General features: G+C 71.7%; 58 protein-coding genes, 2 pseudogenes and 1 riboswitch (1 of these 61 only partly in view). Of the genes and pseudogenes, 15 read left to right on the top strand and 45 right to left on the bottom strand.

Annotation, left to right across the window (positions count from 1 at the left end; genetic code table 11):
* The 3 genes in view from DMB66_RS12090 to DMB66_RS12080 are tightly spaced (at most 31 nt apart) and all read left to right on the top strand, a layout consistent with a single transcriptional unit that may run on beyond the window.
* A protein-coding gene (locus DMB66_RS12090; RefSeq protein ID WP_125804147.1) for a sugar ABC transporter permease crosses the window boundary here: on the top strand, positions 1–1,035 show its 3' portion. It extends 222 nt beyond the left edge of the window; the window shows 1,035 of its 1,257 coding nt (coding positions 223–1,257); the start codon falls outside the window, past its left edge; it ends in the stop codon at positions 1,033–1,035.
* 31 nt (positions 1,036–1,066) lie between these two features.
* Positions 1,067–2,242 carry an ROK family protein gene (locus tag DMB66_RS12085; protein WP_125804146.1) on the top strand — a complete coding sequence of 392 codons (1,176 nt, stop codon included), beginning with the start codon at positions 1,067–1,069 and terminating at the stop codon, positions 2,240–2,242.
* Between the two features lie 21 nt (positions 2,243–2,263).
* Positions 2,264–2,530, top strand: coding sequence for a DUF1707 domain-containing protein (locus tag DMB66_RS12080; protein WP_125804145.1), 267 nt, complete (start codon positions 2,264–2,266; stop codon positions 2,528–2,530).
* Here the strand turns inward: DMB66_RS12080 and DMB66_RS12075 are convergent.
* The 12 genes from DMB66_RS12075 to DMB66_RS12020 all read right to left on the bottom strand — a co-directional run bounded on the left by DMB66_RS12075 (position 2,490) and on the right by DMB66_RS12020 (position 13,996).
* Entirely contained in the window at positions 2,490–4,274 is a 1,785-nt protein-coding gene (locus DMB66_RS12075; RefSeq protein WP_125804144.1) for an ABC transporter ATP-binding protein, read from the bottom strand. The two genes, DMB66_RS12080 and DMB66_RS12075, sit on opposite strands and share 41 nt — an antisense overlap.
* A complete protein-coding gene (locus DMB66_RS12070; protein ID WP_125804143.1) occupies positions 4,271–5,968 on the bottom strand; it encodes an ABC transporter ATP-binding protein in 1,698 nt (565 codons plus the stop codon). Before DMB66_RS12070 ends, DMB66_RS12075 begins: the two co-directional genes overlap by 4 nt.
* 27 nt (positions 5,969–5,995) lie before the next feature.
* Entirely contained in the window at positions 5,996–6,250 is a 255-nt protein-coding gene (locus tag DMB66_RS12065; protein WP_125804142.1) for a hypothetical protein, read from the bottom strand.
* 8 nt (positions 6,251–6,258) lie between these two features.
* Positions 6,259–7,311: a tRNA (adenosine(37)-N6)-threonylcarbamoyltransferase complex transferase subunit TsaD gene (tsaD, locus tag DMB66_RS12060; RefSeq protein WP_125804141.1), complete on the bottom strand. Its 1,053-nt coding sequence runs from the start codon at positions 7,309–7,311 to the stop codon at positions 6,259–6,261.
* Positions 7,304–7,732 (bottom strand): ribosomal protein S18-alanine N-acetyltransferase, encoded by a 429-nt coding sequence (gene rimI, locus DMB66_RS12055; protein ID WP_125804140.1) that lies wholly within the window; start codon positions 7,730–7,732, stop codon positions 7,304–7,306. The genes tsaD and rimI overlap by 8 nt, the downstream gene beginning before the upstream one ends.
* A complete protein-coding gene (gene tsaB / locus DMB66_RS12050) occupies positions 7,732–8,388 on the bottom strand; it encodes a tRNA (adenosine(37)-N6)-threonylcarbamoyltransferase complex dimerization subunit type 1 TsaB (protein ID WP_125804139.1) in 657 nt (218 codons plus the stop codon). Before tsaB ends, rimI begins: the two co-directional genes overlap by 1 nt.
* Positions 8,389–8,701: 313 nt before the next feature.
* Positions 8,702–9,379, bottom strand: coding sequence for a uracil-DNA glycosylase (gene ung, locus DMB66_RS12045; protein ID WP_125804138.1), 678 nt, complete (start codon positions 9,377–9,379; stop codon positions 8,702–8,704).
* A complete protein-coding gene (gene tsaE / locus DMB66_RS12040; RefSeq protein WP_233624495.1) occupies positions 9,376–9,858 on the bottom strand; it encodes a tRNA (adenosine(37)-N6)-threonylcarbamoyltransferase complex ATPase subunit type 1 TsaE in 483 nt (160 codons plus the stop codon). The genes ung and tsaE overlap by 4 nt, the downstream gene beginning before the upstream one ends.
* On the bottom strand, positions 9,855–10,889 hold the full coding sequence (locus tag DMB66_RS12035) for an alpha/beta fold hydrolase (protein WP_370318363.1): 1,035 nt from the start codon (positions 10,887–10,889) through the stop codon (positions 9,855–9,857). Before DMB66_RS12035 ends, tsaE begins: the two co-directional genes overlap by 4 nt.
* Positions 10,890–10,945: 56 nt before the next feature.
* Complete coding sequence (gene alr / locus DMB66_RS12030; RefSeq protein WP_125804136.1) at positions 10,946–12,082, bottom strand: alanine racemase; 1,137 nt, start codon at positions 12,080–12,082, stop codon at positions 10,946–10,948.
* A gap of 36 nt (positions 12,083–12,118) precedes the next feature.
* Positions 12,119–13,567, bottom strand: a complete 1,449-nt coding sequence (locus tag DMB66_RS12025; RefSeq protein ID WP_125804135.1) for an NAD(P)H-hydrate dehydratase — start codon at positions 13,565–13,567, stop codon at positions 12,119–12,121.
* 60 nt (positions 13,568–13,627) lie between these two features.
* Complete coding sequence (locus tag DMB66_RS12020; RefSeq protein WP_125804134.1) at positions 13,628–13,996, bottom strand: holo-ACP synthase; 369 nt, start codon at positions 13,994–13,996, stop codon at positions 13,628–13,630.
* A 162-nt stretch (positions 13,997–14,158) separates the two neighbouring features.
* Between DMB66_RS12020 and DMB66_RS12015 the strand changes: the two genes are divergently transcribed.
* Positions 14,159–14,464 carry a hypothetical protein gene (locus DMB66_RS12015; protein ID WP_125804133.1) on the top strand — a complete coding sequence of 102 codons (306 nt, stop codon included), beginning with the start codon at positions 14,159–14,161 and terminating at the stop codon, positions 14,462–14,464.
* Positions 14,461–15,942 carry an alpha/beta hydrolase gene (locus DMB66_RS12010; protein ID WP_125804132.1) on the top strand — a complete coding sequence of 494 codons (1,482 nt, stop codon included), beginning with the start codon at positions 14,461–14,463 and terminating at the stop codon, positions 15,940–15,942. The genes DMB66_RS12015 and DMB66_RS12010 overlap by 4 nt, the downstream gene beginning before the upstream one ends.
* Here the strand turns inward: DMB66_RS12010 and glmS are convergent.
* Entirely contained in the window at positions 15,929–17,821 is a 1,893-nt protein-coding gene (gene glmS, locus DMB66_RS12005) for a glutamine--fructose-6-phosphate transaminase (isomerizing) (RefSeq protein ID WP_125804131.1), read from the bottom strand. The two genes, DMB66_RS12010 and glmS, sit on opposite strands and share 14 nt — an antisense overlap.
* 253 nt (positions 17,822–18,074) lie before the next feature.
* On the opposite strand from glmS, the gene DMB66_RS12000 reads away from it, so the two are divergent.
* Both DMB66_RS12000 and DMB66_RS11995 read left to right on the top strand, forming a co-directional pair.
* Complete coding sequence (locus DMB66_RS12000; protein ID WP_125804130.1) at positions 18,075–18,995, top strand: MmpS family transport accessory protein; 921 nt, start codon at positions 18,075–18,077, stop codon at positions 18,993–18,995.
* A gap of 58 nt (positions 18,996–19,053) precedes the next feature.
* The gene (locus DMB66_RS11995; protein ID WP_125804129.1) at positions 19,054–20,244 is read left to right on the top strand and encodes a pyridoxal phosphate-dependent aminotransferase; all 1,191 of its coding nucleotides are present in this window, start codon (positions 19,054–19,056) and stop codon (positions 20,242–20,244) included.
* A gap of 343 nt (positions 20,245–20,587) precedes the next feature.
* On the opposite strand, the gene glmM is transcribed toward DMB66_RS11995, so the two are convergent.
* The 3 genes from glmM to rplM all read right to left on the bottom strand — a co-directional run bounded on the left by glmM (position 20,588) and on the right by rplM (position 23,114).
* Positions 20,588–21,931, bottom strand: coding sequence for a phosphoglucosamine mutase (gene glmM / locus DMB66_RS11990; protein ID WP_125804128.1), 1,344 nt, complete (start codon positions 21,929–21,931; stop codon positions 20,588–20,590).
* Between the two features lie 149 nt (positions 21,932–22,080).
* On the bottom strand, positions 22,081–22,641 hold the full coding sequence (gene rpsI, locus DMB66_RS11985) for a 30S ribosomal protein S9 (protein ID WP_370318362.1): 561 nt from the start codon (positions 22,639–22,641) through the stop codon (positions 22,081–22,083).
* A 29-nt stretch (positions 22,642–22,670) separates the two neighbouring features.
* The gene (rplM, locus tag DMB66_RS11980; protein WP_125804126.1) at positions 22,671–23,114 is read right to left on the bottom strand and encodes a 50S ribosomal protein L13; all 444 of its coding nucleotides are present in this window, start codon (positions 23,112–23,114) and stop codon (positions 22,671–22,673) included.
* A gap of 685 nt (positions 23,115–23,799) precedes the next feature.
* Between rplM and DMB66_RS11975 the strand changes: the two genes are divergently transcribed.
* Positions 23,800–24,912, top strand: coding sequence for a uroporphyrinogen-III synthase (locus tag DMB66_RS11975; protein ID WP_233624494.1), 1,113 nt, complete (start codon positions 23,800–23,802; stop codon positions 24,910–24,912).
* Positions 24,913–25,086: 174 nt separating this feature from the next.
* On the opposite strand, the gene DMB66_RS11970 is transcribed toward DMB66_RS11975, so the two are convergent.
* From DMB66_RS11970 to DMB66_RS11955, 4 genes and pseudogenes are all read right to left on the bottom strand, one after another.
* Positions 25,087–25,707 (bottom strand): ATP/GTP-binding protein, encoded by a 621-nt coding sequence (locus DMB66_RS11970; protein ID WP_125804124.1) that lies wholly within the window; start codon positions 25,705–25,707, stop codon positions 25,087–25,089.
* Positions 25,688–26,050, bottom strand: coding sequence for a DUF742 domain-containing protein (locus DMB66_RS11965; RefSeq protein WP_125804123.1), 363 nt, complete (start codon positions 26,048–26,050; stop codon positions 25,688–25,690). The genes DMB66_RS11970 and DMB66_RS11965 overlap by 20 nt, the downstream gene beginning before the upstream one ends.
* A 57-nt stretch (positions 26,051–26,107) precedes the next feature.
* On the bottom strand, positions 26,108–26,521 hold the full coding sequence (locus tag DMB66_RS11960) for a roadblock/LC7 domain-containing protein (protein WP_125804122.1): 414 nt from the start codon (positions 26,519–26,521) through the stop codon (positions 26,108–26,110).
* Positions 26,518–29,704 (bottom strand): annotated as a pseudogene (locus DMB66_RS11955) (nitrate- and nitrite sensing domain-containing protein). Before DMB66_RS11955 ends, DMB66_RS11960 begins: the two are co-directional and overlap by 4 nt.
* Positions 29,705–30,308: 604 nt before the next feature.
* On the opposite strand from DMB66_RS11955, the gene DMB66_RS11950 reads away from it, so the two are divergent.
* Positions 30,309–31,457: an ABC transporter substrate-binding protein gene (locus tag DMB66_RS11950; RefSeq protein WP_125804121.1), complete on the top strand. Its 1,149-nt coding sequence runs from the start codon at positions 30,309–30,311 to the stop codon at positions 31,455–31,457.
* 121 nt (positions 31,458–31,578) lie between these two features.
* Here DMB66_RS11950 and DMB66_RS11945 read toward each other — a convergent pair whose 3' ends face one another.
* Both DMB66_RS11945 and DMB66_RS11940 read right to left on the bottom strand, forming a co-directional pair.
* A complete protein-coding gene (locus tag DMB66_RS11945; RefSeq protein ID WP_125804120.1) occupies positions 31,579–32,403 on the bottom strand; it encodes an ABC transporter permease in 825 nt (274 codons plus the stop codon).
* 70 nt (positions 32,404–32,473) lie between these two features.
* Positions 32,474–33,508: an ABC transporter substrate-binding protein gene (locus tag DMB66_RS11940; RefSeq protein ID WP_233624492.1), complete on the bottom strand. Its 1,035-nt coding sequence runs from the start codon at positions 33,506–33,508 to the stop codon at positions 32,474–32,476.
* 231 nt (positions 33,509–33,739) lie between these two features.
* On the opposite strand from DMB66_RS11940, the gene DMB66_RS11935 reads away from it, so the two are divergent.
* From DMB66_RS11935 to DMB66_RS11915, 5 genes are all read left to right on the top strand, one after another.
* Positions 33,740–34,489, top strand: coding sequence for an ABC transporter ATP-binding protein (locus tag DMB66_RS11935; protein ID WP_125804118.1), 750 nt, complete (start codon positions 33,740–33,742; stop codon positions 34,487–34,489).
* Between the two features lie 9 nt (positions 34,490–34,498).
* Positions 34,499–35,428 (top strand): LLM class F420-dependent oxidoreductase, encoded by a 930-nt coding sequence (locus tag DMB66_RS11930; protein ID WP_125804117.1) that lies wholly within the window; start codon positions 34,499–34,501, stop codon positions 35,426–35,428.
* On the top strand, positions 35,425–35,739 hold the full coding sequence (locus DMB66_RS11925) for a cupin (RefSeq protein WP_125804116.1): 315 nt from the start codon (positions 35,425–35,427) through the stop codon (positions 35,737–35,739). Before DMB66_RS11930 ends, DMB66_RS11925 begins: the two co-directional genes overlap by 4 nt.
* A gap of 74 nt (positions 35,740–35,813) precedes the next feature.
* Complete coding sequence (locus DMB66_RS11920; protein ID WP_125804115.1) at positions 35,814–37,700, top strand: hypothetical protein; 1,887 nt, start codon at positions 35,814–35,816, stop codon at positions 37,698–37,700.
* A 225-nt stretch (positions 37,701–37,925) separates the two neighbouring features.
* Entirely contained in the window at positions 37,926–38,366 is a 441-nt protein-coding gene (locus tag DMB66_RS11915) for a ribonuclease domain-containing protein (RefSeq protein ID WP_125804114.1), read from the top strand.
* 14 nt (positions 38,367–38,380) lie between these two features.
* Here the strand turns inward: DMB66_RS11915 and thiC are convergent, their stop codons facing one another.
* The 10 genes and pseudogenes from thiC to DMB66_RS11865 all read right to left on the bottom strand — a co-directional run bounded on the left by thiC (position 38,381) and on the right by DMB66_RS11865 (position 47,413).
* Positions 38,381–39,958: a phosphomethylpyrimidine synthase ThiC gene (thiC, locus tag DMB66_RS11910; protein ID WP_125804113.1), complete on the bottom strand. Its 1,578-nt coding sequence runs from the start codon at positions 39,956–39,958 to the stop codon at positions 38,381–38,383.
* Between the two features lie 71 nt (positions 39,959–40,029).
* Positions 40,030–40,797: a bifunctional hydroxymethylpyrimidine kinase/phosphomethylpyrimidine kinase gene (gene thiD, locus DMB66_RS11905; protein ID WP_125804112.1), complete on the bottom strand. Its 768-nt coding sequence runs from the start codon at positions 40,795–40,797 to the stop codon at positions 40,030–40,032.
* A 173-nt stretch (positions 40,798–40,970) separates the two neighbouring features.
* Positions 40,971–41,549: pseudogene (locus tag DMB66_RS11900) on the bottom strand (thiamine phosphate synthase); the annotation flags it as partial.
* Positions 41,543–42,283 (bottom strand): thiazole synthase, encoded by a 741-nt coding sequence (locus tag DMB66_RS11895; RefSeq protein ID WP_125804110.1) that lies wholly within the window; start codon positions 42,281–42,283, stop codon positions 41,543–41,545. The pseudogene DMB66_RS11900 and the gene DMB66_RS11895, both read right to left, overlap by 7 nt.
* A 1-nt stretch (position 42,284) precedes the next feature.
* Entirely contained in the window at positions 42,285–42,482 is a 198-nt protein-coding gene (gene thiS, locus DMB66_RS11890; RefSeq protein WP_125804109.1) for a sulfur carrier protein ThiS, read from the bottom strand.
* Positions 42,479–43,612, bottom strand: coding sequence for a glycine oxidase ThiO (gene thiO / locus DMB66_RS11885; protein WP_125804108.1), 1,134 nt, complete (start codon positions 43,610–43,612; stop codon positions 42,479–42,481). Before thiO ends, thiS begins: the two co-directional genes overlap by 4 nt.
* A complete protein-coding gene (thiE, locus tag DMB66_RS11880) occupies positions 43,609–44,232 on the bottom strand; it encodes a thiamine phosphate synthase (RefSeq protein WP_370318361.1) in 624 nt (207 codons plus the stop codon). Before thiE ends, thiO begins: the two co-directional genes overlap by 4 nt.
* A 14-nt stretch (positions 44,233–44,246) precedes the next feature.
* Positions 44,247–44,358, bottom strand: a riboswitch (TPP riboswitch).
* Between the two features lie 134 nt (positions 44,359–44,492).
* Entirely contained in the window at positions 44,493–46,148 is a 1,656-nt protein-coding gene (locus tag DMB66_RS11875) for an ABC-F family ATP-binding cassette domain-containing protein (RefSeq protein WP_125804106.1), read from the bottom strand.
* Between the two features lie 31 nt (positions 46,149–46,179).
* Positions 46,180–46,794: a class I SAM-dependent methyltransferase gene (locus tag DMB66_RS11870; RefSeq protein ID WP_125804105.1), complete on the bottom strand. Its 615-nt coding sequence runs from the start codon at positions 46,792–46,794 to the stop codon at positions 46,180–46,182.
* A 256-nt stretch (positions 46,795–47,050) separates the two neighbouring features.
* On the bottom strand, positions 47,051–47,413 hold the full coding sequence (locus tag DMB66_RS11865; protein ID WP_125804104.1) for a hypothetical protein: 363 nt from the start codon (positions 47,411–47,413) through the stop codon (positions 47,051–47,053).
* A 30-nt stretch (positions 47,414–47,443) separates the two neighbouring features.
* On the opposite strand from DMB66_RS11865, the gene DMB66_RS11860 reads away from it, so the two are divergent.
* Positions 47,444–48,154: a hypothetical protein gene (locus DMB66_RS11860; protein ID WP_125804103.1), complete on the top strand. Its 711-nt coding sequence runs from the start codon at positions 47,444–47,446 to the stop codon at positions 48,152–48,154.
* A gap of 135 nt (positions 48,155–48,289) precedes the next feature.
* Here DMB66_RS11860 and truA read toward each other — a convergent pair whose 3' ends face one another.
* From truA to secY, 13 genes are all read right to left on the bottom strand, one after another.
* Positions 48,290–49,105, bottom strand: a complete 816-nt coding sequence (gene truA, locus DMB66_RS11855; protein WP_125804102.1) for a tRNA pseudouridine(38-40) synthase TruA — start codon at positions 49,103–49,105, stop codon at positions 48,290–48,292.
* A gap of 102 nt (positions 49,106–49,207) precedes the next feature.
* A complete protein-coding gene (rplQ, locus tag DMB66_RS11850) occupies positions 49,208–49,753 on the bottom strand; it encodes a 50S ribosomal protein L17 (RefSeq protein ID WP_125804101.1) in 546 nt (181 codons plus the stop codon).
* A 65-nt stretch (positions 49,754–49,818) separates the two neighbouring features.
* Positions 49,819–50,841 (bottom strand): DNA-directed RNA polymerase subunit alpha, encoded by a 1,023-nt coding sequence (locus DMB66_RS11845; protein ID WP_023358222.1) that lies wholly within the window; start codon positions 50,839–50,841, stop codon positions 49,819–49,821.
* Between the two features lie 85 nt (positions 50,842–50,926).
* The gene (rpsD, locus tag DMB66_RS11840; protein ID WP_125804100.1) at positions 50,927–51,553 is read right to left on the bottom strand and encodes a 30S ribosomal protein S4; all 627 of its coding nucleotides are present in this window, start codon (positions 51,551–51,553) and stop codon (positions 50,927–50,929) included.
* A 15-nt stretch (positions 51,554–51,568) separates the two neighbouring features.
* Positions 51,569–51,976 carry a 30S ribosomal protein S11 gene (gene rpsK / locus DMB66_RS11835; protein WP_015619020.1) on the bottom strand — a complete coding sequence of 136 codons (408 nt, stop codon included), beginning with the start codon at positions 51,974–51,976 and terminating at the stop codon, positions 51,569–51,571.
* A 17-nt stretch (positions 51,977–51,993) separates the two neighbouring features.
* A complete protein-coding gene (rpsM, locus tag DMB66_RS11830) occupies positions 51,994–52,374 on the bottom strand; it encodes a 30S ribosomal protein S13 (protein ID WP_023358218.1) in 381 nt (126 codons plus the stop codon).
* Between the two features lie 185 nt (positions 52,375–52,559).
* Positions 52,560–52,676: a 50S ribosomal protein L36 gene (rpmJ, locus tag DMB66_RS11825; RefSeq protein ID WP_015619018.1), complete on the bottom strand. Its 117-nt coding sequence runs from the start codon at positions 52,674–52,676 to the stop codon at positions 52,560–52,562.
* Positions 52,677–52,728: 52 nt separating this feature from the next.
* A complete protein-coding gene (infA, locus tag DMB66_RS11820) occupies positions 52,729–52,950 on the bottom strand; it encodes a translation initiation factor IF-1 (protein WP_007073013.1) in 222 nt (73 codons plus the stop codon).
* A 205-nt stretch (positions 52,951–53,155) separates the two neighbouring features.
* Positions 53,156–53,722 (bottom strand): DUF1707 domain-containing protein, encoded by a 567-nt coding sequence (locus DMB66_RS11815; RefSeq protein WP_125804150.1) that lies wholly within the window; start codon positions 53,720–53,722, stop codon positions 53,156–53,158.
* A gap of 51 nt (positions 53,723–53,773) precedes the next feature.
* Positions 53,774–54,220 (bottom strand): DUF1707 domain-containing protein, encoded by a 447-nt coding sequence (locus DMB66_RS11810; RefSeq protein ID WP_233624490.1) that lies wholly within the window; start codon positions 54,218–54,220, stop codon positions 53,774–53,776.
* Positions 54,221–54,251: 31 nt separating this feature from the next.
* A complete protein-coding gene (gene map / locus DMB66_RS11805; protein WP_125804099.1) occupies positions 54,252–55,106 on the bottom strand; it encodes a type I methionyl aminopeptidase in 855 nt (284 codons plus the stop codon).
* Positions 55,107–55,110: 4 nt separating this feature from the next.
* Positions 55,111–55,764: an adenylate kinase gene (locus tag DMB66_RS11800; protein ID WP_125804098.1), complete on the bottom strand. Its 654-nt coding sequence runs from the start codon at positions 55,762–55,764 to the stop codon at positions 55,111–55,113.
* A gap of 65 nt (positions 55,765–55,829) precedes the next feature.
* A partial coding sequence (gene secY / locus DMB66_RS11795; RefSeq protein ID WP_125804097.1) for a preprotein translocase subunit SecY occupies positions 55,830–56,763 on the bottom strand: 934 nt, incomplete at its 5' end.

The raw sequence follows: 56,763 nt of genomic DNA, 5'->3' as shown, positions 1-56,763 counted from the left end.
ATCTTCATCGCGATGGGGCTGATCTTCGTCCTGCTGCTGGGTGAGATCGACCTCTCCGCCGGCTTCGCCAGCGGCGTCTGCGGCGCGGTCATGGCCATCCTGCTGACCGAGCACGGCTGGGAGTGGTTCACCGCGATCCCAGTCGCGCTGGCCACCGGCCTGGTCATCGGCTTCGGCCTGGGCTTTCTGGTGTCGAAACTGGGCATTCCGTCCTTCGTGGTGACCCTGGCCGGCTTCCTGGCGTTCCAGGGCATCCTGCTGGTGCTGCTCAGCGGCGGCACGAACGTCTCGATCCGCGACACGTTCGTCCTGGCGGTGGCCAACAACAACATGTCGGCCGCGCTCAGTTGGGGCCTCGCGGTCGTGGCGGTGACGGCGTACGCGGGCCTGCAGTTCACCCGGGTCCGCGGGCGGGCCGCCCGCGGCCTGGTCACCGAGCCGATCGGTATCGTGCTGGGACGTATCGTCGCGCTCGCCGTGCTGTTGTTCGCGGCGGTCGCCGTACTGACCCAGGAGCGCAGCATCAATCCGTTGATCATCTCGGTGAAAGGTGTGCCGATCGTCGCCCCGATCATCGCGGTGGCGCTGGTCGTGTGGACCTTCGTGCTGGGGCGCACCACGTTCGGCCGGCACATCTACGCCGTCGGCGGCAACACCGAGGCGGCCCGCCGCGCGGGCATCCCGGTGGACCGGATCCGGATCTCGGTCTTCGTCATCGGTTCGTTCATGGCCGCCATCGGCGGCATCGTGGCGGCCAGCCGGGCCAACTCCGTCGACCCGAACTCCGGCGGCAGCAACGTCCTGCTGTACGCGGTGGGCGCGGCCGTGATCGGCGGCACCAGCCTCTTCGGCGGCAAGGGCCGGGTCCTGGACGCGGTGATCGGCGGCGCGGTGATCGCCGTGATCGACAACGGCATGGGCCTGATGGGCTTCAGCGCCGGCCAGAAGTTCATCTTCACCGGCCTGATCCTGCTGGCCGCGGCCAGCGTCGACGCGCTGTCGCGGCGCAGAGCAGCAGCCACCGGCAACCGATGAGCAAGCCGAACGGCAAGGAGGCCGCACGCTGATGCGAGCCGGGCCCAGCCAGGAAGAGGTACGCCGGCACAACCTGGGCACCCTGCTCCGATACGTACATGTTCATGGCGCTACGTCCCGGGCGGAACTGACCACCAAGCTGGGCCTGAACCGCAGCACCATCGGCGCGCTGACCACCGATCTGGCCGCCGCCGGGCTGGTCACCGAGCGGCCACCCGACCACACCAGCCGGGCCGGACGACCTTCCCTGGTCGTCCGGCCCGAGTCGGCCCAGGTCTACGCGTACGCGCTGAGCATCGAGGTGGACCGGCTGCGGGCCGCCCGGGTCGGGCTCGGCGGCCGGATCCTGGACCGGCGCGAGACCGACCGCCCGCGCGGCATGCAGGTCATCGACGCGATCCAGCCGCTGGCCGGCTTCATCCACGAGATGCGCACGGCCGTCCCCGAGGGCGCCCGCTACGTCGGCGGCGGCCTGGCGGTGGCCGGCATGGTCCGCCGCGACGACGGCATGGTCCGGCTGGCACCCACCATCGGCTGGGTCGAGGAGCCGGTCGGCGAGGCGCTGAGCGCGGAGATCGGCTACGTCGGCCCGCTCATCGTCGGCAACATCGCCGACGTGTCCGCCCAGGTGGAGCACAGCCGCGGCGCGGCGGCGGGCTGCGACAACGTCATCTACCTGTACGGCGACGTGGGCGTCGGCGGCGGCATCATCGCGGGCGGCCGCCGGGTCACCGGCCACGGCGGCTACGGCGGCGAGGTCGGCCACATGGTGGTCAACCCGAAGGGCCGCCCGTGCGGTTGCGGCTCGCGCGGCTGCTGGGAGACGGAGATCGGCGAGTTCGCGCTGCTCGAACTCGCCGGCCGGGCCCACCTCAGCGGCGGCGAGGCGGTGCTGGAGCTGGTGGACGCGGCGATGCGCGGCGACTGGGCGGCCCAGCAGGCGGTCCGCCGGGTCGGCGACTGGATCGGCCTCGGCGTCGGCAACCTGATCAACATCTTCAACCCCGAGGTGGTGATCTTCGGCGGCACGCTGCGCGACATCTACCTGGTGGCGGCGGCCCAGATCCGCAGCCGCCTGAACGAGGTGGCCCTGCCGGCCTGCCGCGAGCACGTCCGGCTGCGCACCCCCGAACTCGGCACGGACGCGGCGCTGATCGGCGCGGCCGAGCTCGCCTTCGAACGGCTGCTGGCCGACCCACTGTTGTGACCCACGGGCTAGAGTGCCCCCGTGAGTATTCGCGCCTCCGACGAGGATCGGCAGCGGATCGTGGCCGCGCTCGAGCGGCACACCGGTGCCGGCCGGCTGACCCTGGACGAGTTCGCCCAGCGAGTCGGGGTGGTCAGCGACGCCCGGACCATGGACGAGCTGGCGGCGGTCGTCAGCGACCTGCCCGCCGAGACCCCCGAGGAGAAGCAGCGCCGCGAGCTGCTGGTCGTCTTCGCGGTCGCCCTGGTCACGCTGGTGTTGCTCGGGGTGGCGCTGGCGCTGCGGTGACCGGCGGCGCGCCATGCCACGAGGCCCACAGCGCCGCGTAGGAACCACCCGCCGCCACCAGTTCGTCGTGCGAGCCGAGCTCCGTGATCCGGCCGTCCTCCACCACCGCCACCCGGTCCGCGTCGTGCGCCGAGAAGAGCCGGTGGGCGATGGCCACCACCGTCCGGCCCTTCAGCACCGCCGCCAGCGACCGTTCCAGGTCCCGGGCGGCCCGCGGGTCCAGCAGCGACGTCGCCTCGTCCAGCACCAGCGTGTGCGGGTCCGCCAGGACCAGCCGGGCCAGCGCCACCTGCTGCTCCTGCGCCGCCGACAGCGTCGCGCCGCCGGCACCGACCTCCGTGTCCAGCCCGGCCGGCAGCGCGTCGGCCCACGGCAGGGCGTGTACGGCGGCCAGCGCGGCGCGCACCTCGTGCTCCTCCGACCCGGGCCGGACCATGGCGACGTTGTCGCGCAGCGTACCCATGAAGACGTGGTGTTCCTGGCTGACCAGCGCGACCTCGGTGCGCAGCCGGTGCGGCGGCAGGCCGGCGAGCGGCACCCCGCCGACCGTGATCGAGCCCTCGCCGGGCGCATAGACCCCGGCGAGCAGCCGGCCCAGGGTGGATTTGCCCGCACCGGACGGGCCGACGATCGCCAGCCGCTCCCCCGGCTCGATGGTCAGCGAGACGCCGTGCAGCACCGGCCGCCCCGCGACATAGGAGAACCGCACACCGTCGGCGACGATCCGGGCGCCGCGCGGTGTCTCGTCCGCCGCGGGCGCCGCGTCGGGGGTGTCCGCCACGCCCAGCAGCCGGGCCAGCGAGGCGGCGCCGACCTGGAACTCGTCCAGCCAGCCGAGGAACCGGTCGAGCGGGTCGATCAGCAGCTGGGCGTAGAGCACGGCCGCGGTGACCTGCCCCAGGCTGACCCAGCCCTGCAGGTAGAACCAGCCGCCGATGCCCAGCGTGCCGACGACCGGCAGCACGTAGCCGACCTCCACCGTGGGGAACCACACCGTGCGCAGGAACAGCGTGTATCGCTCCGCCCGGTAGGAGCGGCGCAGGTCGGCGTCCGTACGCCGGATCCGGTCCCGCTGGCGGCGCAGCGCGTCGACCGTCCGGGCTCCCTCGACGGTCTCCGCGAGACCGTCGGTGACCTGCGAATAGGCGGCGTTCTCGCGCAGATAGCCGGGGCCGGCCCGGCGCAGGTACCAGCGGGCGGAGAGCCCGAGCACCGGCACCGCGAGCAGCAACGGCAGGGCGAGCAGCGGGCTGACCAGGACCAGCGCGCCCACCGCCAGCGCGGCCGTGAGCAGCGCGATCATCGTCTCGGGCACCGCGAAGCGCACGCACCGCGACAGCGCGTCGACGTCCCGCGACGTCCGGGTGAGCAGGTCGCCGGTGCCGGCCCGCTCCACCATGGACAGCGGCACGGCCAGCACCCGGTCGACGAAGTCCTCCCGCAGCTCGGCCAGCACCCGCTCGCCGAGCCGGGCCGAGGCCAGGAAGGCGAACCGGACCAGCACCGCCTGCGCCGTGATGAACCCGGCGATGGTCAGCACGATCCGGTCGACGGTGCCCAGGCCGGCGCCGTGCTGCAGCGACTCGACCAGTTCGCCGAGCAGCCGCGGCCCGGCGAGGCCGGCGATCGCGGCGGCGGCGTGCAGCGACACGGCGAGGATCAGGGGGCGGGGATGCCGGCGGAACAGGGCGCGGGCGTACCGGCGGACCTGCTCGGTGTCCGCCACGGGCAGCGCGGTGCTCACTCCCGCAACACCGTCCTCGCGTAGCCCGGGCTGCGGGCCAGCAGCTCCCGGTGGGTGCCCGCGGCGACCGCCCGGCCCGCCTCGACGTAGAGGACGACGTCGGCGCGGGCCAGCACCAGCGGGCTGGTGGAGCAGATGACCGTGGTGCGGCCGCGCCTCGCCGGGCCGAGCCGGTCGGCGATCCGGGCCTCCGTGTGCGCGTCCACCGCGCTGGTCGGTTCGACCAGCACGAGCACCTCCGGGTCGACGATCAGGGCGCGGGCCAGCCGCAGCCGCTGCTGCTGGCCGCCGGAGAAGCTGCGGCCCCGCTCGGCGACCTCCGTGGCGAGCCCCGCGGGCAGCGCCGCGACGATCTCGTCCGCGCCGGCCGCCGCGAGCGCGGCCGGCAGCGTCGCCGCGCGGGCCGGATCCAGATCCGCCCACAGCGGACCGGAGAACAGGCGTGCGTCGTTGTCGGCCACCAGGATCCGGGCGCGCACCGTGGCCAAATCAAGATCATTCAACGGTACGCCGGCCAGCGTCGCCGCCGTACCCGGCGGACTGTCGACGTACCGGCCCAGCCGATCGGTGATGGCGACCGCGTCGGCGGGCACAGCCGCCGCGATCGCGGTGACCAGCCCCGGCCGCACCACCACCCCGGACACTCCGTCCACCAGCTCGCCGCCGACCGGCGCGGACGCCGGACGGTCCGGGTCCGGCAGGTCGGTACGGGCCCGCAGCATCCCCACCACCCGGCGGCCGGAGACGTGCCCGCGGGTCAGCTTGTCGAGCGTCTCGGTGAGCTGGCGCAGGGGCGCGACCAGGAACGCCGCGTACCCGTAGAAGGAGACCAACTGCCCGAGGGTGATCCGCCCGGACAGCGCGAAGCGGGCGCCCAGCCAGGTCACCAGGACCAGGAAGATGCCCGGCAGCAGCACCTGGGCGGCCTCCAGCAACGCCTCCACGGCGGCCACCCGCAGGCCGGCCGCACGCAGCACCTGGGACTGCTCCCGGTAGCGCCCGGACATGACCGGCTCGCCGCCCACGCCGCGCAGCACCCGCAGCCCGCCGACCAGGTCGGTGGCCCGGCCGGTCAGCCGCCCCTGCTGCTCGCGGTACGCCTGCTGGCGGCGGTGCAGCGGCCGGATCAGCAGCCCCACCACGGCCATCAGCAGCGGCACGCCGAACACCACGACCAGCCCCAACGGCACCGAGGTGAGCAGCAGGACGACTATCACGGTGACGATCGCGACCACTGAGCCGGTGCCCCGGGCAGTGATCTCCACGGCGCCGCCGATGTGTCCCAGGTCGGCCGTCCCGATGGCGACGACCTCACCCGTCTTCAGCCGGCGTGGCAGAGCCGAGCCGAGCCGGTTCGACTGCCGGACGGTCACCTGGACCGTGCGGTGGGCGGCGGCGAGCCAGTTGAAGACGGCCAGCCGGTGCCGGGCGATCCCCGCGCCCGCCTGGATCAGGCCGAGGCCGAGCAGCACCAGGCACCAGGTGAGCAGGGCCCCGCTGTCCCGGTGGGTCAGGCCGGCGTCGATGGCCCTGCCCACGACCGCCGGTACCAGCGCCTGGCAGGTCATCCAGACGATGGCGAAGACCACCGCGGCGGCGACGGATGGCCACGTGCGCCGGGCGAGCCAGCCCAGGTATCGGGTGGCGGACCGGTCGTCGGGAATGCCGGGATCGGCAGGCGGCAGCTCGCGCATTCTCTCCCGACGGTACCGCCAGCGCCCCTATCTATCGACAGGCGTGAAATCCCAGACGTGCGGCGCGCGGGCGGTCAGGCGCTCCGGCGGCGCGGGCAGGTCGGCGGGGGTGTGCCGCCACCGGGAGATGACCACGATGCGATGGTCGGTCGACGAGTAGACCTCGCTCGACACGTACGACGGCAGCACCTCCACCTGCGGCAATGCCACGTCGCAGACCCAGGTGAGCAGCTCGTCGAAGCCGCTGCCCAGGGCCCGTACCTCCCACATGCGTGCGATCATGCTGATTCCTACCCCGCCACAGTGACCGAGGTCAATGGCATCGCGGAATCGGCCGGCAGATCGAGCCGGCTGGGCGCGACCCCGGCGGCCACCAGGTGCGAGCCGAGCGCGGCGACCATCGCGCCGTTGTCGGTGCACAGCCCCGGGCGCGGCACCCGCACCCGGATGCCCAGCTTGGCGGCGCGCTCCTCGGCGAGCAGCCGCAACCGCGAGTTGGCGGCCACCCCGCCACCGATGATCAGCGTCTCGATGCCGTACTCCCGGCAGGCGTCCAGGGCCTTGCTGGTCAGCACGTCGCAGACGGCATCCTGGAAGCTGGCCGCGACGTCGGCGATCGGCACCGGCTCGCCGCTGCGCTCGCGGGCCTCCACCCACCGGGCGACGGCCGTCTTCAGCCCGGAGAAGGAGAAGTCGTAGCGGTGCTTGAGCCGGTCCTTGGGCGCGGTGAGGCCGCGCGGGAAGGCGATCGCGGCGGGGTCGCCGTCGCGGGCCGTCCGGTCGATCACCGGGCCACCGGGGAAGCCCATGCCGAGCAGCCGGGCGACCTTGTCGAACGCCTCCCCGGCCGCGTCGTCGATGGTCGCACCGAGCGGCGTCACCCCGGCGGTGAGATCGTTCACCAGCAGCAACGAGGAGTGACCGCCGGAGACGAGCATGGCGATGGCCGGCTCGGGCAGCGGGCCGTGCTCAAGGGTGTCGACGGCGACGTGGGCGGCGAGATGGTTGACGCCGTAGATGGGCTTGTCGGCGGCGAGCGCGTACCCCTTGGCGGCGGCGACCCCGACGAGCAGCGCCCCCGCGAGCCCCGGCCCGGCCGTCACCGCGATGGCGTCGATGTCGGCGAGGGTGACCCCGGCGTCGTCGAGCGCCCGCTGCATGGTCGGCACCATCGCCTCGAGATGCGCCCGGCTGGCGACCTCGGGCACCACCCCACCGAACCGGGCATGCTGGTCGACACTGGAGGCCAGGGCGTCGGCGAGCAGGGTGTGCCCCCGGACGATGCCGACGCCGGTCTCGTCGCAGGAGGTCTCGATCCCGAGGACCAGAGGCTCGTCAGGCACTTCGCATCATCACCAGGGCGTCGGTGTTACTGGGCTGATAGTAGCCGCGCCGCAGGCCGACGGGCTCGAAGTCGTAGGCGGCGTACAGCCGCTGGGCGGGCGCGTTGTCGACGGCGACCTCAAGCAGCACCTTGCGCCTACCGGCCTCGGCGAGCAGCGCCTCCAGCAGCTGCCGCCCGATGCCGCCGCGCTGGGCCCGCCGGTCGACGGCGATGTTCTGCACCCAGGACTCCTCCTGATCGACGATCGCCAGGCCCGCATAGCCGGCGACCTTCTCGTTCTCCACCGCGACCAGGTAGAAATGCCGCTGCGCGAGCTCGTTCCAGAACATCGCGGCCGACCACTTCTCGGCGCCGAACAGCTCCTCCTCGATCGGCAGGACCTCGGCGATGTGCCACCAGCGAAACCGGGTGATAAGCATCAGGGCAGCACAGTCTTGCGGGCGGCCGGCTCGACGGCATCGGGCCGGCGCAGATAGAGCGGGGTGAGCGGATCCCCCGGCGCCCGGCGGAGGATCTGCTCGGCGGCCAGGGCGATCAGCGCCTCGCCGGGGGGATAGAGCAGCCGGTCGTCGATCGGGATGCCGAAGACCTCGCTGTACTTGAGCGCACCCTCACCGACGGCCCGATCGGCCTCGACCAGCACCTCGGCGGGCTTAGCGACGTCCGGACCGGAGACCCGGACACCGCCGGAGTAGGTGGCGAAATAGACCTCACGCCGGCGGGCGTCGGTGGCGACGAGCACCCGGCCGGGCCCGGCGGCCCGGCCGAGAGCATCGAGCGAGCAGATCCCGTACGCGGGGATGCCCAGCGCCTGCCCCATGGCGGCGGCGGTCGCCAGCCCCACCCGCAGCCCGGTGAACGGCCCGGGGCCGAGCCCGGCGACGATCGCGGTCAACTCGCGCGGGCGCACCCCGGCATCGTCGAGAACGAGCTGGACCTGGGGCGCGAGCCGCTCACCGTGGGCGCGAGGATCGACGGTACGCCGCTCGGCGATCCCCTTCATGCCACTGTCGGTGACCTCCCCGAGAGCGGCGGTAACCGCGGGAGTGGAGGTATCCAGAGCGAGAACGAGCACCTGAGAACCCTAACCGCCGCAAAGCAGCCCAGCCGAGCCGGGCGGCCGGGCCACCCCATGCCCGCCAAGCCGGGCCGGGCACCAACTCACCCAGCCCGCACCCCAGCCGGGCACCAATTCACCCGGCCCGCACCTCAGCCGGGCACCAATTCACCCGGCCCGCACCTCAGCCGGGCAGCGGCTCGCGCCCGGCCCGCACCTCAGCCGGGCAGCGGCTCGCGCCCGGCCCGTGCCTCGGTCGGGCGATGGCTCGCGCCCGGCCCGTGCCTCGGTCGGGCGGTGGTTCGCGCCCGGTCCGCGGTGGGTCGGCGGGTCAGGCTCGTGGGTCCCAGTCGATCAGGGCGCGGCCGGCGTCGGCCAGGGCCTTGTTCGCCGCGCTGAACGGGCGGGAGCCGCGGAAGCCCTTCGGGTTGAGCGGGCTCGGGTGGCCCGCCTCCAGCACAACGTGCGCCGGGTTGGTGACCAGGGCCGCCTTCTTGCGGGCATAGCTGCCCCAGAGCAGGAACACCACGCGCTCGTCGCGGGCGTTCAGCGCCCGGATTGTCGCGTCGGTGAATGCTTCCCAGCCCTTGTTCGCGTGCGAGGCGGCCGCTGCCGCGCGCACGGTCAGGACCGCGTTGAGCAGCAGCACCCCCTGCCGCGCCCAGCCGGTGAGGTCGCCGCTGGTCGCGGGCGCCACCGCGACGTCCTCCGCCAACTCCTTGAAGACGTTGCGCAGCGACGGCGGGATCCGCACCCCGTCGCGGACGCTGAAGCTCAACCCGTGCGCCTGCCCCGGCCCGTGATACGGGTCCTGGCCGAGGATCAGCACCCGGGCCTGCTCGGGCGGGCACAACCGGTATGCCGCGAACAGATCCTCGACGGGCGGATACACCGTCTGCGTCTCGTACTGCTCGGCGACGAAGGCACCGAGGGCCGTGGTGGCCGCCTCGTCGAGGAACGGCGTGAGCTCCCTACGCCAGGCGGGCGGGAGCAGCTCGGGCAGGTTCACATTTTCTCCAGTCGAGCGGCCCAGTCGCCGCCGTGGGGGATGAGGTCGATGATCCGGGTGTCGTCGTCGAGCCGGTCGAGCCGGACGGCCAGGTATTCGTCGTTGAGCTGTTCCACCAGGCCGGCGCCCCACTCGACCACGGTGACGGCGTCGTCGGCGGACGCGTCCAGGTCGAGGTCGTCGATCTCGGCGCGCGGGTCGGCCGCGTCGCCCAGCCGGTATGCGTCCGCGTGCACCAGCGGCACCGCGCCACCCCGGGCGGGGTCGGGCCGGTGCACGCGCGCGATGACGAACGTCGGCGAGGTGACGGCGCCGAGCACGCCGAGCCCCGCGCCGATGCCCTGCGCCAGCGCGGTCTTGCCGGCCCCCAGCGGACCGGTGAGCAGCAGCAGGTCTCCGGGGCGCAGCACGGCGGCGAGGCGCCGGCCGAAGGCTCGGGTGTCGTCCACTGTGGCCAGCCGGATGCCGGTCGGGATCAAGAGATCTTCTCCAGGAAGGGAATCAGCGCCGCGTTGACCTCGTCGGCCTTCTCCAGCATGACCACGTGTCCGCTGTTGTCGATCTTCACGAGCGCCGCCTCCGGCAGGTGCCGGAGGATCTCCTCGGAGTGGGTCACCGGGGTCAGATAGTCATTGGCGCCCACCAGCACCAGCACCGGCACCCCGCGCAGCGCGGACAGCGCCGGGAAGCGGTTGTGCGTGTACAGCGTGTGCAGGTATTTGGTGAGGGTCTCGACGGAGGTCTTCGAATTCATCTGCTCCACGAAGGTGACCAGCGACGGGCTGGGCCGGGCGTCGCCGAAGCCGTACCGGCGGGTGAGCAGCCAGGCCAGGTCGCCGGCCGCGATGCGGGCCTTGTCGATCGCGCCGCCGCCGATGCGGGCCGCGCCGCCCCAGATCCCGAAGAAGGGCGCGCTGGCCCGCGCGACCAGCGAGGGGAGGCCGAGCTTGCTCTTGTCGATCAGACCGGCCGAGGTGGACATCAGCACGACGCCGGTGACCCGCTCGCCGAACCACTCCGGATATTGCTCGGCGAACGCCATGATCGTCATGCCGCCCATCGAGTGCCCGACCAGGATGATGTGCCCGTCCGGCACGGTCTCGTCGAGCACAGCCGCCAGCGACTTGCCGAGCGCGGCGATGTCGTAGTCGCCGGACTGCAGCCGGCTGGACCGCCCGTGCCCGGGCTGGTCGTAGCAGACAAGCCGGTATTCGCCCAGCTCGGCCAGCGCCTGCCGCTGGAAGTAGAACGTGCCCATGTCCAGCGCGAAGCCGTGCACGAAGACGACGGTGGGCTTGGTGCCGGCGACCTTCGGCTCGACGATCTCGACGTGCAGATCGGTGCCGTCGGCGGCGGTGACGGTCACCTGGCGGTCGAAGGGCTGGTCGCCGAACTCCTCGTCGGCGTAGGGGTCACCGGGCGCATTCAGCGACTTGCGCACCAGGGCCCGCTCGACGGCGAAGGCCGTGGCCAGGCCGGCCGCGGCGACACCGATGGCGGCGCCGACTATGCCGACCTGCTTGGCCCGCCGGCGTGGGCCGGACCTCGCGGATGACTTCGCTGGACTCACGTGTCCTCCCCTGTGCCGGCTGTGCCGTCGTAGACCCTGGGCACGCGGGAGCCGCCGAAGCGGGTCACGATCTCGTAGTTGATCGTGCCGATCGCCTCGGCCCAGTCGGTGGCGGTGGGTGCGCCGTCGTCGCCCGGGCCGAAGAGCGTCGCCACGTCTCCCGCCGCGACCGGGTCGTCGCCGCAGTCGAGCACGATCTGGTCCATGCAGACGCGGCCGGCGATCGTGCGGGTGCGCCCGCCGAGCGCCACCGGGCCCACATTGGACGCGTGCCGGGGCACCCCGTCGCCGTAGCCGAGCGGCACCAGGGCCAGCGTCGTCTCCTTCGACGTGTGATAGGCGTGCCCGTAGGAGACGCCCTGGCCCGCCGGGACCCGTTTGGTGAGCGCGACCCGGGCGCGGGCGGTCATCGCCGGCCGCAGACCCGTCGGATGCTCGGCCGGGAGCGGCGACAGCCCGTAGATGGCCAGGCCGGGCCGGACCAGGTCGTAGTGTGCGTCGGGACGGGTCAGCGTGGCCGCCGAATTGGCGATGTGACGGTAGCGGGGCTCGATGCCGAACTGCTCCGCCGTGGCCAGCCCCTCGGCGAAGACGGCTAGTTGGTGGTCGACCGTCTCGTGGCCGGGGGCGTCGGCATAGACGAAGTGGCTCCAGACGCCGACGATCTCCGCCTCGCCGTCGGCCTGGGCCTTCGCCGCCGCTTCGAGCAGGGCGGGCCACTCGGCCGGGGTGGCGCCGCCGCGGGCCAGGCCGGTGTCGAGCTTGAGGTGCACCCGGACCGGTCGCTGCACCCGGCGGGCGGCCGCGACCAGCTCGCCGAACTGGGCCAGGCCGCCCGCGGTGAGGTCGACGTCGGCCGCGACGCCGTCGTGCAGCGGCAGGCCCGGGGCGAGCAGCCAGGCCAGCACCGGCGTGCTGAGCCCGGCCCGCCGCAGGGCCAGCGCCTCCTCCAGGGTGGCGACACCCAGCCAGGTCGCCCCGCCGGCCAGCGCCGCCCGGGCGACCGGCACCATGCCGTGCCCGTAGCCGTCAGCCTTGACCACCGCCATGACCTCGGCGGTGGTGCCGGCGCGCAGCGTCGCGACGTTGTCCCGGATAGCGTCCAGATCTACCCGGACCTCGGCTTGCCACATGCTCACAGCCTACTTATTCGGTATGACAGAAGCCGGTCACAGCAGATCGGCAAGGACCGGACGCAGCGCGGAGGCCACGTCCTCGGACGTCACCGGGCCGTCCTGCGCGGCCCGGCGCCCGGCCAGCCCGTGCACGTAGGCGGCCATGATCGCCGCTCGCTCGGCGGGCAGGCCGGCGGCGAGCAGCGAGCCGAGCAGGCCGGCGAGCACGTCGCCGCTGCCGGCCGTGGCCAGCGCCGCGGTGCCGGTCGGGTTGGCCCAGACCTCGCCCGCGGGGGTGGCCACGATCGTCCTGTCCCCCTTGAGCAGCACCACCGCGTTGATCCAGCTGGCGAGCCGGCAGGCCGCGGCGATCCGGTCCGCGCCCGGTCGCTCGCCGGCCAGCCGGGCGAACTCACCGTCGTGCGGCGTGATCACCAACGGGGCGTCCCGGCGCAGGTCGGCGGCGTGCTTGCCGTCCACAAGCAGGGTCAGCGCATCGGCGTCGAGCAGCACCGGCAGGGCGGTGGCGAGCACGCTGCGCAGCTCGGTGCGGGCCGCGTCGTCGGTGCCCAGGCCGGAACCGCAGACCCAGGCCTGGACCCGGCCGGCCTCGGCCACCCGCTTCGCGGCCACCACGGACGGATGCCGGCGCAGCACCTCACGGTCGGCACTGCCGGCATATCGCACCATCCCGGACGGCCCGGCGAGCGCACCCGAGACGGACAGCACAGCGGCGCCGGGGTAGGCCGCCGAACCCGTGGCGACGCCCACGACGCCGCGGCTGTATTTGTCGGAGGCCGCGCTCGGCCTCGGCCACCAGGCGGCGACGTCGGCGGCCTCCGGCACCCGGACCGCCGGGTCGGTGTGCAGCGTGGCGCCCAGGCCGATGTCGACCAGCTCGACGTGGCCGGCCAGGGTCGCGGCCGGGCCGACGACGTGCGCGGGCTTGAGGCAGCCGAAGGTGACGGTGACGTCGGCGTGCACGGCCTCGCCGGGCACGTCACCGGTGTCGACCGTGACCCCGCTGGGCACGTCAACGGCGACGACCGGTGGCCGCGCGCCGTCCCGGCCACGCAGCTCGGGCAGGCGCTTGACCAGCGCCGCCGCCTCCGGTCGCAGCCCGCCGCTGGCGCCGATGCCGACGATGCCGTCGACCACCAGGTCGGCCCGGGCCGGCAGCTCGGTGACGGTCACGCCGCCCGCGCGGCGCAGGGCGGCGAGGCCCGCGAGATGCACCCGGTCGGGCCGGAGCAGCACGGCTTTGACGCCGGCACCGCGGGTCGCGAGCGCGGCACCCGCATACAGCGTGTCACCGCCGTTGTCGCCACTGCCGACCAGCAACAGCACGGTGGCGCCGTAGACGCCGCCGGACTCGCCCAGCAGCAGGGCACACCGGCGGGCCAGCCCCGCCGCCGCGCGCTGCATGAGCGTGCCCGACGGGAGGATCGCCATCAGGGCCTTCTCCGCCGCACGGACATCCGCCACGCGCCACGCCTGCCGCATGCTCAAACCCCCTGGGAACTCGAAAATCGACCTTGCCTGGGCTTTGCGCCGCGGGTCAACTCAGGCCTCCGCGACGACCATCGCGGAGGCGATGCCACCGTCGTGCGACAGCGACAGATGCCAGCGGTTGACACCGCGTTCGGCCGCGACCGCCGCAACCGTGCCGGAGACGGTCAGCCAGGGCCGCCCGTCCGGATCGGTCACCACCTCGCAGTCGTGCCAGCGCAGCCCGACGGGAGCGCCGAGCGCCTTGGCGACGGCCTCCTTGGCCGCGAACCGCGCGGCCAGCGACTCCGGCGATCTCGGATTATTCGAGGAAGTCATCCGCTCCGAGTCGGTGAAGAGCCGGTCGGCGAGCAGCGGTGTGCGCTCCAACGCCTTGGCGAACCGCTCCACCAGCACGACGTCGATCCCCACAGACACGATCACAGGAGCAACCCTATCGGCCCGCGGTCCACGGCGGCCCGTCGTGCGCCAGGGCTGTGGACAACGGGGTATGCCCCGCCGCGGGTTGTCCACAGGGGCAGTTCCGTCAGCCTTCGCTCCCCTAACGTCGTCGGCCGAACGCCTTTTCCGACCTGGAGGTTGCCGATGACGTCCGAGCTCGAAGTTGACGCCGCAGCGGTCCGCGCCTGGGCCACGGCACTGTCCGCGACAGTCGCGCTGATCAGCGCTGATCCCCCACCGCCACCCGCCGGGCCGACCTGGTCGTCGACGGCTGCGGCGTCGGCGGTCGCGGACGCCGCGCGGCTGCGGCTCCGGGTGCTCGCGGAGGACATCACGGCGACCGCCCGGCAGGCGACGGCGGCAGCCGACGACTACGACGACGCGGACGACCGCGCCGCAGCACGCCTGCGGAAGGTCCCCCAGCTCACCCACGGCAGGGCCGCGGCGTGACGGTCATCAGCTACGCGCAGCTGCGCACCACCGATCCCGGGCCCTGGCGCGACACCGCCACCGCCTGGCGGGCCTGGGCCGCGACCGCCGGCCGGTGGGCGGCCGAGCTGCGCGCCCACGCGGCCCGGCTGAGCACTTTCTGGACCGGATCCGCCGCCGACGCCGCCGCGGGCCGCCTGGCCGCGCTGATCCGCCGGCTGAATCTCTTCCGGCTCGGCTGCTGGGCCGCCGACCAGGCGCTGAGCGAGTTCGCGGCGAGCCTGGCCAGAGCCAGGTCGATGCTGGCAGGCACCCCCGCGGGCGTCTCCATCGCCGGCAACGGCACGGTCAGCGGGCAACCGGCGGTTGCCGTCCGCGACACCGCGGCGACCGTCCAGGCGGCGGTGACCATCGCCGCGCGGGCGGACGGGGCCGCGGCGAGCAGGCTCGGCGAGCTGATCGCGGGCGGGACCGCCACCCCGCCGGCGATCGATCCGCCGTCCTGCGCGGCCACACCCGCGGAGGTGCGGCGATGGTGGGCGGCGCTGAGCCCGGCGCAGCAGCGCTGGCTGCTCGCCACCGACCCCGGCCGGTTGGGTTCGCTGGACGGCCTTCCCGCCGCCACCCGCGATGCGGCGAATCGGCTGACCCTGGACGAGCTACCGGCACGGCTACCCGGCCTCGACGCCCTTCGGGACCGGCTCGCCGAGGGGGACGCGGCGAGGGCATACCTCTTGCGGATCGATCCGGCCGGGGAGGGACAGGCGGTGGTCGCGCTGGGCGACCCGGACCGGGCCGCGAACGTGCTGACCCAGGTGCCCGGGATGACCGCCGACCTCGCGTCGTACGGCGAGGAACTGACGCGGGCCGAGCGGATCGCGGCGCGGGCGGCCGAACTGGCCCCGGAGACCGCCACCAGCACGGTCATGTGGTTGGGCTACGACGCCCCGGACTTCGTGCATGAGGCCGCGAGCAGGTCCCAGGCCACCGCGGGCGCGGACGGGCTACGCCGGTTCCAGGAAGGGCTGCGTGCCACCCATCTCGGCCCGCCGGCGCATCAGACCGTGCTGGGCCACAGCTACGGGTCGCTGGTGGTGGGCTCGGCGGCGGCTCAGCCGGGTCTCGCCACCGACGAGGTGGTCTTCGTCGGATCGCCCGGCGTCGGCGTCGATTCGGCCGCCGAGCTACAGGTGCCGCCCGGCCAGGTGTGGTCCTCGACGTCGCGGTCCGACGTCATCCAGTGGGCGGCGGTCGCGCCGCGGAGCCTGGCCGCGGATCTCGCCCTCAGCCAGGCGGTGCCGGGCGGTGCGCTGCTGGCCTTCGCCCGGCCGGAGAACGACCTGTATTTCGGCACCAACCCGAGCGACCCGGCGTTCGGCGCCCGCGTGTTCGCGAGCGAGCCGGACGCCGGGCACCTCGGCTACTTCAAGCCCGGCAGCGCGGCGCTCGACGCGCTCACGGCCATCGCTGTGGGGCGTGGCGATGTCATTCCACGGTGACGGACTTGGCCAGGTTGCGCGGCTGGTCGACGTCGTGGCCCCGGGCCGCGGCGATCTCGCAGGCGAGGATCTGCAGCGGCACGGTGGTCATCAGCGGCGCGAGCAGGGTCGGCGTGCGGGGCACCACGATCAGGTGGTCGGCGAACGCACGGACCGTGTCGTCGCCCTCCTCGGCGATCACGATGGTGCGGGCTCCCCGGGCGCGCACCTCCTGGATGTTCGAGACGACCTTGTCCCGCAGGACGCCGCGCCCGGCCGGGGAGGGCACCACGCAGACCACCGGCGTGCCCTCTTCGATCAGCGAGATCGGCCCGTGCTTCAGCTCGCCGGCGGCGAAGCCCTCGGCGTGCATGTAGGCGAGCTCCTTGAGCTTGAGCGCACCCTCCAGCGCGACCGGGAAGCCGACGTGCCGGCCGATGAACAGCACGGTCGACGCGGTCCGCAGGTCGCGTCCCAGCGCGCGGACGTCTTCCATGCCGGTGAGCAGCTCGCGCAGGTCGTCCGGGGTGCGCTGCAGCCGGGCCACCACGTCGGCGACCTCGTCGGCATACATGACGCCACGGATCTGGGCCAGGTGCAGGCCGATCAGATAGCAGGCGACCAGCTGGGTCAGGAACGCCTTGGTGGAGGCCACGGCGATCTCGGGCCCGCCGTGGGTGTAGAGCACGGCGTCGGACTCGCGCGGGATCGTCGAGCCGTTGGTGTTGCAGATGGCCAGCACCCGGGCCTTCTGCTCCTTGGCGTGGCGCAGCGCCATCAGCGTGTCCATCGTCTCGCCGGACTGGCTGATCGCGATCACCAGCGTCGAGCGGTCCAGCACCGGGTCGCGATAGCGGAACTCGCTGGCCAGCTCGACCTCGCAGGGGATGCGGGTCCAGTGCTCGATCGCATACTTCGCGACCATGCCGGCGTGGTAGGAGGTGCCGCAGGCGATGATGAAGACCTTGTCGACGTCGCGCAGATCCTGGTCGGTGAGGCGAACCTCGTCGAGGACGATCTCGCCACGCTCGGAGAGCCGGCCCAGCAGGGTGTCCGCGATCGCCTGGGGCTGCTCGGCGATCTCCTTGAGCATGAAGTAGTCGTAGCCGCCCTTCTCCGCGGCGGAGGCGTCCCAGTCGATGTGGAATTCCTTGCCGGTCGCGGCGGCGCCGGCGAAGTCGGTGATCTCGATGCCGGCGGCCGTGATCAGCACGACCTGGTCCTGGCCCAGCTCGACGGCCTCACGGGTGTGCTCGATGAAGGCGGAGACGTCGCTGGCGAGGAAGTTCTCGCCGTCGCCGCGGCCGACCACCAGCGGCGAGTTGCGCCGGGCGGCGACGACCGCGTCGGGCACGTCGACGTCGATCGCGAGCAGGGTGAAAGCGCCCTCGAGCCGGCGCACGGTGCGGCGCATGCCCTCGGCCAGCAGGTGCGGGCCGTCCAGCGCGGTGTCCTGTCCGGCTTCCCGCAGCGCGCGCATCTCGGCGGCGAGCAGATGGGCGGCGCACTCGGTGTCGGTGTCGCTGACAAACTCGACGCCGGTCGCCTCGAGCTCGGCGCGCAGGCGGGCGAAGTTCTCGATGATGCCGTTGTGGATCACCGCGACCCGGCCGTCGGCCGAGAGGTGCGGGTGGGCGTTGCGGTCGGTGGGACCACCGTGGGTGGCCCAGCGGGTGTGCCCGATCGCGGTGACGCCCACCGAGATGCCGTCACCGGCGCGCTCGGCCAACGCCTTTTCGAGATTCGCCAGCTTGCCGGCCTTCTTCTCGGTCAGGATGACGGAGTCGTCGATGACCGCGATGCCGGCGGAGTCATAACCGCGATACTCCAGCCGGCGGAGCCCGTCGAGGACGATTTGCAGAGCCGGCCGACTGCCGACGTAACCCACGATCCCACACATGGGGGGCAGCGTAGCGGACTTCCGCTCACGGGCGCTGCGCGAGAGGCATACTTTCGCGCATCATCCGTGATCGAAAGAGCCGTTCAGCCGGTCGTGTCCGACTTCGTGGCCAGGTCAGGCACACCGCTGACACGACCGGGTGATCCAAATCTGGCGTGGGGGGCGTACCGTCGGGCGAACACCTGCTCTGGAGAGACGATTGAGCTACCCACCGCCTTCGGACCCGACGCGTCCGTACCCCGCGGAAGAGCCCGTGTCGGGTCAACCGTGGTCCACACCGTCGGGCGACTCCCTCGCGGCCGAGCCCTACCAGCCGCCGCGTCCGCCGACGCCGTCTTTCCAGCCCGGCTATGCCCCGCTGCCCACGCCGAACGCACAGACCAGCGGGCCGCCGGAGGGTTACCCGCCCACCTCGCAGTTCGCCGCGCAGCCGGGCTACCCACCGCCGGACCAGCAGACCGGCTACCTGCCGCCGAACCAGCAGGGCCAGTTCCAGGCGCCGGACCAGCACGGCCAGTTCCCGCCGCCGGCCTACCAGCCGCCCGGCTACGGCCCGCCCGGCGGCTACGGCCCGCCTCCCGGCTACGGACAGCAGCCCAGTTACAAACAGCAGCCCGGCTACAGTGCGCCCCCGCCGCCGCCGAAGCGCAGCAACGCCCCGCTGATCGCCGTGCTGCTGGCTGTGGTGCTGCTGCTGTGCGCGGGCGGGGTGACCTCGGCTGTGCTGCTGGTAAACAACGCCAAGAACAAGGCCGAGGAGAAGCTCGAATCCCTGCCGGACCTGCCGACCGAGGTGCCGGGCCTCCCCGACGACCTGCCGACCGGCCTGCCCACGGACTTCCCGACCGATCTGCCCACCGACCTGCCGAACCTGCCGGACATCAACCCCGATCAGGAGCTCAAGGTCGAATACGAGGTCACCGGCGACGGCCCGGCCGAGATCATCTACGTGGAGAAGCTCGACGGCAAAGCGCAGCGCGTCCGCAACGCCTCGCTGCCGTGGCGCAAGACCTTCACGATGAAGGGCTCGGCGCTGGTCTCGGTCACCGCCATCCGCGGCTCCACCTCGGAGGGAACGCTGAGCTGCAGCGCCAAGATCGACGGCAAGCAGGTGGCCCAGAAGACGAGCGAAGGCACCTTCATCACCGCCTCCTGCACCAAGATCGCCTTCTAGCGAGCCCGCTGCCACGAGCGGGCAGCGGCACCCGCCCGAGCGGCCGTAGGCTGGCGTCGTGACGACGTCGACCCCGGCCGATCCGCTCGTCGGGCGCATGCGCCCGTTCGGCACCACCATCTTCACCGAGATGTCCGCGCTGGCCGCGCGCACCGGCTCGGTCAACCTCGGGCAGGGCTTCCCGGACACGGACGGGCCGCCGGAGATGCTCGCCGCGGCCGCCGAGGCGCTGAGCTCAGGGGCCAACCAATATCCGCCGCTGACCGGCATCCCGGCGCTGCGGGCCGCGATCGTCGCGCACGAGCAGCGGTTCTGGGGCCTGGAGCGAGACCCTGATTCCGAGGTGGTGGTCACTGCCGGGGCCACCGAGGCGATCGCCGCGAGCATCCTCGGCTTGTGCGAGCCCGGGGACGAGGTCGTGTGCTTCGAGCCGTACTACGACTCGTACGCGGCCTCGATCGCGCTGGCCGGCGCGGTTCGGCGGCCGGTCACCCTGCGGCCCGGCCCCGACGGGCGATACGGCTTCGACGAGGGTGAGCTGCGCGCCGCGTTCGGGCCCCGCACCCGGCTGATCCTGCTGAACACGCCGCACAACCCCACCGGCAAGGTCTTCACCGCCGACGAGCTCGGGCTGATCGCACGGCTCTGCCAGGAGCACGACGTGCACGCCGTGACCGACGAGGTCTACGAGCACCTGGTCTTCACCGACGCCTCCGCGCCACACCTGCCGCTCGCCACCCTGCCGGGCATGCGGGAGCGCACCCTGCGGATCTCGTCGGCGGGGAAGAGCTTCTCGTGCACGGGCTGGAAGGTGGGCTGGGCGACCGGCCCGGCGCCGCTGGTGTCCGCGACGACCCGGGTCAAGCAGTTCCTGACGTTCGTAAACGCGGGACCGCTGCAGCCGGCGGTGGCCGTGGCGCTGCGGCTGCCGGATGCGTACTTCACCGGCTTCCGCGACGCGCTGCAGTCCCGGCGGGACAGGCTCGTCGCGGGCCTGACCGACGCGGGCTTCGGCGTGCTGCCATCCGAGGGCACCTACTTCGTGACGGCCGACATCACGCCGCTGGGCGGCACGGACGGCGTCGACTTCTGCCGGACGCTACCCGAACGCTGCGGCGTGGTGGCGGTACCGACCCAGGTCTTCTACGACCACCAAGACCAGGGAAAACACCTGATCCGCTTCGCCTTCTGCAAACGCGAGAACGTGATCAACGAAGCCGCAACCCGCCTCCGCACCCTAGCCAAGTAACCCCCAAACCAACGCAACCCAGCCCACCACGTGAGCCCCAAACCCCAGACCAACGCAAGCAGCCCACCACGTGAGCCACCTAACGCCCGAACCAACGCAAGCTGGCCCACCACGTGAGCCACCTAACGCCCGAACCAACGCAAGCTGGCCCACCACGTGAGCCACCTAATCCCCGAACCAACGCAAGCTGGCCCACGACGTGATCTGACCGCGACCAAAGTCGCAGTGCGCCCGTCGTTGTCGAGGGCGCCAAAAATGACTAGGCGCTCTTTGCCGTGGTCATTTTTGGTGTCCTCGACAACGACCTCCCGGGGCGCACTGCCCGCCGAGCGGAGCGAGGCAATTAAGCAGAGCGGACCTCTTCCGCCACCCGCTCGGCGACGGCCCGGGCCTGTTCCTCGGTGGCAGCCTCGACCATCACCCGCACCAAGTGCTCGGTGCCCGACGGGCGCAGCAGCACCCGCCCGGTCTCCCCCAGCTCGTTCTCCGCCAGCGCCACCGCGGCCTGCACAGTCGGCGCCGACGCTCCCGCCTGCCGGTCCTTGACCGGGACGTTGATCAGCACCTGCGGCAGCTTGTGCAGCACTGACGCCAGGTCGGCCAGGGATTTGCCGCTCTTCGCGATCGTCGCCATCAGGTGCAGGCCGGTCAGCACGCCGTCGCCGGTCGTCGCGTACGCCGGCATCACGATGTGGCCGCTCTGTTCGCCGCCCAGCGCGTAGCCGCCCGCGGCCAGTTCCTCCAGCACGTACCGGTCGCCGACCTTGGTCTCCAGCAGGCGGATGCCCGCCTGCTTCATCGCCAGGCGCAGGCCCAGGTTGCTCATCACCGTCGCGACCAGGGTGTCCTCGGTCAGGCTGCCCGCCTCGCGCATCGCCAGCGCCAGGATCGCCATGATCTCGTCACCGTCGACCACGTCGCCGGCCGCGGTCACCGCGAGGCAGCGGTCGGCGTCGCCGTCGTGGGCCAGGCCCAGGTCGGCGCCGTGCTCCAGGACGGCTTCGCGGACCGCCTCGAGGTGGGTCGAGCCGCAGTTGTCGTTGATGTTGAGGCCGTCGGGATTGGCGTGGATCGCGATGACCTCCGCGCCCGCCTCCTCGTACGCGGTCGGGCCGACCTCGCTGGCCGCGCCGTTGGCGCAGTCGACCACGACCTTGACGCCGGCCAGCGGGTGTGGGGTCGACTCGAGCAGGTGCTTGATGTAGTGCTCGGCGCCGTCCAGCAGGTCGTGCACCCGGCCCACGCCGGCACCGGTCGGGCGGCCGACCAGGCCGTGCCCGTCCGCGATAGCCGCCTCGATCTTCGCCTCGAGCTCGTCCGGCAGCTTCTGGCCGCCCGGGGCGAAGAGCTTGATGCCGTTGTCCGGCATCGGGTTGTGCGACGCCGACAGCATCACCCCGAGGTCCGCACCGGCCTGGCCGACCAGATATGCCACGGCGGGGGTGGGCAGCACGCCGACCCGCACGACGTTGGCGCCGGCGCTGGTCAGCCCGGCCACGACGGCCGCCTCCAGCATCTCGCCGCTGGCCCGCCCGTCGCGCCCCACGATCGCCAGCGGCTGGTGGCTGGCGTCGCTCTCGATGAGCACCCGGGCGGCCGCTACCGCGACCGACAGAGCCAGTTCCGGGGTGAGCAGGTCACCGTTCGCCAGCCCGCGTACGCCGTCAGTGCCGAAGAGTCGCCCCATGGCGGTCGTTCCTTTCGCCGGCGCCGCCCTGCTCGAGTGCGGTGGACCGGAGCTGTTGTGGGGGAGGGAAAACGCGAACGGCCGGGCACGCCCAGTGAAGGGCGCACCCGGCCGTCCGGTCAGACGTGGTGCAAGACGGAGCGCTGCGATCAGCGCTTCGAGTACTGCGGAGCCTTGCGGGCCTTCTTGAGGCCGTACTTCTTGCTTTCCTTGACCCGCGAGTCACGGGTGAGGAAGCCGGCCTTCTTCAGGGCCGGGCGGTCGTCCGGGTCGTTCGTGATGAGCGCCCGGGCGATGCCGAGGCGCAGCGCGCCGGCCTGGCCGGTGATGCCGCCGCCGCGCAGGTTGGCGATGACGTCGAAGATCTCGGGCTTCTCCGCGGTGCTCAGCGGCTCACGGATGAGCTGCTGGTGCACCTTGCTCGGGAAGTAGGCCTCGAGGTCGCGGCCATTGCAGGTGATCTTGCCGGTGCCGGGGATGAGGCGCACCCGGACGATGGCCTCCTTGCGGCGGCCGACGGTCTGGATCGGACGGTCACCCGGGCGCGGGGCACGCACCGCGGCCGGAGCGGCCTCGACGACCACGACAGTCTCGGCGGGAACCTCGGCAGCGGGCTCCTCGGCGGCCGGAACCTCAGCAGTGGGCTCCTCGGCGGCGGGGGCCTCGGCGGCGGGCTCCTCGACGGTCTCGACGACCTCGGGCTCGACGATGTCGGTCATGCTGTTTCCTTCGCCCGCGCTCACTGCGCGATCTGCTTGATTTCGAACGGCACCGGCTGCTGCGCGGCGTGCGGGTGCTCGGCGCCCGGGTAGACCTTCAACTTCTTGATGATCTGGCGGGCCAGCTTGTTGTGCGGGAGCATGCCCTTGACGGCCAACTCGACCGCGTGATCGGGGCGCTTGGTCAGCAGCTCCTCGTAGTTGACCTGCTTCAGACCGCCCGGGTAGCCGGAGTGCCGGTAGGCAACCTTGGTCTGCCGCTTGTTGCCGGTCAGCGCGACCTTGCCCGCGTTGATGATCACCACGAAGTCGCCGGTGTCAACATGCGGAGCGAACGTGGGCTTGTGCTTGCCGCGCAGGAGGGCCGCGGTGTGGGTGGCGAGCCGGCCCAGAACGACGTCGGAAGCGTCGATGATGTGCCACTGACGCTCGATCTCACCCGGCTTCGGGCTGTACGTACGCACAGAATTACCTTGTCTCGTCGTCGGTCTGGGGGCGCGCGCTGGTCGTAGCAAGCACGAACATCGAGCCTACCCGAAGGGGCACGCTCGCAGCTGTCGCACAACAGCAGGCAACAATACCTGCCTGCGCGGCGCGCGGTCAAAACGGGCGGTGGGCCCGCCATGCAGACGGGACCGGATAACGTAGCGCCACCAGTTTAGGCGGTGCCCTACGGCACGCCGACATGGGGATGCGTGATTCCACCCACGGTGGTAGACCCCGTGGACGTGAATGCCTCTTAGCAGGCTTGAAACATACGGGACGCGCGGTGGTAATTACCCCCCGGCACGCTTCCGTCATGGCAAGTGGTGCGGTCACCGCGACGACGCGGCCGGAGCTCCGGCCCGGCTGCGCATTCGGGCGCACCATCGCAGACCCACCGCCAGGGTTGAGGACGGACCTGGCGGTGCCCGCCGAGCCGGTTGACCGGCTCGGCACCAGGAAGCCGCGGCGTGTGCCGGCCGGAGGTACGGCGGAGAACGCAGGCGTGACATGGGAGCGGGTCGACGCCGAGGACGGTGGTCTCCGAGCGTGCCCTTCGGTGGACCGGCCGGCCATGCCGCGGCTTTCTGGCAACCCTCCCCGCTCGAAGGTGCGGGGAGGGCGGGCCGCCGGATGACGGACCAGGCCGGCAGCCCACGAAAGCCCGTGATCACCGCAGCAGCGCTGGCGGCGCCGACGGCGTCTTTGTCCGGCTACACGATCGGCGTGACTTCGGACCGCCGCCGCGACGAGTTGGCGAGCCTGCTGGAAAACCGGGGCGCCCGCGTGGTGATAGCGCCCGCGCTGCGCATCGTCCCGATCGCCGACGACGCGGAACTGCGCGCCGCAACCCGGGCATGCCTCGGGACACCCCCGGACATCGTGCTGGTCAACACGGGGATAGGCATGCGCGGCTGGCTGGAGGCCGCCGAGGGCTGGGGCCTGGTGGAGCCGCTGCGGGCGGCACTCTCCCGGGCGTACCTGATCGCCCGCGGCCCGAAGGCCCGCGCCGCGATCCGAGCCGCCGGGCTGCGCGAGCAGTGGTCGCCGGAGGGCGAAAGCTACGAAGAGGTCGTCGACCACCTGACCGCGCGCGGCGTCGCGGGCCTGACGGTGGCAATGCAACTGCATGGTGACAGCCAGCCGGAATACGCCGAGGCACTGCAGGCGGCCGGGGCGCAGGTGATCGAGGTCCCGGTCTACCGCTGGGCAGCCCCGATCGACCCGGCGCCGCTGCACCGCCTGGTCGACCTGATCACCGGACGCCTGGTGGACGCTGTGACGTTCACCTCGGCTCCGGCGGTGGGCGCGCTGCTGCGCGCGGCCGGCCAGAGCACGACACCCCTGCTGGACGCGCTGCGAGCCGACATCCTGGCGGCCTGCGTGGGCCCGGTGACCGCGGCGCCGCTGCGCCGGCACGACATCCCGGTGGTGACGCCGGCCCGCGCCCGGCTGAGCTCCCTGGTCCGCACGATCGTGGACGAACTCCCCCGCCGGGCCCTGTCCCTGGAGGTGGCGGGCCACAAGCTGACCCTGCGCGGCCACGCGGCAATCGTGGACGGCGCTCTGAAGCCTCTGGCCCCGGCCCCGATGGCGGTGCTCCGGGCGCTGGCGGCGACCCCGGGCCGCGTGCTGTCCCGCGCGGCCCTGCTGCGCACCCTCCCCCGAGGCGCCGACGAGCACGCGGTGGAGATGGCGGTCGCCCGCCTCCGCGCCGGCCTGGCCGCCCCGGGCGTGATCCAGACGGTGGTCAAACGCGGCTACCGGCTACCCACCTGACACCGCGACAGCGTCAAGAGCAAGATCAAGTCGTGCCTGGTTGCATGGTGCCGACCGTGGCAGAGGAACCCTTGACCTTGAAAGCCCTTGGACCTGCAAGCCAGGCGGACGCGACCACGCCCAGGCAGGCGCGACGGCCCTGTGGCGGGCCGTCGCGGATGCCTGGGCCGGGTCTCAGCCCACCGTCGCGGGGAATCCCCTGCCCTGCTCGGCGACCAGCGTGGCCATCGCGTGTTCCACGACGCCCACCAGCACCGTCTTCACCGAGTCGCGGTGCCGGGCGTCGCACATGATCAGGGGCACGTGCGGCGCGATCGCCAGGGCCTCGCGGACCTCCTCCGGTTCATACCGGGGAGCGCCGTCGAAGCAGTTCAGCGCCACCAGGTACGGCAGGTGGCGGTTCTCGAAGTAATCGAGCGGTGCGAAGGCGTCGGAGATCCGTCTGGTGTCCACCAGGACCGCCGCCCCGACCGCACCCCTGATCAGCTCGTCCCACATGAACCAGAACCTGGTCTGGCCGGGCGTGCCGAAGAGGTACAGGATCAGGTCGTCGGCCATCGTGATGCGGCCGAAGTCCATGGCGACCGTGGTGGTCTCCTTGCCGGGCACCTTGGACGCGTCGTCGATTCCCTGGCCCGCCGAGGTCATCACTGCCTCGGTGGTCAGCGGCTCGATCTCGGAGACCGCACCGACCATGGTCGTCTTGCCCACGCCGAAGCCGCCGGCTATGACGATCTTCGCGGAGGTGATCTCCTTGGGTTGCGCCCCCGCCCGCTCAGAGCTTGCGAAGTCCACTCAACACCCTTTCCAGCAGATCCATCCGCTCCGTGAAGCCTTCTTTGGGAGCGGCACTGTGCAGCGTCAATAGCCCGTCGGCGACCATGTCGGCGACCAGCACCCGAGCTACTCCCAGCGCGAGCCTGCTGTATGCAGCAATCTCGGCCAGCGACTGCGCCCGCGGCTCGCACAGCACGGCGATGCGGTATTTGTCATGCCCGGCGAACCGGGCCTCTTGCAGGGCAGCCTGGCTGGCGACCAGGACTGCCTCGATGGGGATGTCGCGGCGCGGCTCCGTCCGGCCCCGGGTGACCGCGTACGGACGGACCAGGTTGCCCCGGGGGTCATGTGGCTGTGCCATCGTGCGGTCACCTCCTTCCGGCGTGCGTCAGCGTGCGGTCGCGGTTGGTGCTCCAGGTCAGCCCTGGTGTGACACGGTCTCGCGGGGTGCGGGCACCAGGGCGGCGCCGACCCGTTCGACCAGCAGTGCCATTTCGTAGCCGACCTGGCCGACGTCGCAACTGCGCGCCGCCAGCACGGCCATCGACGAGCCGTCGCTGATCGACATCAGGAAGAGGTATCCGCTGTCCATCTCGATGATCGTCTGCTGCACCTCGCCGGCGTTGAACATGCGCGACGCACCGTCGGTCAGGCTGACGACACCGGACGTGATGGCGGCAAGCTGGTCCGCACGATCCGCCGGCAGGTCCCGCGACGAGGCCAACAGCAGGCCGTCGGCGGAGACCGCGACGACGTGCGCGATGCCTGCCACGCTGTCGGCGAAGTTGCTGAGCAGCCAGCCCATGTCCTGCATGGTGGGGGTCCTGGTCACTGTCCGTTCTCCTTCGGAGCTGGGGCGCCCGCGGCAGCTTCTTCACTGCCGGCCGTACGCCCACGTTGCACACCGCGGTGGTACGCGGAGAGGAGGCCGCGTACCTCATCCGGGCTGCGACGGTTCTGATTGCGCGGGCTGCTCTGCACGCCACCGGGGACGAGCTGGGCCTGGGGCACCCGCTTGGGTAGTCCGGAACGGGTCGTGTCGCTGACCGCGGGTTCCGCCGCGGCCATCGCCCGTTGCCATCCTTCGTCGGCGGCGGTGCGCCAGGCATCCTCGGCCGACCTGCGCGGCCGGGGCACCTGGGCACCGCTGTCCGGACCGGCGTCCGCCGGTCGCGAACCATTCTGCCCCGCGTTCGGGGGTGGGTAGCTATTCGATTCTGTTCGGGCTGCCGGGGAGACCGGGACCGGTGGGGCCGCGGGGGGCCGCTGGGGGCCCGCCGGGGGAGCCGGTGCGGGGGCCGCAGCGACAGGGGCGGGAGCAGGGAGCGGCGCGGGGGGCCGAGACCGGAGCCGGAGCCGGAGCCAGGGCCGAGGGCGCCGGGGTGGCTGTCGCGGCGGGGAGCGGGGCCTGGGGCTGGTTCGGCGGTGGTGCGTAGCCCGCGGTCGGCATGCTCCACTCCTCGGAGATCGGCCCGTCGTGTCCCTTGAACCAGCTCTGCTGCATCTCCAGGAAGATCGGCGAGGTCTCGCCGCTGTCCTCGGCCTGCGCGGCCGGCGGCGGGGGCGCCGGCGGCATCGCGGCGAGCGCGGCACCCCAGCCGTTCGCATTCGGGCTGGCCGGCCGCTGCGCCGCCGGCGCGGTGCCGCCGCCGGGCAGGACGAAGCCGGTGGCCGGTGCGAAGCTCTGCTGCACCTGCCGGTCGGGCGCCGCGGCCTTCATGGTCGGGTACGCCATGGTCGGCGAGCTCGTGGCGCCGGAGGCCTGGCCGGCGACCGGCGCGGAATCCGGCTGCGGGATCCGGGTCGGCAGCGGCGGCCGTTCCGTGGCCGGCGCGCCCTCGCCGCGCCTGGGCAGCGCCGGGCGGTCCGGGGTGGGCATGCTCGGCAGCTGCGAGGGCTGGATCGGCAGCTGCGGGTGCGGCGGCTGCTGCGGGGTGATCGTCGGGAAGGCGCCGCTGCCGGCCCGGAGCATGCCGTCGTCGGAACGCTGTCCCCAGGGCTCGGGCGCGATGGCCGACAGGGTCGCCGTCGCCGCGCTGCCCCGGCCGAGCGGCATCGGGTCGTTCCAGCTGGCCGGCGCCGCGTCGAGCTGGCGGTTGCCGCGGTTCGGCGGGTCCAGCGGCCGGTTGTTAGGCAGCACCACGATGTGGTTCGGCAGGATCACCTGGGCCATGGTGCCGCCCTCGATGTTCGCGCGCAGTTCCACCCGGATTCCGTAGCGGTTGGCCAGCCGGCTGACCACGGCCAGGCCCATCAGCCGGAAGGCGGCCACGTCGACGTCCGGGGTCTCGGCGAGCCGCCGGTTCAGGGAGTCCATCTGTTCCTCGGACATCCCCAGCCCGCGGTCCTCGACCTGGATCACCACGTAGTCGCGGATGCGCCGGCCGTCCGCGACCACCACCGTGTTCGGCGGCGAGAAGCGGGTCGCGTTGTCGAGCAGCTCGGCGACCAGCCGGACGACATCGTTGACGGCGACCGCCATGATCGAGATGTCGGTGTCCACCGTGCCGAACTCGATGCGGTTGTAGAGCTCGACCTCGGATTGTGCGGCCCGCAGCGCGTCGACCACCAGGGCGTCCTCGCGGCGCGGGGCGCTGGAGTCGGCACCGGCCAGGACCAGCAGGTTTTCGTCGTTGCGGCGCATCCGGGTGGCGAGGTGGTCGAGCTCGAAGAGCTGCGCGAGCCGCTTCGGGTCCTCCTCGCCGCGCTCGATCTGGTCCAGCTCGCCGATCATCCGGTCGACCAGGCTCTGCGAGCGGCGGGCCAGGTTGAGGAACATCGCCGAGACGCTGGTCCGCAGGGCGGCCTGCTCGGCCGCGATCCGGACCGCCTCGCGGTGCACGACGTTGAACGCCTGCGCCACCTGGCCGATCTCGTCGCGGTTGTTGAGCCGGATCGGGTCGCGGACCTGCCGCACGATGTCGTCGGCGCCGCCGTCGCCGAGGTTGCGCACGTCGCGCAGCCGGGCGACCGCGTCGGGCAGGTCGCGGTTGGCCACGGCCAGGGCGCCTTCGCGAAGCCGGCGCAGCGAGAGGTTGAGCGAGCGGGCCAGCACGACGGCGAGCGCGATGGCGAGGATCAGGGTCAGCAGCACCAGACCGGCTTCCAGGGCGGCCTGGCGGCCCACCGCGGAGCTCTCGTCGGTGGCCTGCTGCAGGGCCTGCGTCTCGAGCCGCTGCTCGGCCCAGCGCATCAGGTCGACGACCGCGCCGAAGGACTGGGTGAGCTCGAGCGGGACGATCGGGTCGGACCGGTTGAGCCGGCCGGCGTACTGGTCGGCGAGATTGATCGCGTCGCCGGTGACCGTGTTGTCCACCAGCGCGCGCTGCTGCGGGGTGGCGACCAGGGCGAAGCTCTCGAACGCCTCCTGCTGACTGGTCTCGGTGGCGGTGAGCACCGAGAGCTGCTCGGCGCTGAGGTCACCGGAGGCCCGGGCGGCGTAGGCGACCGCTTCCTGCTCGGCGGTGCCCGCCTTGGCCCGGGCGAACGCGGACACGGCGCGCAGGCTGTCGGCGACCGTGCCCTCACCGGCGTACTGGCTGAGCACCTCGCCGTAGCCGACGAGGTCGGTGAGCACGACGCCGTACCGCAGCACGACCTCGGAGACGGCGATCTCGTCGCGGTCGACGACCTTCTTCCGGGTCGCGTTCATCGTCTGCAGGTGGCCGTCGATGCGCTCCAGCCGGGCCTGCACGGCAGCCGGGGCGTCGTCCAGCGCGCCACGGTCGGTCGTGTATCGCGCGATCCGCTGATCACTGAGCGCGATCGCCGCATTGTAACTGGCCGCGCCGGCGCCGGGCGTCGCGAGGAACTGCGCCGCGGCCATCCGCTCCTTGTGGATGTACTGCGTCAGGTCCGAGACGTCGGTGGAGAGCTCGGTCAGGTCCTCGACCTGACGGGCGTCGAGAGCCTGGCCACCGACGTCGATGAGCCGGACGGTGGCGAGCGCGAGCACGGCCACCAGCGGCACGAAGAGGATCAAGGCCAGTTTGGATCTGATGCGCGCGTCCCGCAGGCGCGGGAAGCGCCCACGCCGCTCGCGCGTGCCGGCGCCACTCGGGCGACCGGCATCCGCGCTGCTTCCAACCGGGTCGCCAGCGGCAAGGGCGGGGTAGGTCGAAGCCTGGGTCGAAGAACCGGTGCTCACGACATCTCCTCGCTGGTCATCCCCGCATCTCTTCGCCCACCCCGATACTGCCGCCCGGGAATAGCCGATCCACGCGACAGGGCTCGTGCCACACGCGGCACGGCCGCGATTTCATCAGAACCGGCGATGGTTTGGGAAGCCTGAAGCGTTCCGGAAACAGCGTTCACGGCGCGCTGACAATCAACCGTTCGGCTCGACAATCAACACTGCGTAGGGGTTGAAGTGCACGAATGTGACCGTCACGACTGTCCGTGTGCGTGCAGTGACGCTGATCCATCAAGATTCCAACCACTATGTGGGAAAGTCATCCCGTTGACCGTTTGCGGCGCAGCTTGACCAGGGACCTTCACGTTGGCAAGGTTTGGCGCGATCGGACGGACGGGCTGTCCGTGTTCGCGCGGTCCACACCGGACAATCTAGCGTTCACCGGGATGGTTTCATCCCGGGTTCCGCCCCATAGGAGGCACCCGCAGTGAGGCTCCCCCGCCGTCTGACGGCGTCCGTGGCTGCATCGACGCTCGTCGTCACCGCATTGACGGGCTGCGACTCTGACACCGAGGCCGGCGACACCACGCAGATCGTGATCGGCGCCGACCTGGCCGCGTCCGACTTCGCGTACGCACGCGGGCTGCAGCTCAAGGTCGAGCAGGTCAACGCCTCCGGCGTGCTCGGCTCCCGCAAGCTGGTCCTGCGGGTCCAGGACAACCGGTCGGATCCCACCGCGTCGCTGCGCAACATCACCGCCTTCGCCAAGGACCCGACGGTCGCCGCGGTGATCACCGGCGCCTGCGACAAATGCGTGGTCGACGCGGCCAAGACCATCAACGACGAGCGGATCCCGACGATCGCGCTGGCCGCGGCCGACGAGGTGACCACCCCGGTGGAGAGCCGGCGGTACGTCTTCAAGCTCGGCCCGAACTCCACCGACAGCACGGCGGCCATCGTGGCGGAGTTGATCCGCAGGAAGGCCAAGTCCGCCGCGGTGCTCTACTCCGACGACCTGTACGGCCGCGGCGCGCAGAAGAAGCTGGAAGCACAGCTCAAGACCGTGAAGATCGCCGTCGCCAGCCGCTCCGTCAAGCCCACCGCCACCGAGATCAGCCAGACCGTCGGCACGCTGACCGACGCCAAGCCGGACGCCCTCGTGGTGCTGACCGGCACGGACCAGGCGACGCTCGCGGCCACCAGCGCCGACGCGGCCGACTTCAACGGCGGTGTCTACTTCGACGCCGCCGCGGCCGGTGACCTCTTCGTGCCGCAGGCCGCGGCGACCGCCACCGACCAGGCCACCATGGTGTTCACCCAGATCCTGGCGATCGACGACGTGATCGCCACGACGCCGGCGAAGGCCGCCCGCAAGCAGTGGTTCCGGGACTACACCTCGCGGTACGGCAGCTACTCGGGCATCGCCTCGTTCGCGGCCGACGCGGTGGAACTGATCGCCGACGCGGTGGGCAAGGTCGGCGGCAACCGCCAGCGGATCCGCGACGTGCTCGAGACCTCGCAGACCGACGGGCTGTCCGGCCCGATCCGGTTGACCCCCGACAACCACTCCGGGCTGATGCCGCAGGCGCTGACCCTGCTGGTGGCGCGCAAGGGCCGCTGGCGCCTGCTCACCTGATCCACAAGCGCACACCTGATCCACAAACGCTCACCTGATCCACAAACGCTCACCTGATCCACAAGCGCACAGCAGCCGGCCGACTCATCCCCGAGTCTGCCGGCTTCTTTGTGCGGTCAGCTCAGCGCTGCGACGTCGTGGCCCGCACCCAGGGCAGGGCCAGGCGTTCCACCAGGACCAGCACGTAGTAAAGGACGATGCTGATCAGCGCCAGCAGGGTGATCGCGGCGAACGCCGTCGAGGTGTCACCCTGGCCACTGGTCTGCACGATGATGGTGCCGAGGCCGTTCTCGCCGTACTGCATCTCGCCGACCACCACGCCGATGACCGCGAGCGGCATCGCCACCTTGAGCCCGACGAAGATCTGCGGCAGTGCGGCGGGCAGCCGCACCCGGACGAAGGTCTGCAGCCGGGACGCGTCCATCGACCGGACCAACTCGGCGAGGTCGGCCGGGGTGCTGGTCAGGCCGGTCGCGGTGGACAGCACGATCGGGAAGAAGCAGACCATGAACGCCATCGCCAGGATCGGCGTGCGCCCGTAGCCGAACCAGATCAGCACCAGCGGCGCGAGCGCCACCTTGGGCACCGCGTTGAACGCGACCAGCAGCGGCGCGAACATCCGCTCGAACGGCCGCCACGCGGCGATGGCGATCCCGAGTAGCACACCGACGCCCACCGAGAGCAGGAAGCCCTGCACCGTCGCCGCGGCGGTGTGCCAGGACTCTTCGAGAAGGAACTCGCGGTAACGGTTGAAGCCGCTGATCACCGCGGGCGGTGAGGGCAGCACGACCGTGTTGATCGAGAAGAGGGCCGTGCCGGCCCACCAGAGGCCGATCGCGATGGCGAGGCCGAGGAGCGGCCAGGCCACGGCGGCGAGGGTACGGCGGCTCGTGGACCCGGCCGGGTCGGCCGGCACCGGGGCGGGCGCAGTCGCCAGGTCAGTCATCAGTCTTGTCGCTTCCACTGGTCGGCACACGGGGCCCGCCGGCTCCGGCAGGCCCCGTGTCAATGCCGGATCAGGCGTTCGGCACCAACGAGAAGTTGATGATCTGCTCGGGCGTGAGCCCGGCCCCGATCTGCCCGGAGCCCTGCAGGATGGCGATGCTGCGCGCGACCCGCTGGCTGTCCAGCGCGCCCACCGGCACGCCGGAGGCCTCGGACCGGACGAACGGCGCCATCAGCGTCAACTCCGCCGCGGCCGACTTGGGGTTGGCGGTCGGCACGTTCTTCTGCAGCAGCTTGCCGGCCTCGTCGGGGTTGGTGATCGAGTCCTCGAGGCCCTTGAGCAGGGCCGCGGTGAACTTCTTCACCTTCTCCGGGTTCTCCTGGGCGTACTTGGTCGAGGTGATCAGCACGTTGCCGTAGAGATCCTGCAGGTAGTCGCTGTAGGGCAGCAGCACGGCCGTCTTCTTGGCGATGCCCTCGATGGTGGGCTTGCCGACCACGAACTGGCCGATGCCGTCCACCTTGTGCCCGGCCAGCGTGCCGAACAGCGTCTGCGGGTCGCCGTTCACGAACTTGACCTTGTTGAAGTCCACGTTGGCCAGCTTCGCGTACGTGGGGAACAGCGTTCTCACGACGGAGCCGGGTGCGTCGGCCAGCGTCTTACCCTCGAGGCTCTTCGGCGAGGTGATGCCGTAGCCCTCGAGCGACATGATCGCGGCCATGGTGCGCTGCTGCACGGCGCCGACCGCGGTGAAGCCGGTGACCTTGTCCTTGCCACCCATGGCGAGCAGGCCGCCGGTGAGGTCGATCGGCGTGAACTGGGCGGTGCCGGCGACGATCTGCTTGATGCCGGCGCCGCTGCCGGCGCCGATCTTGATGTCGACATCGAAGCCGGCGTCGCGGAAGTAGCCCTTTTCCTTGGCCACAAATGCGTACGAGTCGCGGCCGAACGAGCCGAACGACGTCAGGTAGGTGATCTTTTCCAGCGTCTGCGTGCCGCCGGACGCGCTGGTGTCATCGCCGTCGTCGCTGCAACCGGCTGCGGCGGCGAGGGTCGTGGCCAGCGCGGCGGCCACGAGCGTGCGGGTGAACGTTCTTCTGTGCACCGTGTTCCTTCCCAACCGAGGGGTGTAGAGCAGTCGGCGTCGGGCGGAGGGTGCACCGGCGCCGCGTGGAGGTGTGCGCGAAACTCGGGCGTTAGCGTAGGGGAACCCGCGCCGGAGAAAGATGACAGGTATGTCTCGAAGGGCCCTTGTGGACGGGGTGATCATGACGATGCACGATGAGGTGACTACAGTGTCAGCGCATCGATCCGACGCTATCGGGAGCGCCCGCAGATGATCCGACTCACCGGCGTCTCCCGAACCTTCGCGGGCCGATCCGGCGCCGTGGAGGCCCTGCGTGGCATCGATCTGACGGTTGGCGACGGCGAGTTCGTCGCCGTGCTCGGCCGCTCGGGCTGCGGAAAGTCCACACTGCTGCGATTGATCTCCGGCCTGCTGCCGGTCACCGCCGGCGAGGTGCGGGTGTCAGGCGAACGGGTGACCAAGCCGCGCCGCGACATCGCGATGATGTTCCAAAAGCCTGCCCTTTTGCCCTGGCGCTCCGTACTGGACAACGTGCTGCTCCCGGTGCAGATCTTCGGCGGCCGGAAGGCGGCCCACCGCGACCGCGCCGAGGAGTTGCTGGCCATGACCGGGCTGACCGGCTTCGCCAAGCGGCTGCCGCACGAGCTCTCCGGCGGCATGCAGCAGCGGGTGGCGCTGTGCCGGTCGCTGATCGCCAACCCACGGGTCATGCTCATGGACGAGCCGTTCTCCGCGCTGGACGCGCTGACCCGCGAGGAGCTCTCCGGTGAGCTGCAGCGCGTGCACATGGATCTCGGCACCACGATCGTCTTCGTCACCCACTCGATCGACGAGGCGGTGCTGCTCGCCGACCGGGTGGTCGTGCTGAGCCCGCGCCCGGGCCGGATCCGCGAGATCCTCGAGATCAAGATCCCCCGGCCACGCACCCTGGGCCGGGGCGCCCACCTCGAAGACGTCGCCCGGTGCAGCGCCGAGCTGCACGAACTCCTGATGGCCTAGGGACCGACGATGCGTGTCAGCCTGTTCACCGAGCCGCATCGCGGCGCGACCTACGACGACCAGCTCCGGCTGGCCCGGCACGCCGAGGACGGCGGCTTCGAGGGCTTCCTGCGCGCCGATCACTACCAGTCGATGGGCGCCGACCCCGGCCTGCCCGGCCCGACCGACGCCTGGCTCACGCTGGCCGGCCTGGCCCGCGAGACCTCCCGGCTGCGGATCGGCACGCTGGTCAGCTCGGCGACGTTCCGGCTGCCCGGCCCACTGGCGATCATGGTGGCCCAGGTGGACGCGATGAGCGGCGGCCGGGTCGAGCTGGGCCTGGGCGCCGGCTGGCTCGAACGCGAGCACACCTCCTACGGCATCCCGTTCCCGCCGCTGGGCGAGCGCTTCGACCGGCTGGCCGAGCAGCTCGCGATCATCACCGGGCTGTGGTCGACGCCCGACGGCGCCACGTTCAGTTACGACGGCAAGCACTACCAGCTGTTGGAGGCCCCGGCACTGCCCAAGCCGGTGCAGCGGCCCGGTCCGCCGATCATCGTCGGCGGCCGCGGCGCGAAACGCACCCCGGAGCTGGCCGGCCGCTTCGCGGACGAATTCAACATGCCGTTCAAGACAGTCGCGGAGACGGCGGCGGCCTTCGACCGGGTCCGGGCCGCGAGCAAACGGTACGGGCGCAGCGTCACGCTGTCAGCGGGGATCGTGGTGGCCCTGGGCCGCACCGACGCCGAAGCCCAGCGCCGGGCCGCGCCCCTGCACGTGCCCAGCGCGCTGCCGCCGGAGGACCCGGTGGTCGGCTCGCCGAATGCCCTGGTCCAGCGCATCGGCGAGTTCGCGGCGATCGGCGCCACCCGGATACATCTACGAGTGATCGACATGTCCGACCTGGACCACGTGGAACTCATCGCGTCCCAGGTCCTGCCTCAGGTGGGAGAAGAATGACGGAGCAGGTGCTGGGCGCGGTCGGCCAGGAGATCATGCTCGAGAACGACCGGGTCCGGGTGTGGCACATCACCCTGGCGCCGGGCGAGACGCAGCCGCTGCACCACCACGGGCTGGCCTACGTGGTGGTCGCGGTGCAGGGCGCCAAGAACGTGATCCACACCGCGTCGGGCGAGCGCATCGACGTGACGGAGGAGACCGGCGGCATCGTCTACCGGGAGCCGGGTCAGACCCACATGCTGACCAACGCCGGTGACACTGTGTATATCGGTCGAATCATTGAGTTGAAGACCGGCTTCGATCCCGCTTAAGCGGAATTTTGGCCTGCCTTAAGAAGCGGGCTCCGGACTGGCAGCGCCACGAAGCATTCCGTAACCTGCGCGGCATGGCATTTCGGACCTGGGCCAAGCTGTTGGCGGCCACCCTCGGCGTGGGCGCGCTGGCCGGCGCGAGCCAGCTCGGCCTGGCGTACGGCCTCGGCATCGTGCGGCTCACCCGTGTGCTGGACGTGACCACGCGTGATCAGTGGACCGCCCAGCTCGCCTGGGTGGCCTGGATCCCGATGCTGGCGTGCGTGACGGGCGCCCTGGCCGGAGCCACTCTGCTGCGGCGCTGGGCGCCGGGCTCGCCGGTGCCCGGCGTCGGCACCGAGCTGGCGCTGGCCTTCTCGGCCGCGGTCGGTGCCGGGCTCGTGGTGCCGCTGACCATGCAGCCGGCCCGCACGGCCCAGGTGGCGGGCGTGAACGAGGTGGTCGTGATCGCGATCTGCGCCGGCCTGGGCGCGCTGGTCGGCGTGTTCGCCGCGTGGGCCGCGCTGGCCCAGGCGATCGCCCGGTGGAGTCTCGCCACGATGGGCGCGGCGGTGTGGGTGATCGCGCTGGTGTCGGTCGCGCCGTCGCTGGCGCCCAGCGACCCGCTGCCGGCGATCCGGCTGGGCGTCTTCGACGCGGGCTTCCTGTCACCCGCAGTGACGCAGCGAACCGCGCTGGCCACGATGCCCGCGCTGGCGCTGGTGATCGGCGCGCTGCTGGGCTGGGCCGCGCGGCGGCGTGAGCTGCCGATCCTGACGGTCGCGCTGGCCGGCCTGCCCGGGCCCGCGCTGCTGACGATCGCGTACCTGATCGCCGGTCCCGGCGCCGGCGACGACCGCTATCAGGTGGTGCCGTACTGGGCGGCGATGACTGCCACGGGTGCCGGGGTGCTCGGGTCGGTGCTGGCGGCGGTGCTGCGCCGCGGCCCGGGGCCCGACGACGAGGACGACCGGGAGGACGCCGGGCCGGAGAAGCCGACGCTGCCGCAGCGCGCCGACCATCCGGAGTCGGCGCTCGCGGCCACGGCCGGCCCATCGACCTCCGGGACAGGCGGCGGTCCAGGCGGCGGCGGCTCGATCGGCGCCGGTGATCAGCCGCGCCCGGTCGACACCGATGACTTCGACCTACCGCAGCGAAACCGTTCCGTGGATACCCCGAAGCCGGGCTACCCGGCGTCCGGCCGGGCCGGTCGCGCGGATGGTCACGGTCGCGGCGACGGGCCAGGCGCAGCGCTGTCGGGCCCGGCCGGGCCCGGTGCGGGCCTCGGCGGGCCACCCCCGGTCGCGGCCAAGCCCGAGAAGCCGCGCCGCCGCGGCCGCCGGTCGAGCGTCGCGGACGCCTTCATCGGCCGCACCGGCGAGTTCCCGACCACCCAGCCGGACGACAGCACCGCCGAGTTCCCGGCGACCCGGCCCGGTGGTGATCTCCCAGGGCCCCGGCATGCGGACAGTACCGACGAATTCCCACCAGGCCGGCCCAGGAGCGGCGAGCCGGCTCCGTATGACGCCTTCGCCAGGGGCAACCCGGGCGAGGCGTCCCGCTCCGGCGGCGGCGCCCCCTGGTCCCCGGCCGCGGACCCGCACTACCCGGGCGGCCGGACCGAGCCCTCCCCGTACGCCTCCGCGCCCTACGTTCCGGAGCCCGCGACCCGCCCGCTGCCGCCCGGTGTCGGCACCTCGGCCCCGGAGCCCGGGCAGCCCCGCGGCACCGGCGGCCGGTTGGGCCGCAGCCTGCGCCCGTTCAGCCGGGGCAAGGTCACGGAGCCGCTGACGCCGGAGCCGACCGCGATCAGCGCGCCGCTGCCACACCCCGATCCGGTCACGCCGCCGCTGGCGGTGACCCCCGCACCGCGCGCTGACGCGGCGCCGAACCCGGTGGGCGAGACCCCGGACGGCAAGCGCAAGCCCAAGGGTGGCAAGGACGAGGACTACGTGGACTGGGTCAGCGGCCTGGGCAAATAGCCCGCGAACGCCGGCCACGTCGCCGGCAGACCAGCCGGCACCGGATCCACCACGGGTGGACGGTGGGCGGTTTGTCGCCTTCGTTCACGACGCCGAGCCGAAGCGCGGCCAACGCATAGGCGAACGTCAATGGAATGAGTTGTCGGGGATGTACCGCCCGGCGGCCCGGGGTCGCAGGATGTGGGCACGGCCCGACAGCACGGGCCCCGACGCAACGGAGTCGCCATGCCTACTGACGCACCCCGCCCGTCCCGCTTGCGACGCCTGCTATCGGCCGTCGCGATCGTCTTCGCGCTGACCGGCGGCAGCCTCGTCGCCCCCGCCGTAGTGGCGCCGACAACGACCGCCGCCGCCGCGGCCGCGGTCTACCCCACCTGCACTCTGTCGCGCTGCTCGGCGGCCCGGACCGCCCGCACCGGCTGGAGCTCGCTCGGCTGGCCGACCAGCCGGGGCTGGTACAGCTGGCCCTACGGCCGGTACAACTTCACCGGTGGCACGTTCCAGAACCGCGAGGGCCAGCTGCCCGCGAACGCCAACTACAACGAGTACGACGTCTACCCCCGGGCCAACGGTGCCGCGCGGGACGCGTACCGGATCGTGGTGAACCGGTCCACCCGTGAGACCTGGTTCACCCCCGACCACTACGTCAACTTTTACAAGCTCTGAGCCGAGCCCTCTCATTAGACGATAGGCAAGTAGACCTTTCCGCCGGCGGAAAGAAACTCCTCGCTCTTGTCCTTCATCCCCTGCGCCGCATATTCCTTGAGCTCCTGACTGATCTTCATCGAGCAGAACTTCGGCCCGCACATCGAGCAGAAATGTGCCGTCTTCGCGGGCGCGGCCGGCAGGGTCGCGTCGTGATAGGCCCGCGCGGTCTCCGGGTCCAGCGCCAGGTTGAACTGGTCCTCCCAGCGGAACTCGAAGCGGGCCTTACTCAGCGCGTCGTCCCAGTCCTGCGCGCCCGGGTGACCCTTGGCCAGGTCGGCGGCGTGCGCCGCGATCTTGTACGCGATCACCCCGGCCTTCACGTCGTCCCGGTCAGGCAGTCCCAGGTGCTCCTTGGGCGTGACGTAGCAGAGCATCGCGGTGCCGAACATGCCGATCATCGCCGCGCCGATGGCCGACGTGATGTGGTCGTACGCGGGCGCGATGTCCGTCGTGAGTGGACCGAGGGTGTAGAACGGCGCCCCGCCACACAGCTCCTGCTGCAGGTCGACATTCTCCTTGATCTTGTGCATCGGCACGTGGCCCGGCCCTTCGATCATCACCTGCACGCCGTGCTCCCAGGCGATGTGCGTCAGCTCCCCCAGGGTGCGCAGCTCGGCGAACTGCGCCGCGTCGTTGGCGTCCGCGATGGACCCCGGCCGCAGCCCGTCACCGAGCGAGAAGGTGACGTCGTAGCGCGCGAGAAGCTCGCAGAGCTCGGCGAAGTTGGTGTAGAGGAAGTTCTCGGTGTGGTGCGCGAGGCACCAGGCCGCCATGATCGAGCCGCCGCGCGACACGATGCCGGTGACCCGGTCCACCGCCAGCGGCACGTACGGCAGCAGCACCCCGGCGTGCACGGTCATGTAGTCGACGCCCTGCTCGGCCTGCTCGATCACGGTCTCCCGGAACACCTCCCAGGAGAGCTTCACCGGGTCGCCGTCGACCTTCTCCAGCGCCTGGTAGATCGGCACCGTGCCGATCGGCACCGCCGAGTTGCGCACGATCGCCTCGCGGGTCTCGTGGATGCGCTTGCCGGTGGACAGGTCCATCACGGTGTCGGCGCCCCAGCGGGTGGCCCAGGTCAGCTTCTCCACCTCCTCGGCCACCGACGACGTCACCGCGGACGTGCCGATGTTCGCGTTGATCTTCACCAGGAAGCGCGACCCGATGATCATCGGTTCGATCTCCGGATGGTTGATGTTGGCCGGCAGCACCGCGCGCCCGGCCGCGATCTCCTCCCGGACCACCTCGGCCTCGACGTTCTCCCGGATCGCGACGAACTCCATCTCCGGCGTGACGATCCCGGCCCGGGCGTAGGCGAGCTGGGTGGGCCGGGTGCCGGCCAGCGGCGTACCCGCGCCGGCCACCGGCGCCACGTCGCCGCGCTCGGCGATCCACGGACCGCGCAGCGGCGGCAGGCCCACCTCCGGGTCGCTGCCGGGACCCGACGTGTCGTAGAGCCGGACCGGCGGGTTGTCCCCGGTCAGTTCGATCTCGGCGAACGGCACCCGCAGGTCCGAACGCGAGCCCTCGACGTACACCTTGCGCCTCACGGTTCCTCCTAAACTAGTTCAAAAAGGACGGCACACGGCAGCGAGGCGCCGCCGAACGCCGGTAGAGCCGGTCAGGTAGCGAAGCCGAAGTGGTCCAGCGGGCCCGGGCCCGAGCCGAGCTTCCAGTCGCGGGAGCCGGCGAGCGCCCGCCCGACGTAGTCCTTCGCGGCGCGCACCGCGACCGGCAGCGGATCGCCCAGGGCCAGCCGCACCGCGATCGCGGACGAGAAGGTGCAGCCCGATCCGTGGTTGTTGCCGCTCGGCACCGGATCGCCGTCGAGCACCGTGGTGACGCCGTCCGCGTGCAGCACGTCCACCGCCGACTCGCTGCCGGTGACCACGACCGTGCCCGGCCCCCGCGCCGCCAGCGCCGCGGCCGCGTCGGCCGCCTCCGCCGCCGTCGTCACCCGGCGACCGAGCAAGGCGCCGGCTTCCTGCCGGTTCGGCGTCAAAACGCAGCGGTACGGCAGCAGCGGCGTGACCGCGCCGAGGTCCGACAGCCGGCTGCCGCTGGTGGCCACGAGCACCGGATCGACCACCAGGTTCGGCAGCTCACCGACCCGGGAAGCGATCAGCTCGGCCACCGCCGGATCCCCGATCATGCCGACCTTCACGGCGGCCGGGGCCAGGTCCGCCAACACCGCGTCCAGCTGGGCCGCCACCACGTCCACCGGCACCGGGTGGATCGCCCGCACGCCGCGGGTGTTCTGGGCGGTGACGGCGGTGAGCACCGACACGCCGTAGGCACCGAGCGCGGCAAAGGTCTTGAGATCGGCCTGAATCCCGGCCCCGCCCCCACTGTCGGAGCCGGCGATGGTCAGCACCACGACCGGCGTCATGCCCACACCCCCGGCTCGGCGCCCGTCTCAGACCGGATCACCGCTCCCGAACCACCCGCCCGCACCCCTGCCCCGACGCCCGCTTCAGACCGGATCACCGCTCCTGGGCCACCCGCCCGCACCCCCACCTCGACGCCCGCTTCAGACCGGATCACCGCCGCTGGGCCACCCGCCCGCATCCCCGCCGCTGCGGCGGCGAATGCGTCGGCCAGGGCTCGGGTCACCGCTTCTGGATCGTCCGCCCGCATCACCGCACCCAGGATGGCGATCCCGGCCGCCCCGGCCGCCGCGCAGGCGGCGGCCCGCTCCGGCGAGTGCACGCCACCCAGTGCCAGCCAGGGCACCGCACCGGCCAGGGCAGCCGCCCTCGACGGTCCGAGCGCCGGACCATAGCCGGGCTTGGTCGGCGTGGGGTAGACCGGCGACAGCGTCACGTAGTCCTCGGTGGACAATCGTGGCACTCCGTGGCACGAGCGGCCGATCAAGCCGACGCCAGCGGGCACCGGGTCGGCGGCCGAGAGGTGCACGGCGTCGCCACCGAGCGGGTCCGGGCCCGCGATCACGAGGCGCCCCACCGGAACCACCGCACGCAGGCTCTCGGCGAGGGCGCGCCTCTCGCCGTACCCCAGATCTCTTTCACGCAGCACGACCCAGGCGGCGCCGCCGCGGATCGCCGCCGCGACGACCTCGGGGAGCGGCCGCGCCGCGAGCCGGCGGTCGGTGAGCACGACCACGCCGGACGGGATCACCATGCCGGCTGCCCCTCGTCCGATGTGGATGCCAGGGCGTGATACCGCTTCGGGATCCGCCCGGCACCGAAGGCCAGCCGGCCCGCCACGACGGCGTGCCGCATCGCCGCGGCCATCCGCGCCGGGTCGACGGCGCGGGTGACGGCGCTGGCGATCAGCACCGCGTCGCAGCCCAGCTCCATCGCCAGCGCGGCGTCCGAGGCGGTGCCGATCCCCGCGTCGAGGATCACCGGCACGTCCACGCTGTCGCGGATGAGCCGGATGTGATGGGGATTGGAGATCCCCAGGCCCGACCCGATCGGGGCGCCGGCGGGCATCACCGCCGCGCACCCGGCGTCGGCCAGCCGGCGCGCGAGGATCGGATCGTCGCTGGTGTAGGGCAGCACCTGGAACCCGTCCGCGACCAGCGTCTCGGCCGCCCGCAGCAGCTCGACGCCGTCCGGCAGCAGGGTCCGATCGTCCCCGATGACCTCGAGCTTCACCAGGTCCGTCTCGAACGCGTCGCGGGCGAGATGGGCGGCCTTCACCGCGTCGGCGGCGGTGTAACACCCCGCGGTGTTCGGCAGGATGCGCATGCCGAGCCGGTCGAGCATCGGCAGCAGGCCGGGCCCCGCGGCGTCGACCCGGCGCAACGCGACCGTGACCAGCTCGGTGCCCGAGGCGACGACGGCCGCCTCCAGTGCGGCGAGGCTCTCCGCACCGCCGGTGCCCAGGATCAGCCGGGACTCGCCGAACATGTCAGCCCCCCTGCGCCGCGGTGAGCACCTCGACCCGGTCGCCGTCGCGCAACCGCGCGGCGGGCCACGAGGAGCGCGGCACCACCTCGCCGTTGACGGCGACCGCGACGCCACGCCGGGCGGTGGTCAGCTGTTCGACCAGCGCCTCGACGCTGACCACATCGACGTCCCGCGCGGCGCCGTTGACGATGACCTTCATCCGAACCTCCCCGGTGCGAACGCGTCCAGCAGTGGCGCCGACTTCCCGGTCGCCACCAGTTCGGCGATCAGATCGGCGGTGACGGGGGCGAGCAGCACCCCGTTGCGGTGGTGCCCGGCGGCGACGATCACGCCACCGGTGTGCGCGCCGAGCAGCGGCGCGTTGTCGGGGGTGGCCGGCCGGTGCCGCACGAGGGTCTCGACCAGGTCGCATTCACCCAGCTCAGGCACCAGGTCGGTGGCCGCGCGCAGCAGCTCGAGCACCTGCCCGGCGGTGACCGTGGCGTCGGCCCGTTCCTCCTGGGTCGCGCCGACGACCACCTCGCCGTCGGCGCGGGGCACGAGATAGACGTGCCGCCCGTCGGCCCAGCCGCTGATCACGTGCCGGAGCAGGCCGGGCTCGCCGCGCAGCCGCAGCACGAGACCCTTGACCGGCCGCACCGGCAACCCGGTCAGCGCGGCGGTCCCGGCACCCGCCGCGATCACGACGGCCCGATCCGCTCGCGCCGCGCTCTGCTCAGCCCCATCCAGCCTGGCGGCCGGGCCGGCTTCGACCGCTTCGCCTGACGTCGGGTGCTGGTTGGGCTGGACGAACCCGGGCTCGGGCTCGATCAGGTCAGGCACGATCGCCGGGCCCAGGGTCGCGCGCAGGGCGGCGACGACCCGGCGCGGGTCGACCTGACGGTCGTCCGGGGCGTGCGCGCCGCCGCGCAGCCGGGGTGACAACGCCGGCTCCAGCTCGCGGAGAACGCTGGGCAGCAGCGAATTCACCCCGAGCCCGTGCTCGCGCCGGTATTCCCAGAGCCGGCGCGCCTCGGCCAAGTCGTCGGCGGTGAGCGCGACGCTCAACGTGCCCACCTCGTCGTAGCCGACATCGATCCCGCTCTCCCGCTCCAGCTCGGCGGCGAACCCCGGCCACCGCGCCGCGGAGTCGACCATGAGCCCGGTCAGCGCCCGCTGACCGAATCCCGCCTCGCCGGCCGGGGCGAGCATGCCCGCGGCCGCGTACCAGGCACCGTCGTCGCCACCGCGGTCGTGGACGGTCACCGTCAATCCGCGCTGCCGACACCGCCAGGCGATCGAGAGCCCGATGATGCCGCCGCCGACGACCATGACCTCGGTCGCCGTCATCCCAGCGCCCGTAACAGGTCCTCGGTGGCCCGGCCCGGATCCGCCGCGGCCGCGACGGCGCCGACCACCGCGACCGCGGCGGCACCGGCGCCGATCAGCGACCGCGCGTTGCCGGCGGTCACTCCCCCGATGGCGACGATGGGTGTGTCCGGCACGGCAGCCGCGACCACGCCCACCGCGTCGGGCCCGAGCGGGCCCGGCAGTCCGGTCTTCGTGGTGGTCGCGAACGCCGGCCCGACTCCGAGATAGGAGGCTCCGGCGCGGCGCGCCGCCCGCGCCGCGGCGACGTCCCGGCAGGTGGCGCCCAGCACGCTCACCGGACCGAGGACCTTGCGGGCCACCGCGACCGGCAGGTCGGCGGCGCCCACGTGCCCGCCGTCCGCGCCGACCGCGAGCGCCACGTGCAGCCGGTCATTGACCAGGCACAACACCCTGTACGGGCGGCACAGCTCCAGGACGGCGTCGGCCAGTTCGTAGGCGTCGCGGTCGCTGACGTCGTCCTCGACGCGGACCTGGACCGCCAGCCGGTCGCAGCCGCCCAACCGCTGGGCGGCGGCGATCGCGGCCGCCACCACCAGCAGCGGCTGCCGGCCGGGCCGGGCATCCGTGATGACGTGCAGGTGCGGAAAAGCAGGGCCCACAACGCGCTCCTCCCTGCGCCGGCATGATCCGGATCAGGTTCGACGGTCGGGGGCCGCGACAGCCCCCCTCTCAGCCCGGTGCACCGGACTCCCGTGGGGTTGTTTCCGAGCAGACGGTAACCCGCCTCCCGCCGCCCGTAAACCCCCGCCTTCCTCCACTGTGGGTGGTCACACGGTCGCGCAGCGCCCGCACGCTGCGGGAACGGGCGCCGGCTCCCAGGCGAAGACGGGCGAGGAGATCAGCGCACGTCCCAGACCGGCTCGGGGGTCTCCACGACCTCGCCGTCGCTCTGGAAGAGGACGAAGCGGTCGAAGCCCCGGGTGAACCAGCGGTCGTGGGTCACCGCGATCACCGTGCCCTCGAACGCCTGCAGCCCCTCCTCCAGCGCCTCGGCCGACGCCAGGTCCAGGTTGTCCGTCGGCTCGTCGAGCAGCAGCACCGTCGCACCGGAGAGCTCCAGCAGCAGCACCAGGAAACGCGCCTGCTGCCCGCCGGACAGCGTGCCGAAGATCTGATCTCCCTGGGCGGCGAGCTCGTAGCGGTTCAGGGCCTTCATCGCGCCCGCGCGGTCCATCCCGGACCGGTGGTCGTCACCCCGCCAGAGGATTTCCACCAGGGTACGTTTCAGCAGCTCCGGCCGGTCGTGCGTCTGGGAGAAGTGACCCGGCCGGACCCGGGCGCCGAGCCGGGCGACGCCGTTGTGCGCGACGTGGGCCAGCGGCGCGCCATCGACCGGCTTGTTGTCCACGTCGGGCGCGGTGCCACCGGCCGCGAGCAGCCGCAGGAAGTGGGACTTGCCCGTGCCGTTGGCGCCCAGCACCGCGACCCGGTCGCCGTACCAGATCTCCAGGTCGAACGGGAATGTCAGATTCTCCAGTTCGAGCCCGGTGCACATCACCGCCCGCTTGCCCGTCCGGCCGCCGCGCAGGTTCATCCGCAGCGACTGCTCCTTGGGCGGCAACGGCGGCGGCCCGGCCTCCTCGAACTTGCGCAGCCGCGTCTGCGCCGCCTGATACCGCGACGCCAGCCCGTCGTTGAACGCCGACTTGGTCCGCAGCGTGAGGACCAGCTCGCGCAGCTTCTCGTGCTCCTCGTCCCAGCGCCGGCGCAGCTCCAGCAGCCGTTCGTGGCGATCGGACCGGGCCTCGTGCCAGGACGCGAAGCCGCCCGGATGCGTCCAGGCTCCGCCGCCCTCGACGGCCACGACCCTGCTCGCCGTCCGGGCCAGCAACTCCCGGTCGTGCGAGACGTAGAGCACCGACTTCGGCGACTCGCGCAGCCGCTCCTCCAGCCAGCGCTTGCCGGGCACGTCGAGGAAGTTGTCCGGCTCGTCGAGCAGCAGCACCTCGTCGCCGCCACGCAGCAGCAGATCGAGCGCGAACCGCTTCTGCTGACCGCCGGAGAGCGTCCGCACCGGACGATGCCGGACCTCCTCCCACGGCTTGCCGAGGATAGCGACGGCCACGACATCGAAGAGCACCTCGGCGTCATAGCCGCCCGCCTCGCCCCAGCCGGCGATGGCGTTGGCGTAGGCGATCTGGGCCTTCTCGGCGTCCGGCTCGCCCTCCAGCGCGGACTGGGCCGCGGCCAGCAGCGCACCCGCGGCCCGCAGCGGCGGCGCGACCAGCGACAGCGCCAGGTCGTCGAGGGTACGGTCATCGCCGATCATGCCGATGAACTGGCGCATCACGCCGAGCCCGCCGGTGCGCGCGACGCTGCCGATCGGCGTGGGCGTGTCCCCGGCGATCAACCGCAGCAGCGTGGTCTTGCCGGCCCCGTTCGGCCCGACCAGCGCCACCTTCGCACCCTCGCCGACCCGGAAGGACACGTCGGAGAAGAGCTCCCGGCCGTCCGGCAGCACAAATCCAACTCCGGACACGTCTACATAGCCCACGCGAGCATCCTCCCCGACAAGCTGTCGTGGGTCAGTTGGTTTTCCCGGTCACCCGCAGCACCCGGAACCCCCGCTGGCTGGCCGTTCGCGCCACATCCCAGCCCATTGACGTGAGCCAGGTGTGCAGCGAATCACCACCCAGGTTCCGGTTGATCACCAGCCAGCCGACACCATCGGGCGCCAGCCGGGGCAGCCACCGCTCCAGCAAGGCGTGCAGCTCGGCCTTGCCGACGTGGGTGGGCGGATTACTCCAGATCTGGGCAAAAGTGACGTCGGCGGGCACCTCGTCCGGGGCCGCGACGAGCACCCGGTCGGCGAGCCCGAGAGCCGCCGCGTTCTCGGCTGTCAGGGCCCGGGCACGGGCATTGACGTCGATCGCGTGCACGGTGGCGGCCGGCGCCTCGCTCGCGAGCACACACGCGATCGGGCCGTAGCCACAGCCGAGATCGAGCAGGGTGCCGGTGGTCGCGGCGGTGGGCAGGTCACCCTTGCGCAGCAGTACGGCCGTCCCGGGATCGAGCCGCCCGGCGGAGAACACCCCACCCGCGACGGCCAGGTCATAGGCGCGCCCAGCGGCGGTGAACTGGATGCGGCTCCGCTTCTCAGGAGCAGCGGGCTCGGCGCTGAAATAATGGTCGGCGGTCACGCGCCCATCCTCCCCCAACGTCGGGAGTACAACGACGCCAGGCCAGCCGAGGGTGCCGCACAGCCTGTGCGTCCATCGATCACGGTGCCCTCCTACCGTGACCTGCATGCCTGGCGACGCACACCCCCGCTCCGCCCACCGCGCGAGCCCGGCAGGCGGACTCGCGTTGCTGAACCCGCAGGCGCTGGTCCGCCAGGCCCAGGCCGGCCAGGCCCGCGCCCGCCGAGCGATCATCCGGCAGGCCGTCGCCCGCCAGTCAGCCAAGCTCCAGGCCACCCAGATCCGAACCGGACCCGCCCAGGCCGCGCACGTCCAGGCCGCGCACCTCCAAGCCGGGCAGGTTCAAGCCGGGCACCTCCGGGCCGGGCAGGTTCAAGCCGGGCACCTCCGGGCCGGACAGGCCGGGCACCTCCGGACCGGGCACGCCCGGGCCGGGCACGCCCAAGCCGCGCACACCGGGCAGGTCCAGGCCGGGCAGGTCCAGGCCGGGCAGGTCCAGGCCGGGCAGGTCCAGGCCGGGCAGGTCCAGGCCGGGCAGTCTCGGGCTGCTCGGTTTCGGGCTGCGAGTCGGCCGGTGTGGGATCTCGCCGTACCGGATCGGCCGGGCGCCCCGCAGCACCGGCAGCCTCGCGCCGGGCGGTGGCCCGCGGTGCCCGGCCCGCAATGGCGGCGGGCGCCGCAGCAGGCTCCGCAGTCGTTGATGCGTGGTCTCGGCGCGTTGATCGTCATGGCGATCGTCGGGTTGAGCGCGTTCTTCGTCGTCGCCGAGGAGCGCCGCGGGGACGGGCGCGAATCCGCCGCCCCGCCCGGCGCCGAGCCGGGCATCGCCTCCCGCGAGATCGACGCCGAGCCGCTGACCCAGCGCGAGGTGTTTCCCAAGCCGACGGTTCAGCCCACGGCGGACACGGCGGCCTATCAGGTGACCATGACGCACAGCGACAGCGAGTGCCGGATCGCCACGATCGGCGAACTCGGCGCGCTCCTGGAGGACCACGGCTGCGACCAGGTGGTCCGGGCCCGGCTGACCGCCCCCTACGGCGGCTACCAGGTCACCACCGGCGTCTTCAATCTCGCCGACGAGACCGGCGCCGGCCAGGTCAGCGAGCTCGCGGGCATCCTGGTCGAGAACGGCCGGGGCACCTTCACCACGCTGGGCGGGTCGGCCGGTGACCCGTTCACCGAGCCGATGGCCCAGGTAGGTTGGCGCAGCCGCGGTCACTTCCTGCTGTACTGCGTCGTCGCCCGACCCGACGGGCAACTCGTCACCGACGACGACCCGTACGCCGCGCGGATCACCGCCGAACTGGTCGAGGAATACCTCGGCGAGCGGGTTGTCGGGCAGCGGACGCTGGCCCCATAGCCCCGGGCCGGTCCGATCTCGATCGACTGCCATTCGAGGGGGTTCGATCCCTCGGCGACAGCCTCGGATCGCACTGACAAACACTCGAACGGCCCCGCGAGCTGGAGCAGTGGGCCGGCCGCGAGCAGGCGGGTGTCAGGTGCGGAGCCGGCGGGTGGCGTCGGCTCGGTCGGCGTATTCGGCCTCGGCGGGGTAGCCGACCGCGATCAGGGTGAGTCCGTGCGCGGGCGCGACCATGACCTCGCTGGATCGCTCCCGCAGGGTGAGCAGCTTGGCCGGCCAGTCCGGGTCGCGGCGGCCGTCGCCGACCGTCAGCATCGCGCCGACCAGGCTGCGCACCATCGCCTGGCAGAACGCGTCGGCCTGCACCGTCGCGACGGCTACCCCGTCCGGCTCCCGGCGCCAGTCCAGCCGGGTGATGGCCCGCACGGTGGTGGCGTGCTCCTTGCGCTTGCAGAACGCCGCGAAGTCGTGCAGCCCGACCAGCCCGGCGGCGGCCTCGCGCAGCCGGCCCAGGTCGAGCGGCCGCAGCCAGCCGATGGTGTCGTACCGCCGCAGCGGTTCCGGGCCGACGACCGTGTCGGCCACCCGGTATTCGTAGCGCCGGAAGGTGGCGGAGAACCGGGCGTCGAATGTGGACGGCACCGGCACGGCGGACCGTACCCGGGCGTCCGGCGGCATGAGGCCGGCCAGGCGGCGCACCAGCGACTCCGACAGCGATTCCCAGGCGGCGGTGGGCAGGTCGATGTGGCACACCTGCCCGGTCGCGTGCACCCCCGCGTCGGTGCGGCCGGCCACGGTCAGGCCCAGGTCCTGATCAGCTCCGACGAGCCTCTCCAGCGCCTCGAGAAGCACCCCGGCGACCGTGCGGCGGGAGGGCTGCACCGCCCAGCCGGAGAACTCCCGGCCGTCGTAGGAGACGTCCAGGCGGAGGCGCGTCGTGTCGGTCATGTGCGGGCGGTCCTCCGCTGGATCGTGGACGAGGAAGCCGTACAGGAAAAGGAAGGCCCGGCACCCCCAAAGGGTGCCGGGCCCAACAAACCTTGCGAAAAATCAGGCCTTGGCGTCGGTGTCTTCGCCTTCGACCTTGTCGCCGGAAGCGCTCACCGGCGGCTCAGCGTCCTGGTCAACGGGCGAAGACGCAGTCGCCTCGTCCTCGCGGGTCAGGGCCTCGACCTTGTCCTGCTGCGCGGCGGCCTTGCGGGCCGCCTTGTTGGCCGGCGCCGTGGTGGCCGCGATCTGCAGCTCCTCGACCAGCTCGATGACGGCCATCGGAGCGGCGTCACCCTTGCGGATGCCGACCTTGGTGATCCGGGTGTAGCCACCCGGGCGGTTGGTGTACCGCGGCGCGATCTGCTCGAACAGCGAGTAGACGACGTCCTTGTCCTTGACGACGCCCAGGACCCGGCGGCGGGAGTGCAGGTCACCGCGCTTGGCCTTGGTGATGAGCTGCTCCGCCAAGGGGCGCAGGCGCTTCGCCTTGGTCTCGGTGGTCTTGATCTTCCCGTGCCGGAAGAGCTCCGTGGCCAGGTTGGCCAGCAGCAGCTTCTCGTGCGCCGGGCTGCCGCCGAGGCGGGGACCCTTGGTGGGCGTGGGCATCTTCTTGCTCCTCGTTGAAATTCCTGCAGGGCGGCGCAGCCGCCTCGCTCACGCGGCAGCCGGGATTAGAGCTGCTCGGTCTCGCGGTAGTCGTCGGTGTCGTAGTCCACGTCGCCGAACGAGTCGACCACGTGCGCCGGGTCGAAGGACGGCGCGCTGTCCTTGAGGCCCAGGCCCATTCCGGCGAGCTTCATCTTGACCTCGTCGATGGACTTCTGACCGAAATTCCTTATATCCAGAAGGTCGGCCTCCGTCCGCCCGATGAGTTCACCGACGGTGTTGATGCCCTCGCGCTTGAGGCAGTTGTACGACCGGACGGTGAGGTCCAGCTCCTCGATCGGCAGGGCCAGATCGGCGGCCAGCTGCGCGTCCTGCGGGGACGGGCCGATGTCGATGCCCTCGGCGGTCTCGTCCAGCTCGCGGCAGAGACCGAACAGCTCGACCAGGGTCGAGCCGGCCGAGGCCAGCGCGGTGCGGGGCGAGATCGACGCCTTGGACTCGACGTCGATGATCAGCCGGTCGAAGTCGGTGCGCTGCTCGACGCGGGTCGCCTCGACGCGGTAGGTCACCTTCATGACCGGCGAGTAGATCGAGTCGACCGGGATGCGGCCGATCTCGGCGCCGGCGCTCTTGTTCTGCGCGGCCGTGACGTAGCCACGACCCCGCTCGACGGTGAGCTCCATGTCGAGCCGGCCCTTGCTGTTGAGCGTGGCCAGCTTCAGGTCGGGGTTGTGCACGGAGACGCCGGCCGGGGGCTGGATGTCACCCGCGGTGACGTCGCCCGGGCCCTGCTTGCGCAGGTACATGCTGACGGGCTCGTCGTGCTCGGAGCTCACGGTCAGCTCCTTGACGTTCATGACCAGCTCGACCACGTCCTCCTTGACACCGGGGATCGTGGTGAACTCGTGCAGGACGCCGTCGATCTTGATGCTGGTGACCGCCGCGCCCGGGATGGACGACAGCAGGGTCCGCCGCAGTGAGTTGCCGAGGGTGTAGCCGAAGCCCGGCTCCAGGGGCTCGATGGTGAACCGGGAGCGGGTCTCGCTGAGCGACTCTTCCGAGAGGCTCGGGCGCTGGCTGATAAGCACGTGGTTCTTCTCTCTGTCAGGGCATCCGCTATATGACGCCCGTCTGAATAGGGTGCCGGCCCGGGTGGGCCGGCACCCCGTAGCGCTACTTGGAGTAGAGCTCGACGATCAGCTGCTCCTGGACCTGCGTGTCGATGACCTGACGCGCCGGGAGCGAGTGGATCAGGATCTTCATCTCGCTCGGGATGGGCTCCAGCCACGCCGGCACACCGCGCGAGCCCGACTGGGCCTGCGCGACGACGAACGGCGTCATCTCGCGGGACTTCTCCCGGACCTGCACGATGTCGTGGTCCTTCACCCGGTACGACGGGATGTCGACCTTGACACCGTTGACCAGCAGGTGGCCGTGCTTGACCAGCTGACGGGCCATGTCGCGGGACGCGGCGAAGCCGGCCCGGTAGACGACGTTGTCGAGACGGGACTCGAGGATCTGCAGCAGCACCTCACCGGTCTTGCCGGGCTTGGTGACAGCCTCCTCGTAGTAACCGCGGAACTGCTTCTCGAGCACGCCATAGGTGCGGCGGGCCTTCTGCTTCTCGCGGTGCTGGAGCAGGTATTCGGTCTCCTTGGTCCGACCGCGGCCGTGCTGGCCGGGCGGGAAGGGACGCGACTCGAACGGGCACTTGGGCCCATCGCACTTGCTGCCCTTGAGGAACAGCTTCATCTTCTCGCGGCGGCAGCGCTTGCAGTCCGCCCCTGTGTAACGAGCCATGCTTCGATCTCTCCCTTAGACCCGGCGACGCTTAGGCGGACGGCAACCGTTGTGCGGCTGCGGCGTGACGTCGGAGATCTGACCGACCTCGAGGCCCGCGGCCTGCAGCGAACGGATGGCGGTCTCCCGGCCGGAGCCGGGGCCCTTGACGAACACGTCGACCTTGCGCATGCCGTGCTCCATGGCCCGACGAGCGGCGGCCTCGGCGGCCAGCTGCGCGGCGAACGGAGTCGACTTGCGGGAGCCCTTGAAGCCCACCTGGCCGGACGAGGCCCAGGAGATCACAGCACCGGTCGGGTCGGTGATCGACACGATGGTGTTGTTGAAGGTGCTCTTGATGTGCGCCTGCCCGTGGGCGACGTTCTTGCGTTCCTTGCGACGGACCTTCTTGACAGGTGCTCCGGCGCGTGCCTTCGGTGGCATAAGTCAGTGCGCTCCTATTACTTCCGACCGGGCTTCTTCTTGCCAGCGACCGTGCGCTTCGGACCCTTGCGGGTACGAGCGTTGGTCCGCGTCCGCTGTCCGCGGACGGGGAGACCCCGGCGGTGGCGGATGCCGGCGTAGCAGCCGATCTCGACCTTGCGGCGGATGTCGGCGGCGACCTCGCGGCGCAGGTCGCCTTCAACCTTGAAATTGCCCTCGATGTAGTCGCGGAGCTGGACCAGCTCCTCGTCTGTGAGGTCCTTGGCGCGCTTGTTCAGGTCAATGCCGGTCGAGGTGAGCGCCTCAACGGCGCGGGTCCGACCGACCCCGAAGATGTAGGTGAGCGCGATCTCCATCCGCTTTTCGCGGGGAAGATCGACGCCGACGAGTCGAGCCATAAGTGGGCGTACTCCTCAGGTGTCTCACGGAGGTCTGTGCCCGACCCATCCCGCCTGCCCGGGCGGGCCCCGGCCTCCGACCGGGGGTGACACCGCGCTTCATCGTGAGACGAATCCGCGGCTGGGACGAGCTTGTTCGGTGGTACGGATCTGGCAGTGCGCTTACCGAATCAGCCGGAGCTGACTCAGCCCTGGCGCTGCTTGTGACGCGCGTCGGTCTTGCAGATGACCATGACGCGGCCGTGCCGCCGGATGACCCGGCAGTTGTTGCAGATCCGCTTGACGCTCGGCTTGACCTTCACGGTTGTGCCTTGACTCTCTGTCAGACGGGACTAGGCGTAGCCCCCGCGACCCTTACTTGTAGCGGTAGACGATTCGCCCGCGGGTCAGGTCGTACGGCGAAAGCTCGACGACGACCCTGTCCTCCGGGAGGATGCGGATGTAGTGCTGCCGCATCTTGCCGCTGATATGAGCCAGTACCTTGTGACCATTAGCAAGCTCCACACGGAACATGGCGTTCGGCAGAGGCTCGATCACTCGGCCTTCGATCTCGATGGCTCCGTCTTTCTTTGGCATGTCCTCCGCTACCTGACATCGGGTTCTGGGGCAGGCACACAACGTTCATTCCGGGTCGAGGGATCGAGCCGGAACCAGCCGCGGCTCCTCCACCACCGAAGCGCTGGTGGACATGGAAGAGTGGACGCTGCGCGCCAGCTAGCCAGTGTACGCGCGCCGAGCATCGACACCAAACCGAGGTACCCGTAACCCGGGGTCGGGTGTGTCATCCCCGGTTTTTGTCCTTGTTCGGGGCGGGTTGCGCGATTTCGCCCCGGGCGATGGCCTCGGCCTCCAGCGCCTTGCGTTCCCGCTTCAACCGCTTCGCCTGCTCCTTGCGAGCCCGCTTCTCGGCCTGCTTGCGCGGCTCGCCGTTGGCCAGGCCGGCGATGGTGACGAAGACCAGGACGGCGCCCCACGGACCGGCCACCCAGATCGGCCAGAAGTTGAGCAGGTCGGCGGAGGCGACGCTGGAGATGAGCCAGATCATCGTGGTGATCCCCGCGACCGCGACCCAGCTCGACCAGACCTCACCCACCCAGCGGCGGGCCAGCTCGGCGTTGGAGGCGTCCACCAGCGGAGTGGCGAGGGCATCGGACGGGCGGCGCTGAGCCGGCACCGGCAGCGCGGCCGACGGCAGGTCGCTGAGCAAGGGATGCAGGTCACCGTAGGTCTTGGCGGCGTACGCCTGCTGCAGCCGCTCGTCGTATTCGTGCAGATCCAGCCGGCCCTCGTCCAGCGCCGCCTTCAGCTCATCCGCGACGGCCTGCCGATCGGCGTCGGCCGCCCTCATCTCGTCCCGGCCCATACCCTCCAGCATGCCAGCAGCGGGCCAGGATCAGCGTCAGCGATTCCGGCGGGACGACCGGCCGATGACCCCGAAGATCAGCGGGATGAGCATCCAGAGCGGCCAGGGGTAGAGGAACTCGCCGGAGCCCAGGCAGGACAGACCCCAGATCACGACGCAGACGAGCACCACGCCGCCGTACGGGGCCAGGAACGGCGAACCGCCCGGCTTGCGCACTTCCCCTACCTCGGGCGCCGGTCGCGGCGCAGCGGGCGCCTGATAGGGCTCCACCCGGGACTGCTGGGCCGGTATCGGGCCGGGCAGGTCGGTCACCAGGGTGTCGAGATCGCCGAACGTCTTCGCGGTGTACGTCTGCTGCAGCCGCTCGTCGTATTCGTGCAGATCCAGCCGGCCCTCGTCCAGCGCCGCCTTCAGCCTGTCCGCGATCACCTGGCGGTCACCGTCGCCGGCCCGCATCTCTTCACGCCCCATACGAACCAGCATGCCACCAGCGTGGCTCGCCGTTTCACTCCCTTTACTCCGGGAGGGAGCCAACCGCGGGCTGGCGCGAGGTGACGAGGTCGCCCAGGCGGGCCCGGCCGCCGTCCGGCGCGGTGGTGACCCACACACCGTCGTCGAGCAGGGCCATCGTGTGCTCCACATGCGCGGCCATCGAGCCGTCGCGGGTGACAACGGTCCAGCCGTCGTCCAACTCCACGGTGCGGGGCGAACCCATGGTGATCATCGGCTCGATCGCCAGGCACAGGCCGGGCACCAGGCGCGGGCCCTTGCCGGGCTTGCCGTGGTTGAGCACGTGCGGATCCTGGTGCATCTCGGTGCCGATGCCGTGGCCGCCGTAGCCGTCCACGATGCCGTAGCGGCCGGCCTTGCGAACGGTCTTCTCGACGTTGAACGAGATGTCGGTCAGCCGGCCCCGGCCGTTGGCGGCGCCGCGGGCCGCGGCGGCGATGCCGGCCCACATGGAATCCTCCGCCACCTGGGCCATGGTGAGCAGCGCCGGGTCGGTCTCGCCCACCCCGACGGTGATCGCGGAGTCGCCGTGCCAGCCGTTCAGGATCGCGCCGCAGTCGAGCGAGAGCAGGTCGCCCTCCTTGAGCACCTGCTCGGCCGCCGGGATGCCGTGCACGACCTGCTCGTTGACCGAGGCGCAGATCGAGGCGGGGAAGCCGTGATAGCCCTTGAAGGACGGGACCGCGCCGGCCTCGCGGATGACCTTCTCCGCGATCGCGTCGAGGTCGGCCGTGGAGACGCCCGGGGCGACCGCGTCCCGCATCGCCTCGAGGGCCGCGAAGACGACCAGGCCGGCGCCGCGCATCAGCTCGATCTGCTCCGGGGTCTTCAGCTGAATGTCCAGCTGTTGACGACGCATCGCGCTATCCCCCGTACGACCGCAGGGCGTCGATGGCGCGCACCGTGACGTCCTCGACCGGTCCGGTCGCGTCTATGCCCACCAGCTTGCCCTGGGCCCCGTAGAAGTCCACCAGCGGCGCGGTCTTGTCGGCGTATTCGACCAGCCGGTTGGCGATCGTCTCGGCCTTGTCGTCGTCGCGCTGGAACAGCTCGGAGCCACACCTGTCGCAGATGTTCTCCTTGCTGGTCGGATCGAACTCGACGTGCCAGATCTTGCCGCAACCACGACAGGTCCGGCGGCCCGAGAGCCGCCGGATCACTTCGTCGTCGTCGACGACCAGTTCCATCACCAGATCGAGCGCGATGCCGAGGTCGGCCAGCAGCTTGTCGAGCGCCGACGCCTGCGGGACGGTTCTCGGGAAACCGTCCAGCAGGAAGCCGTCGCCGGCGTCGGGCTCGGCGAGCCGGTCGCGGACCATGTTGATGGTCACCTCGTCGGGGACGAGATTGCCCGCGTCCATGTAGCGCTTCGCCTCGACGCCGAGCGGTGTCCCCTGCGAGACGTTGGCCCGGAAGATGTCACCGGTCGAGATCTTCGGTACGGCGAGATGGGCGGCAATGAACTCAGCCTGGGTCCCCTTGCCGGCCCCCGGGGGGCCCACCAGTACCAGCCGCACCTACATCGCCTCGCTTAGGTGAGTTGAGATCCTCGACGCGCGAGCCCCCCGGCTCCGCGTCGCCACTACCGGAGGAACCCTTCGTAGTTGCGCTGCATCAGCTGGCTCTCGATCTGCTTGACCGTTTCCAGACCCACGCCCACCATGATCAGCACCGCCGTACCGCCGAACGGGAAGTTCTGGTACTGCGCGCTGTTCAGCCAGATGAAGAAGAAGTTCGGCAGGACCGAGATCAGACCGAGGTAGAGCGCACCCGGCAGGGTGATCCGGCTGAGGATGAAGTCCAGGTAGTCGGCGGTCGGCTTGCCGGGCCGGATGCCCGGGACGAAACCACCGTACTTCTTCATGTTCTCCGCGACCTCGGTCGGGTTGAACGTGATCGAGACGTAGAAGTACGTGAAGAAGATGATCAGCAGGAAGTACGTGGTGATGTAGATCCAGTGGCTCGGGTCAGCCAGGTTGTTCTGGATCCACTGCTGATAGCCCTTGAGGTTGTTCTGGTCGAAGAACTGCAGGTACAGCTGCGGCAGGTAGAGCAGCGAGGACCCGAAGATCACCGGCACGACACCGGCCTGGTTGACCTTCAGCGGGATGTACGTCGAGGTGCCGCCGTACATGCGCCGGCCGATCATGCGCTTCGCGTACTGCACCGGGATGCGGCGCTGGGCCTGCTCGATGAAGACGACGGCGCAGATGACGATCAGCACGAGGGCGATCACCAGCAGGAACTTGGCGACGCCGCTGCTCTCCTTGATCGTCCAGCCCTCGCCGGGAAGGCGGGCGGCGATCGACGCGAAGATCAGGACGGACATGCCGTTGCCGACGCCGCGGTCGGTGATGAGCTCGCCGAGCCACATGACCACGCCGGTGCCGGCCGTCATCGTGATGACCAGCATGACCAGGGTCAGCCACATCGGGACGCCGGTGTTCTCCGGCACGATCTGGAAGTTCGACTGGTCCTGCGGGCACGCGTTGGCGAAGAGCTGGCCGGAGCGGGCC

Source organism: Actinoplanes sp. ATCC 53533, assembly GCF_003947245.1.
This window is presented reverse-complemented; position numbering and strand designations above follow the sequence as displayed.

Coding starts and splice junctions, on each gene's coding strand:
- DMB66_RS12070 (WP_125804143.1), bottom strand. CDS start 5,968: ATGCGCGAGCTGCCGCCTGCCGATCCCGGCATTCCCGACGACCGGTCC.
- glmM (WP_125804128.1), bottom strand. CDS start 21,931: ATGGGGCGACTCTTCGGCACTGACGGCGTACGCGGGCTGGCGAACGGT.
- map (WP_125804099.1), bottom strand. CDS start 55,106: ATGCGTCGTCAACAGCTGGACATTCAGCTGAAGACCCCGGAGCAGATC.
- truA (WP_125804102.1), bottom strand. CDS start 49,105: ATGACCGACACGACGCGCCTCCGCCTGGACGTCTCCTACGACGGCCGG.
- rpsM (WP_023358218.1), bottom strand. CDS start 52,374: ATGGCTCGACTCGTCGGCGTCGATCTTCCCCGCGAAAAGCGGATGGAG.
- DMB66_RS12025 (WP_125804135.1), bottom strand. CDS start 13,567: ATGCGGCAGGCGTGGCGCGTGGCGGATGTCCGTGCGGCGGAGAAGGCC.
- DMB66_RS12065 (WP_125804142.1), bottom strand. CDS start 6,250: ATGATCGCACGCATGTGGGAGGTACGGGCCCTGGGCAGCGGCTTCGAC.
- DMB66_RS11925 (WP_125804116.1), top strand. CDS start 35,425: ATGACGGAGCAGGTGCTGGGCGCGGTCGGCCAGGAGATCATGCTCGAG.
- alr (WP_125804136.1), bottom strand. CDS start 12,082: ATGTGGCAAGCCGAGGTCCGGGTAGATCTGGACGCTATCCGGGACAAC.
- DMB66_RS12015 (WP_125804133.1), top strand. CDS start 14,159: ATGACGTCCGAGCTCGAAGTTGACGCCGCAGCGGTCCGCGCCTGGGCC.
- rimI (WP_125804140.1), bottom strand. CDS start 7,732: ATGCTTATCACCCGGTTTCGCTGGTGGCACATCGCCGAGGTCCTGCCG.
- DMB66_RS11915 (WP_125804114.1), top strand. CDS start 37,926: ATGCCTACTGACGCACCCCGCCCGTCCCGCTTGCGACGCCTGCTATCG.
- rpsD (WP_125804100.1), bottom strand. CDS start 51,553: ATGGCTCGTTACACAGGGGCGGACTGCAAGCGCTGCCGCCGCGAGAAG.
- DMB66_RS11895 (WP_125804110.1), bottom strand. CDS start 42,283: ATGTTCGGCGAGTCCCGGCTGATCCTGGGCACCGGCGGTGCGGAGAGC.
- infA (WP_007073013.1), bottom strand. CDS start 52,950: ATGCCAAAGAAAGACGGAGCCATCGAGATCGAAGGCCGAGTGATCGAG.
- DMB66_RS11810 (WP_233624490.1), bottom strand. CDS start 54,220: ATGCTGGTTCGTATGGGGCGTGAAGAGATGCGGGCCGGCGACGGTGAC.
- thiD (WP_125804112.1), bottom strand. CDS start 40,797: ATGACGCCGGTCGTGGTGCTGACCATCGCCGGCTCCGACAGTGGGGGC.
- DMB66_RS11965 (WP_125804123.1), bottom strand. CDS start 26,050: ATGGCACAGCCACATGACCCCCGGGGCAACCTGGTCCGTCCGTACGCG.
- DMB66_RS11930 (WP_125804117.1), top strand. CDS start 34,499: ATGCGTGTCAGCCTGTTCACCGAGCCGCATCGCGGCGCGACCTACGAC.
- glmS (WP_125804131.1), bottom strand. CDS start 17,821: ATGTGTGGGATCGTGGGTTACGTCGGCAGTCGGCCGGCTCTGCAAATC.
- DMB66_RS11945 (WP_125804120.1), bottom strand. CDS start 32,403: ATGACTGACCTGGCGACTGCGCCCGCCCCGGTGCCGGCCGACCCGGCC.
- DMB66_RS11815 (WP_125804150.1), bottom strand. CDS start 53,722: ATGAGGGCGGCCGACGCCGATCGGCAGGCCGTCGCGGATGAGCTGAAG.
- DMB66_RS11920 (WP_125804115.1), top strand. CDS start 35,814: ATGGCATTTCGGACCTGGGCCAAGCTGTTGGCGGCCACCCTCGGCGTG.
- thiS (WP_125804109.1), bottom strand. CDS start 42,482: ATGAAGGTCATCGTCAACGGCGCCGCGCGGGACGTCGATGTGGTCAGC.
- rpsK (WP_015619020.1), bottom strand. CDS start 51,976: ATGCCACCGAAGGCACGCGCCGGAGCACCTGTCAAGAAGGTCCGTCGC.
- rplQ (WP_125804101.1), bottom strand. CDS start 49,753: ATGCCCACGCCCACCAAGGGTCCCCGCCTCGGCGGCAGCCCGGCGCAC.
- thiO (WP_125804108.1), bottom strand. CDS start 43,612: ATGACGGCGACCGAGGTCATGGTCGTCGGCGGCGGCATCATCGGGCTC.
- DMB66_RS11935 (WP_125804118.1), top strand. CDS start 33,740: ATGATCCGACTCACCGGCGTCTCCCGAACCTTCGCGGGCCGATCCGGC.
- DMB66_RS12085 (WP_125804146.1), top strand. CDS start 1,067: ATGCGAGCCGGGCCCAGCCAGGAAGAGGTACGCCGGCACAACCTGGGC.